General features: G+C 47.1%; 44 protein-coding genes (1 of these 44 only partly in view). 29 read left to right on the plus strand and 15 right to left on the minus strand.

Going from position 1 to position 54,197, the window contains the following annotated elements; genetic code table 11:
- Positions 1-116, minus strand: the beginning of a protein-coding gene (locus H6F93_RS35200; protein ID WP_199313690.1) for a phosphodiester glycosidase family protein. It extends 1,873 nt beyond the left edge of the window; 116 of the gene's 1,989 nt are visible here — the first part of the coding sequence; its start codon is at positions 114-116; its stop codon lies off the left edge, out of view.
- Positions 117-1,390: 1,274 nt separating this feature from the next.
- Between H6F93_RS35200 and H6F93_RS13760 the strand changes: the two genes are divergently transcribed.
- The 17 genes from H6F93_RS13760 to H6F93_RS34060 all read left to right on the plus strand — a co-directional run bounded on the left by H6F93_RS13760 (position 1,391) and on the right by H6F93_RS34060 (position 26,485).
- Positions 1,391-6,058, plus strand: coding sequence for a glutamate synthase-related protein (locus tag H6F93_RS13760; RefSeq protein WP_190681474.1), 4,668 nt, complete (start codon positions 1,391-1,393; stop codon positions 6,056-6,058).
- A gap of 116 nt (positions 6,059-6,174) precedes the next feature.
- Positions 6,175-6,990, plus strand: a complete 816-nt coding sequence (locus H6F93_RS13765; protein WP_190681494.1) for a YwqG family protein — start codon at positions 6,175-6,177, stop codon at positions 6,988-6,990.
- A 41-nt stretch (positions 6,991-7,031) separates the two neighbouring features.
- Entirely contained in the window at positions 7,032-7,934 is a 903-nt protein-coding gene (locus tag H6F93_RS13770) for a heme-dependent oxidative N-demethylase family protein (RefSeq protein WP_190681498.1), read from the plus strand.
- Between the two features lie 240 nt (positions 7,935-8,174).
- Entirely contained in the window at positions 8,175-9,032 is an 858-nt protein-coding gene (locus H6F93_RS13775) for an ABC transporter permease (protein ID WP_277882848.1), read from the plus strand.
- Positions 9,033-9,053: 21 nt separating this feature from the next.
- Entirely contained in the window at positions 9,054-10,349 is a 1,296-nt protein-coding gene (locus H6F93_RS13780) for an ABC transporter ATP-binding protein (RefSeq protein ID WP_199313691.1), read from the plus strand.
- A complete protein-coding gene (locus tag H6F93_RS13785) occupies positions 10,342-12,189 on the plus strand; it encodes a methyltransferase domain-containing protein (RefSeq protein ID WP_190681504.1) in 1,848 nt (615 codons plus the stop codon). Before H6F93_RS13780 ends, H6F93_RS13785 begins: the two co-directional genes overlap by 8 nt.
- 5 nt (positions 12,190-12,194) lie before the next feature.
- Entirely contained in the window at positions 12,195-13,580 is a 1,386-nt protein-coding gene (locus H6F93_RS13790; RefSeq protein ID WP_190681507.1) for a class I SAM-dependent methyltransferase, read from the plus strand.
- Complete coding sequence (locus tag H6F93_RS13795; protein ID WP_190681509.1) at positions 13,577-15,907, plus strand: glycosyltransferase family 4 protein; 2,331 nt, start codon at positions 13,577-13,579, stop codon at positions 15,905-15,907. Before H6F93_RS13790 ends, H6F93_RS13795 begins: the two co-directional genes overlap by 4 nt.
- Positions 15,904-16,857, plus strand: coding sequence for a class I SAM-dependent methyltransferase (locus H6F93_RS13800; RefSeq protein ID WP_190681511.1), 954 nt, complete (start codon positions 15,904-15,906; stop codon positions 16,855-16,857). Before H6F93_RS13795 ends, H6F93_RS13800 begins: the two co-directional genes overlap by 4 nt.
- Entirely contained in the window at positions 16,857-18,077 is a 1,221-nt protein-coding gene (locus H6F93_RS13805) for a glycosyltransferase family 4 protein (RefSeq protein WP_190681513.1), read from the plus strand. Before H6F93_RS13800 ends, H6F93_RS13805 begins: the two co-directional genes overlap by 1 nt.
- Positions 18,078-18,375: 298 nt before the next feature.
- Positions 18,376-19,365: a glycosyltransferase gene (locus tag H6F93_RS13810; protein ID WP_190681517.1), complete on the plus strand. Its 990-nt coding sequence runs from the start codon at positions 18,376-18,378 to the stop codon at positions 19,363-19,365.
- Positions 19,362-20,126 carry a class I SAM-dependent methyltransferase gene (locus H6F93_RS13815; RefSeq protein WP_206755730.1) on the plus strand — a complete coding sequence of 255 codons (765 nt, stop codon included), beginning with the start codon at positions 19,362-19,364 and terminating at the stop codon, positions 20,124-20,126. The genes H6F93_RS13810 and H6F93_RS13815 overlap by 4 nt, the downstream gene beginning before the upstream one ends.
- A 158-nt stretch (positions 20,127-20,284) precedes the next feature.
- On the plus strand, positions 20,285-22,438 hold the full coding sequence (locus tag H6F93_RS13820; RefSeq protein ID WP_190681523.1) for a DUF6311 domain-containing protein: 2,154 nt from the start codon (positions 20,285-20,287) through the stop codon (positions 22,436-22,438).
- Positions 22,439-22,461: 23 nt separating this feature from the next.
- Positions 22,462-23,226: a class I SAM-dependent methyltransferase gene (locus H6F93_RS13825; protein WP_242043453.1), complete on the plus strand. Its 765-nt coding sequence runs from the start codon at positions 22,462-22,464 to the stop codon at positions 23,224-23,226.
- On the plus strand, positions 23,223-24,179 hold the full coding sequence (locus H6F93_RS13830) for a lysylphosphatidylglycerol synthase domain-containing protein (RefSeq protein WP_190681529.1): 957 nt from the start codon (positions 23,223-23,225) through the stop codon (positions 24,177-24,179). Before H6F93_RS13825 ends, H6F93_RS13830 begins: the two co-directional genes overlap by 4 nt.
- 4 nt (positions 24,180-24,183) lie before the next feature.
- Complete coding sequence (locus H6F93_RS13835) at positions 24,184-25,149, plus strand: GDP-mannose 4,6-dehydratase (protein WP_190646203.1); 966 nt, start codon at positions 24,184-24,186, stop codon at positions 25,147-25,149.
- A gap of 637 nt (positions 25,150-25,786) precedes the next feature.
- Entirely contained in the window at positions 25,787-26,485 is a 699-nt protein-coding gene (locus tag H6F93_RS34060; protein WP_242043438.1) for a glycosyltransferase family 4 protein, read from the plus strand.
- Between the two features lie 15 nt (positions 26,486-26,500).
- Here H6F93_RS34060 and queA read toward each other — a convergent pair whose 3' ends face one another.
- On the minus strand, positions 26,501-27,673 hold the full coding sequence (queA, locus tag H6F93_RS13845) for a tRNA preQ1(34) S-adenosylmethionine ribosyltransferase-isomerase QueA (RefSeq protein ID WP_190681535.1): 1,173 nt from the start codon (positions 27,671-27,673) through the stop codon (positions 26,501-26,503).
- Between the two features lie 189 nt (positions 27,674-27,862).
- Here queA and H6F93_RS13850 point away from each other — a divergent pair, with 189 nt between their 5' ends.
- Positions 27,863-28,252, plus strand: a complete 390-nt coding sequence (locus H6F93_RS13850) for a hypothetical protein (protein ID WP_190646200.1) — start codon at positions 27,863-27,865, stop codon at positions 28,250-28,252.
- 116 nt (positions 28,253-28,368) lie between these two features.
- Here the strand turns inward: H6F93_RS13850 and H6F93_RS13855 are convergent, their stop codons facing one another.
- Positions 28,369-29,322: a ribonuclease Z gene (locus H6F93_RS13855; RefSeq protein WP_190681539.1), complete on the minus strand. Its 954-nt coding sequence runs from the start codon at positions 29,320-29,322 to the stop codon at positions 28,369-28,371.
- A 443-nt stretch (positions 29,323-29,765) separates the two neighbouring features.
- Between H6F93_RS13855 and H6F93_RS13860 the strand changes: the two genes are divergently transcribed.
- Complete coding sequence (locus H6F93_RS13860; protein ID WP_190646197.1) at positions 29,766-30,968, plus strand: SpoIID/LytB domain-containing protein; 1,203 nt, start codon at positions 29,766-29,768, stop codon at positions 30,966-30,968.
- Positions 30,969-31,059: 91 nt separating this feature from the next.
- Here H6F93_RS13860 and H6F93_RS13865 read toward each other — a convergent pair whose 3' ends face one another.
- The 3 genes from H6F93_RS13865 to H6F93_RS34665 all read right to left on the minus strand — a co-directional run bounded on the left by H6F93_RS13865 (position 31,060) and on the right by H6F93_RS34665 (position 33,411).
- Positions 31,060-32,391, minus strand: a complete 1,332-nt coding sequence (locus H6F93_RS13865) for a hypothetical protein (RefSeq protein ID WP_190681542.1) — start codon at positions 32,389-32,391, stop codon at positions 31,060-31,062.
- Positions 32,392-32,488: 97 nt separating this feature from the next.
- A complete protein-coding gene (locus H6F93_RS13870; RefSeq protein WP_190681545.1) occupies positions 32,489-32,845 on the minus strand; it encodes a hypothetical protein in 357 nt (118 codons plus the stop codon).
- A 440-nt stretch (positions 32,846-33,285) separates the two neighbouring features.
- Positions 33,286-33,411, minus strand: a complete 126-nt coding sequence (locus tag H6F93_RS34665) for a hypothetical protein (RefSeq protein ID WP_277882849.1) — start codon at positions 33,409-33,411, stop codon at positions 33,286-33,288.
- Positions 33,412-33,456: 45 nt separating this feature from the next.
- Here H6F93_RS34665 and H6F93_RS13875 point away from each other — a divergent pair, with 45 nt between their 5' ends.
- Together H6F93_RS13875 and gatC are read left to right on the plus strand one after the other, a co-directional pair.
- Positions 33,457-33,978 (plus strand): photosystem I assembly protein Ycf3, encoded by a 522-nt coding sequence (locus H6F93_RS13875; RefSeq protein WP_190646194.1) that lies wholly within the window; start codon positions 33,457-33,459, stop codon positions 33,976-33,978.
- A gap of 12 nt (positions 33,979-33,990) precedes the next feature.
- Positions 33,991-34,281: an Asp-tRNA(Asn)/Glu-tRNA(Gln) amidotransferase subunit GatC gene (gene gatC, locus H6F93_RS13880; RefSeq protein ID WP_190646193.1), complete on the plus strand. Its 291-nt coding sequence runs from the start codon at positions 33,991-33,993 to the stop codon at positions 34,279-34,281.
- Between the two features lie 72 nt (positions 34,282-34,353).
- On the opposite strand, the gene H6F93_RS13885 is transcribed toward gatC, so the two are convergent.
- From H6F93_RS13885 to nuoH, 5 genes are all read right to left on the minus strand, one after another.
- Entirely contained in the window at positions 34,354-35,274 is a 921-nt protein-coding gene (locus tag H6F93_RS13885) for an NAD(+) kinase (protein WP_190646192.1), read from the minus strand.
- Positions 35,275-35,295: 21 nt separating this feature from the next.
- Positions 35,296-35,601, minus strand: coding sequence for an NADH-quinone oxidoreductase subunit NuoK (gene nuoK / locus H6F93_RS13890; protein ID WP_190646191.1), 306 nt, complete (start codon positions 35,599-35,601; stop codon positions 35,296-35,298).
- 45 nt (positions 35,602-35,646) lie between these two features.
- On the minus strand, positions 35,647-36,294 hold the full coding sequence (locus tag H6F93_RS13895) for an NADH-quinone oxidoreductase subunit J (protein ID WP_190646190.1): 648 nt from the start codon (positions 36,292-36,294) through the stop codon (positions 35,647-35,649).
- Positions 36,295-36,375: 81 nt separating this feature from the next.
- Positions 36,376-36,969 carry an NAD(P)H-quinone oxidoreductase subunit I gene (ndhI, locus tag H6F93_RS13900; protein ID WP_190646336.1) on the minus strand — a complete coding sequence of 198 codons (594 nt, stop codon included), beginning with the start codon at positions 36,967-36,969 and terminating at the stop codon, positions 36,376-36,378.
- Positions 36,970-37,104: 135 nt separating this feature from the next.
- Positions 37,105-38,223: an NADH-quinone oxidoreductase subunit NuoH gene (gene nuoH, locus H6F93_RS13905; protein WP_190681548.1), complete on the minus strand. Its 1,119-nt coding sequence runs from the start codon at positions 38,221-38,223 to the stop codon at positions 37,105-37,107.
- A gap of 609 nt (positions 38,224-38,832) precedes the next feature.
- Here nuoH and H6F93_RS13910 point away from each other — a divergent pair.
- From H6F93_RS13910 to recQ, 4 genes are all read left to right on the plus strand, one after another.
- Complete coding sequence (locus H6F93_RS13910) at positions 38,833-39,486, plus strand: RNA polymerase sigma factor (protein ID WP_524537947.1); 654 nt, start codon at positions 38,833-38,835, stop codon at positions 39,484-39,486.
- A gap of 355 nt (positions 39,487-39,841) precedes the next feature.
- Positions 39,842-40,072 carry a hypothetical protein gene (locus tag H6F93_RS13915; protein WP_190681551.1) on the plus strand — a complete coding sequence of 77 codons (231 nt, stop codon included), beginning with the start codon at positions 39,842-39,844 and terminating at the stop codon, positions 40,070-40,072.
- Between the two features lie 140 nt (positions 40,073-40,212).
- Complete coding sequence (locus H6F93_RS13920; protein ID WP_199313692.1) at positions 40,213-40,563, plus strand: hypothetical protein; 351 nt, start codon at positions 40,213-40,215, stop codon at positions 40,561-40,563.
- Between the two features lie 71 nt (positions 40,564-40,634).
- Positions 40,635-42,854 carry a DNA helicase RecQ gene (recQ, locus tag H6F93_RS13925; RefSeq protein ID WP_190681554.1) on the plus strand — a complete coding sequence of 740 codons (2,220 nt, stop codon included), beginning with the start codon at positions 40,635-40,637 and terminating at the stop codon, positions 42,852-42,854.
- Here recQ and H6F93_RS13930 read toward each other — a convergent pair whose 3' ends face one another.
- The gene (locus H6F93_RS13930) at positions 42,855-46,790 is read right to left on the minus strand and encodes an ATP-binding protein (protein WP_190681558.1); all 3,936 of its coding nucleotides are present in this window, start codon (positions 46,788-46,790) and stop codon (positions 42,855-42,857) included.
- Between the two features lie 336 nt (positions 46,791-47,126).
- Positions 47,127-48,329 (minus strand): homospermidine biosynthesis protein, encoded by a 1,203-nt coding sequence (locus H6F93_RS13935; protein ID WP_190681563.1) that lies wholly within the window; start codon positions 48,327-48,329, stop codon positions 47,127-47,129.
- A gap of 183 nt (positions 48,330-48,512) precedes the next feature.
- On the opposite strand from H6F93_RS13935, the gene H6F93_RS13940 reads away from it, so the two are divergent.
- From H6F93_RS13940 to H6F93_RS13955, 4 genes are all read left to right on the plus strand, one after another.
- Positions 48,513-48,797 carry a hypothetical protein gene (locus H6F93_RS13940; RefSeq protein ID WP_190681566.1) on the plus strand — a complete coding sequence of 95 codons (285 nt, stop codon included), beginning with the start codon at positions 48,513-48,515 and terminating at the stop codon, positions 48,795-48,797.
- A 368-nt stretch (positions 48,798-49,165) separates the two neighbouring features.
- A complete protein-coding gene (locus H6F93_RS13945) occupies positions 49,166-49,450 on the plus strand; it encodes a hypothetical protein (RefSeq protein ID WP_190681569.1) in 285 nt (94 codons plus the stop codon).
- Positions 49,450-50,154: a cob(I)yrinic acid a,c-diamide adenosyltransferase gene (gene cobO, locus H6F93_RS13950; RefSeq protein WP_190681573.1), complete on the plus strand. Its 705-nt coding sequence runs from the start codon at positions 49,450-49,452 to the stop codon at positions 50,152-50,154. The genes H6F93_RS13945 and cobO overlap by 1 nt, the downstream gene beginning before the upstream one ends.
- A 325-nt stretch (positions 50,155-50,479) precedes the next feature.
- Positions 50,480-50,668, plus strand: coding sequence for a hypothetical protein (locus tag H6F93_RS13955; RefSeq protein ID WP_190798587.1), 189 nt, complete (start codon positions 50,480-50,482; stop codon positions 50,666-50,668).
- Here the strand turns inward: H6F93_RS13955 and H6F93_RS13960 are convergent.
- Positions 50,665-51,210 carry a hypothetical protein gene (locus H6F93_RS13960; RefSeq protein WP_190681579.1) on the minus strand — a complete coding sequence of 182 codons (546 nt, stop codon included), beginning with the start codon at positions 51,208-51,210 and terminating at the stop codon, positions 50,665-50,667. The genes H6F93_RS13955 and H6F93_RS13960 overlap by 4 nt on opposite strands.
- A 364-nt stretch (positions 51,211-51,574) precedes the next feature.
- Positions 51,575-53,731, minus strand: coding sequence for a glycoside hydrolase family 9 protein (locus H6F93_RS13965; RefSeq protein WP_190681583.1), 2,157 nt, complete (start codon positions 53,729-53,731; stop codon positions 51,575-51,577).
- Between the last annotated feature and the right edge of the window lie 466 nt (positions 53,732-54,197).

Raw genomic sequence — 54,197 nt, forward strand, 5'->3', positions numbered from 1 at the left:
TCAGGCGCATGGAAAGTAGCAGCCAGCAGGGGGAAGATCAGCAGGGAAGAAGATTTTTTTGAGAAAGACTGCAGAATTGAGCCTTTGAGGAGGCGTTGCTTGTTAACTTGATTCACGTTGCTCAGTGTGACTTAGCGGGAGCAAGGGGCATTACTCCAATGGATAGTGAGGTTAGCGAACTGCCAGTTGGGTTGCTGGAAACACAGTGTGGTTGAAATGAGGCTGTGAATCGAGCTAACCTTCAATGGGAATTTGCAGCGGTTTGTGCTTCCAGGATCCCCCAGACAACCCCGTCTTGCCGACAGCTGTTCACAATTGTTAAAAGACGCATCCTCTCAAGGGCGGGTTTACTTATACACCAGTTCCAGAGTTGCGCTGATTGCTGCTCTAGTTGCATAAGGAATGGTTAGACAGAGCCTTGCACTGATTCCTGAGACGAAACATTCAGCTCAATATGCGCTTAGCCTGCGCTATGCGACCTCTTCCTGCGAGTTTTTGCAAATTTCTAAAAGGGGGCTAAGAAGAATTTGGATTGTTTGACTTGAACTGTTCATCTAAAAGTTGAGCGTAAAACTGCTCTTTCTAGCCGCGATTTAGAGATACAGCCGCTACTTCTTTCTGCAAAGACAAACATTGCATTTCTCAGAAAATCTGTAACGCAAGATACAAAATTCGTTTTTCGCGATTTTGGTTGTGGAAGCGCGTAGCCTTTGCTCGTTTTCTGCTAACTCTACAGGGGAATCAATGATTGTTGAGATTCCTAAGCCTAGACAAATTTAAGCTTTCGACATTTGCCTTACAAATATAAAAATCAGAATTTTGTAGTAAATGCATCAGTTCGAGAGTTGCAATTCTACTAGCGTCACCTCCTTAGTCATTCAGCAAGGAATAATCACATAGATTTAAAGTTTTAGCTTCATAATAGAAATTAAGACAGCCGATTTTTGATTAGATCATTGTTACAAGTACAATTAGCTTTCTGAGTAGACTTAAAGCTTTGATTGAGACTGAGGGTGAGTTGAGCTTGGAAATTAAGCCGCTGGTGAGCGAAATTTGAGCATCTGCGTCGCTCCAAATACAGCGAGGGTTGCCAAGGCTCGATATCCTCTATAAGATCCATGATCTATTCGGTGCCATCCATGTGGATTTTTTATAGATAGCGACTTTGCAATCCACGCTACGGTACTGAGGGTTTTACCTTAAATGGCATTGCGGCTGCTTGAGCCTTGAAAGTGTCAGAAGCATTGCTTCGGACAACTTTCTCGTCTCCTCAGTTTTTGGCTTTTGCGGGTTGATAAGGGGTTTTCTTTTTAGGGTTGTCATTTAGATATTTGACAGTTTTTGTCATCCAGATGATTTTTCAGCGATTACAAGCGAGACGGGTTGTTCTATGGGTAGCACGAGTGTGAATCGAGACAGACAGACAAATCACGAAGTAGCGGCAGGTTTTCCAGGACAGCGATGGTTGGTTGAGGAAAGGGATGCCTGCGGGGTTGGTTTTATTGCTGACCAGTACGGGCGGGCAAGCCATACTTTGGTTGCCAAAGCGCTGTCTGCTTTGACTTGTTTGGAACACCGAGGAGCTTGTAGCGCCGATCAGGATTCGGGTGATGGTGCCGGAATAATGACGGCTATTCCCTGGGATTTGTTGAGCGATTGGCTCCAGGAAAACAAGATTGGCGCTGTTCCTACTGAGCATCTCGGTGTAGGGATGGTGTTTTTGCCGCAGGCTGAGGCAGCAGCAGCGATCGCCCGTCAACTTGCCGAAAAACTACTACAGGAGTCGGGTTTGCGGATCTTGGGCTGGCGAAAAGTACCTGTACATCCTCAATTACTGGGAATTCAAGCAAGAGAAAACCAGCCTCAGATTGAACAACTTTTGGTGCAATCTAACGAGACGGACGATGTGCTAGAGCGTCAGCTTTATCTGGTGCGCAAGCAGATTGAACAGGCAGTTGCAACGGTAGAACCTGCTAGCTCAGAAGACGCAGCCGGATTGCAAGAGTTCTACATTTGCTCCTTCTCTAACCGAACGATTGTTTATAAGGGCATGGTGCGCTCTGCAGTGCTGGGTGATTTCTACACAGACCTGCAAAATCCGACTTATCAAAGTGCCTTTGCGGTGTATCATCGCCGCTTTAGCACGAATACGATGCCTCGCTGGCCTTTGGCTCAGCCGATGCGGTTGCTTGGTCACAATGGCGAAATCAACACGCTGCTGGGCAACATCAACTGGATGGTGGCGCGGGAAGCGGACCTGGAGCATCCTTACTGGGGCGATCGCCTCGAAGCACTCAAACCAATCGTCAACCCTGAAAACAGCGATTCTGCTAACCTCGACAACGTGATGGAGCTATTGGTGAATTCAGGGCGCAGTCCCCTGGAAGCGCTGATGATCATGGTGCCAGAGGCTTACCTGAACCAGCCAGAATTGGCAAATTATCCCGAAATCACTGATTTCTACGAATACTACAGCGGTATCCAGGAACCCTGGGATGGACCAGCATTGCTGGTATTTAGCGATGGTAAGCGAGTCGGAGCGACGTTAGATCGAAACGGACTACGTCCTGCTCGCTACAGCATTACCCGTGATGGCTTTGTAGTAGTTGCTTCCGAAGCGGGTGTAGTTGACCTACCCGAATCTGAAATTGTGGAGAAGGGGCGACTGGGTCCAGGAGAGGCGATCGCAGTCGATTTTAGAAGCCATGAAATTTTGAAGAACTGGCAGATCAAGCAGCGCGTTGCCAGCAAGCAACCTTATGGTGAGTGGTTGCAGCAGCGCTATGAGTTGGAACCCCAGCCTTTTGCCGAAGCGAGTTCCCTGGAGACTGAGAGCCTGCTACGCCATCAAACTGCCTTTGGCTACACCAGTGAAGATGTAGAAATGATCGTTGAGGCAATGGCTTCTCAGGGTAAGGAACCCACTTTTTGCATGGGCGACGATATTCCCCTTGCCGTGCTGTCAGACAAACCCCGTCTGCTTTACGACTACTTCAAGCAGCGGTTTGCTCAGGTGACAAATCCGCCAATCGACCCGCTGCGGGAAAGCCTGGTGATGTCATTGACATCTCAACTAGGCGAACGAGGCAATTTCCTGGAAGAAAAACCAGAGTATGCACGATTGCTCAAGCTCAAGTCTCCTGTTCTAAACGATGCTGAACTGGAGCAAATCCGGCTGTCTGACTTTGGCACTGCAAATCTATCGACTCTATTTCATATCTCTGCTGGCCCAGAAGGTTTGCAGAGAGCCGTGACAGCATTGTGCCAGCAGGCAACAGCGGCAGTTCGCGCAGGTCAGAAAATTTTGATTTTGAGCGATCGCCTCACTCCATCTGGTGAAACAGGCAGCCTGAATGCTGAGCAAAGCTACATTCCTCCCCTGCTGGCTGTCGGCGCAGTTCATCATCACTTGATCCGACAAGGGCTGCGGATGAAAGCCTCCATCGTCGTGGATACTGCCCAATGTTGGAGTACGCATCATTTTGCCTGTTTGATTGGCTATGGAGCGAGTGCCGTTTGCCCTTATTTGGCTTGGGAAACAGTTCGCCACTGGTGGTCTGACTCTAAAACCCAAAGCTTCATGCAGCGTGGCAAGCTTGAGGCAATTTCCATTACCGCAGCACAAAACAACTACCGTAAAGCGATCGAAGCGGGCTTGCTCAAAATTCTGTCCAAGATGGGAATCTCGCTGCTGTCTAGCTATCAGGCGGCACAGATTTTTGAGGCAATCGGCATTGGATCTGACCTGCTGCATCTTGGCTTCACTGGAACTGCTTCACGCTTGGGTGGATTGAGCGTGGCTGACCTGGCGCAAGAGGTCATTACCTTCCATCAACGCGCATTCCCTGAACTAACGCTGAAGAAACTAGAGAACTTTGGCTTCTTCAACTACAAGCCGGGGGGCGAATATCACATGAATAGCCCCGAAATGGCAAAGGCGCTGCACAAAGCGGTAGGCGCGATGAACTATGACCACTACGAGGTCTACCAGAAATCTCTGGAGCAGCGACCGCTAACCGCATTGCGCGATTTGCTCGACTTTAAGGGCGATCGCCCTGCCATTCCTATGGAGGAAGTGGAATCGGTCGAAACCATTGTTAAGCGCTTTTGCACGGGAGCCATGTCGCTAGGGTCACTCTCACGGGAGGCGCATGAGACTTTGGCGATCGCCATGAACCGCGTCGGCGGCAAGTCCAACTCTGGCGAAGGCGGCGAAGATCCAGTTCGCTTTAAGGTGCTGAACGATGTGGATGAGAACGGACTGTCTCAGCTTCTGCCTCACCTGAAGGGCTTGCGAAACGGCGATACTGCTAGTTCAGCGATCAAGCAAATTGCGTCAGGGCGATTCGGCGTAACACCCGAATATTTGGTCAGCGCCAAACAGCTTGAAATCAAAATTGCTCAGGGCGCTAAGCCCGGTGAAGGCGGACAGCTTCCTGGCAAAAAAGTCAGTCCCTACATTGCTATGCTGCGTCGTTCTAAGCCTGGAGTGCCGCTGATTTCACCGCCTCCCCACCACGACATTTACTCGATTGAAGACTTGGCTCAACTAATCTTTGACCTACACCAGATTAATCCTAAAGCAAAGGTTTCGGTGAAGCTGGTGGCAGAAGTGGGCATTGGCACTGTCGCGGCTGGTGTGGCGAAGGCAAACGCAGACATAATTCAGATTTCCGGTCACGATGGCGGAACGGGTGCCTCGCCGCTTAGCTCAATCAAGCACGCGGGTGTTCCTTGGGAGTTGGGTGTAACCGAAGTGCATCGGGTGCTGATGGAAAATCAGTTGCGCGATCGCGTCCTACTTCGGGCAGACGGCGGCTTCAAGACAGGCTGGGATGTAGTCATGGCAGCCCTAATGGGTGCGGAAGAGTACGGGTTTGGCTCCGTTGCGATGATTGCGGAAGGCTGCATTATGGCGCGAATCTGTCACACCAACAACTGTCCAGTCGGCGTGGCTACCCAGCAAGAGAAACTGCGCCAGCGGTTCACGGGCGTTCCAGAGCACGTGGTGAATTTCTTCTACTTCATCGCTGAGGAAGTGCGATCGCTTCTCGCTCGACTGGGCTACCGTTCGCTCAAAGATGTGATTGGTCGGGCTGACTTGCTAAAAGTGCGAGAAGGCGTAAAAATCACCAAAACTCAAGCACTTAACCTGGACTGCCTGACTCAGTTGCCCGATAGCCGCACCAATCGCACCTGGCTAGAGCATGGGGAAACCCATAGCAACGGAGCCGTTCTAGACGATCAGTTGCTTAGCGATCCGGCGATTCAAGCGGCAATCCAAGATCAGGGCAGCGTTAGCCAGACTATTAATGTGGTCAACACCGATCGCACTGTGGGCGCGAGGTTAGCAGGAGCGATCGCCCAGAAGTATGGCAACACTGGCTTTGAAGGACAAATTACTCTCAACTTCACGGGCAGCGTCGGTCAAAGCTTTGGAGCTTTTAACTTACCGGGAATGACCCTTAATCTTGAAGGCGAAGCTAATGACTACGTCGGCAAAGGAATGCACGGCGGCGAAATCGTCATCAAACCACCTGCTGCTGCGACCTACACGCCCTCTGAAAACGTGATTATCGGTAACACCTGTCTATATGGCGCAACTGGCGGAACGCTGTTTGCGAATGGACAGGCAGGTGAACGTTTTGCTGTGCGGAATTCCAAAGGACAAGCGGTGATTGAAGGAGCCGGAGATCACTGCTGCGAGTACATGACGGGCGGCACAATTGTCGTTTTGGGTCGAGTCGGTCGCAACGTCGGTGCAGGCATGACAGGCGGACTGGCTTATTTCTTAGACGAAGACGGCAGCTTCCCTGAGAAAGTCAATCCTGAAATCGTCAAGCTCCAGCGCGTGCAAACTCCAGCCGGAGAACAGCAGCTTAAGGACTTGATTGCAGCTCATGGCGATCGCACAGGCAGCCAAAAAGCAGCCCACATTCTCAATAACTGGTCTGAGTTTCTGCCCAAATTCTGGCAGGTTGTGCCGCCGTCTGAGGCAGACAGCCCAGAAGCTAGTCAGACCGCTGTTGAGGAGAAGGTACTGAGTCCAGTTCAGTAGTCTCTGATCAACTGCAAGAACGTAGCTATAGAGCGCTATCACGTATTGTGATAGCGCTCTTGATATTTCTGTAGGATTGTTGGTGAATCAGAGCTATTTAGGGAAGTTTAGACGGTATGGACAACTTTATTCCAAAGGCATTGGAATCTAAGCGAGACATTTTTCTTGCAACAAAGATGCCGTTTATACACATCGAGCCATTTGAGACAAACGAATTCCTGTCCCCTTGGACTAGCAAATATTTAGGTACTCCCTACTTACCCAAAGAAGCCCAATATCCATACATGACTGATGGAGAACCATTGGCGTTTTTGGCACAAATTAATTTTTCAGAAGTACCAAAGCTGGAGGGTTATCCAACATCAGGAATTCTTCAATTTTTCATTTCAGATGACGATCTTTATGGTCTTGAATTTACCGATCCTCACGATCCATCCGAGCAGTTTAGATTGCAACAACAGCAAAATAAGTTTCGGGTAGTTTATTATCCAAACGTGATTGAAGATCTGAGCCTTCTCACGGACTCTTTTGACTTTCTACCAGAGTTTGAAGGGCTCCCAGTGTATAAACAGTGTAGATTGGAGTTTTCATTGCGAGAAGAACTAGCTGGAATAAATGATCATAGATTTGCAAAATTATTTGGGAAAAATTTTAATCTCTTAGCTGAAGGTGAGGGACGGGAAAAGATTATAGATTACCAATTTATGTTTTCCTCCGGCAATAAAATAGGCGGTTATGCAGACTTTGCTCAAGAGGATATTCGTTTCTTAGCTCCGCCCGAGGAAAATTGGTTGCTTCTCCTACAAATTAGCGACGCAAAAAATGCTGACATCATGTGGGGAGATGCAGGAGTCGGTAATTTCTTCATTGAGGAAAAAGCTTTAGAAGCTCGTGATTTCTCCAGAGTTTTGTACAACTGGGATTGCGGCTAGTGGGGTAAAGAACAAGTATCAGTTTAAGTTGACCCAGCAGTATGAGTTCCGGAGCGAGCAGTCCACCTTATCTTCCGTTTGCTGATGGGCAGTGGCGTATGGTGCCGGGGTTGAGATCGCTCAACTTACGAACGTGGATTGAGATTGACGAACATTTCGAGCGTGAACTGGCGCTGAAGGAAACGCTGTTGCAACAGCGCTACGCTGAGGTATTTGCTAGCCTGCCAGGGAGTGAACCTGGTCAGCAGGAAGCACTGGATTTACTGGTGACGCATTTGCTAGAACATTTTCCTCAGCGCTATCAGCGAGAGGGCGATCGCCTCCACAACTTAGCAACCGGACAAACCTGGCATCTCTCAGACTTCAAAGCCGCCCCGCTTGATCTTGCTGGGCGGTTGGTTCAGGAAGATTTTTGTCTGATGCACTCTGCCTCTGAAGGTTATGTGCTGTCTGCAGCTTCCGTTTGTTTCCCATCTCGCTGGCTGTTAGCCGAAAAGATAGGGCGATCGATGGAACAAATTCATGCACCCGTACCCAGCTATACAGAGAAGTTGCGATCGCCTGTCAATCGATTCTTTCAGCAGATCAGGAGCGATCGCCCCGTCTGGCGTTTGAACTGGAGCATCGTAGACTCGCCTGACCTATTTCTTTTGCAAAGCCAAGATGCTGCACCTAATTTGAATGCTGCCAATGCAGGAGAAAAGCTCTGGATTCGGGTAGAGCGACAAACCCTACGACGGCTGCCTCAAAGCAGGAATATCCTGTTTACAATCCGCACCTATGTCCATTCCTTAAGAGTGCTTGAGGCTGAGCCGACCGCAGCAAGAGGTTTAGCAGCTGCAATTCAACAGATTTCTCCTGAAATGCAGCAATATAAAACGCTGTTGCCCATTCGAGAAGTGCTGCTAAATTATCTGGCGGATACTATACAGAATCTTGATTAGAAGCATGGGTTACTGATCTTTGAAGTAACAAATTTTTGCTTGCGTTTTGACAAAACGCCATAGAATCTTAAAGAACACTGTTTGTCTAGCAAGTGAGCATTGGACATAGCAGTCTTAGAATAATCCGTAGATGGGTGAGGAGTGAGCGTCATATTCTGGAAGTGTAACGCTCACCAACTGTTCAGGGTGAAAATTGGAACTTTTCCAATTTGCGATGCGTGGTGAGCGGAGGAATGGGCATTGTTGGGATTGATCAAAGGGCTAGTTCACAAAGCCAGCAAGATAAAGCGCTGGTTGCCAATACCTGAGCAGGGGTGGACTCAATTAAGCCTGCTCAAGGCATTGGTACAGCGAGACTTGGAAGCTCGCTATAAGGGGTCGATTCTGGGAAACATTTGGCCGCTGTTAAACCAACTCTCCCAGCTACTCATCTACACTTACGTCTTTTCGATTGTTTTACGGGTCAAGCTGACTCTCAACGGCTTGCCAGAAAATAACCTCACTTTTGGACTGTGGCTGTTTGCCGGACTGCTACCCTGGATTGCTTTTACGAGCGGGTTGATTCCGGCGGCAGGTTCCGTCGTGGCACAGACAAATTTGGTAAAAAAAGTAGTATTCCCGCTGGTTTTGCTGCCTTTAGTTCCAGTTTTTTCAGCATTCATCGAAAGTACATTTGGGTTGATGGCGCTAATTGTGTTTGTAGCAGCAATCACCCAAACGCTACACGCGACCCTGTGGCTGTTGCCGCTAGTCTGGATGCCTCAATTGCTGCTAACCGCAGGGCTAGCCTACCTGACCGCAGGACTCACCGTTTTTCTCCGGGATATTCCTCAGACACTAGGAATTATTCTAAACCTGTGGTTTTACGTTACCCCAATTGTTTACCCCGCAGACATTATTCCTGAACGGTTCAGGAGCTTAGTGTTTTGGCTTAATCCAATGGCAGCGATCGCAGAAACCTACCGAGATCTTGTTCTAGTTGGCAAAGTTGCCCACTGGGGAGAATGGGGGGTCGCTACAGGGGTGTCCTTAATAGCTTTTACTGGTGGTTTGTGGGTTTACGGGCGGCTGCGTCCAGCATTTGCTGATGTCCTTTAAGAATTGCTCAATAGTGGTGTGATGGATGAAATTGCGATTTCGTTAAAGAACATCTCGAAGTGCTTTAAGCGCTACGCCAAACCAGTAGATCGCCTCAAAGAAGTTTTACTGCCGAAAAAAAGTCACGCTCAGATGTTTTGGGCACTGCGTGATATTAACTTGAATGTAGCCAGAGGCGAAGCTCTTGGAATTATTGGTCAAAACGGCTCTGGCAAAAGTACGTTACTTCAAGTCATTGCTAGAACACTAACTCCGACCACAGGAGAAGTATTCGTCAACGGGCGAGTTTCGGCTCTGTTAGAACTTGGCAGCGGTTTTAACCCAGAGTTTACAGGCAGGCAGAATGTATTTTTCAATGGTCAGATTTTAGGACTTAGCCAAGAAGAAATTGCGACTAAGTTTGATGAAATAATCAAGTTTGCCGAGATTGGAGACTTTATCGAACAGCCTGTAAAGACATATTCTAGTGGAATGTTTGTCAGGTTAGCATTTGCCGTTGCAGTCAATGTGAATCCTGACATTTTAATCGTCGATGAGGCATTAGCAGTTGGCGATATTTACTTTCAGCAGAAATGTTTTGAAAGAATCCAAGAACTTAAGCATCAAGGAACAACTCTTCTATTTGTTTCTCACGACTCTACTGCTGTGTATAAACTCTGCAATAGAGCGGTCTTAATGGAATCAGGAAAAGCAGTACTAGATGCAAATCCGAAACAAGTTATTGATTTATATGAGGCAAAACTTCTAAAGAAAAGAGATACGCATTCTGAATCCGTAGAAATCCAGATGTTAGCTAAGCCTAATTCATCTGCTCAAGAAACACTGTCTTCCGATAAGGTTTTAGAAGAAGTTGTTATTCAGTCTTCGGAAGTTGTTGTTAAATTTGTAAAGCTTCTGGGCGAGAATGGTCAAGCTGTTGATTCAGTAATCAGTGAGCAAGATCTTCAATTATCGATTGGGCTATTATTTTCACAAAGTTTTGACGATCCGCATGTTGGCTTCAAGATTCGAGATAGAACTGGTGAAGTCATTTTTGAGACCAATACATTTGCGATGAAAGAAAAGATTGGCAAGGTCTGTAATGGAACGTTTTTAGAAGCAAATTTCAAGTTTCATGTGCCGCTGAGGGAAGGCGAATATACGATCACATTAGGCGTTGCTGACGGCGGATTTGGAGAGTGCCTATTTAAACGATCGCTAGTATATGCTCATAACTCTGCCGCCTTTAATGTCCTGAGAAACGATGAATCTATTCGCTGGTCTGGTATTGTAAATCTCAATCCTTCTATTTCAATTAATAGCTCTGTTTATGTTTGAGTTGATTATTCAAAAAGCGCAACAGTCAGATTATGATTTTAGAAAGACTGCTAATCCATCTGATCCGTTAGCACATCTCTTTGATGAATGGGTCGATTATTATAAGTTGAAATGGGCGATCGCAAATGTACTAGAACCTAGTTCTATCTTGGAAATAGGTGTTCGATTTGGCTATTCAGCGCAAGCATTTTTGCACGGAAACCCCAGTGCTAAATATACTGGCATTGATCTAGATTCAGACTCTTATGGAGGGGTGAGAGGAGCAATTAATTGGGCAAAGGCAGCAACCCAATCCTTTGCTACTGACTTTATTATTGTGGATACACAAACTCTAGAGTATTTCCCTGGTGATATTTACGATCTAATTCATGTTGATGGGCAACAAGATGGAGATGGCTCCTTTCATGACCTAGAACTTGCTCTTAAGCAAGGACGATATATCTTGGTAGATGGATATTTCTGGACAAGACAAAATTACACGGCAATCAGTGATTTTTTATTTCGACACGCTAAATTACTAGATTTCTACGGTGTAATTCCTGGCTATGCAGGAGAATTATTGATCAAAGTTTCTCCTACCTATTTAGAACAGGTTAGCAAAGAGCAAAGCTATAAAACCAATTCTAATTTTGCTATTTGTCAGGCTTATATCGCTGACTATTACGCTAAAGATTATAGTGGATTTGAGACGTATAGAAGAAATAAAGGCAAAAGATTACAAGATCCCAGATTGCAAGCGATCGCAACAATTTCTAGCCTAAAAGCTAAAGGCTCCGCATTAGATATTGGGTGTGGAAGTGGTGAACTGACTTACTATTTTGCTCGGCAAGGGTTTAAGACTACTGCAATCGACAATTCAGCAGACGCAATTCAACTAGCAGTAAAGTGTTTTGATGAAGCTGAGCATTTATTAGCCGACGTTCAATTTCTCTGCGACAATGCTTGCACCGTTCCTTTACAGGTTCAGTACGATTTAGCAGTTGCCTCTGATGTGATTGAACATTTGTCGCCTGATGAAGTAGATACACTTTACCAAAAAGTAGCAAAGCATTTAAAGCCAGACGGTTTATTTGTACTGCACACTTTTCCTAACCTCTGGTACTACAAATATGAATACCCTAGAAGAAGAAAGATAGCTGCTTCTGTGGGAGCTTATCTGCCACCAGAACCCAACACAAGCTATGGGCTTTGGATGCACATTAATGAGCAATCTCCAAGGGTATTGAAGCAGCAATTGTCAAAGCATTTCAAACACGTATTGCTTTGGTTTGGAGATATCAATAACCCTGGTGGAAGCCTGCTTAAGAAGTTTTCTATAAAAGAAATGCGTGCTGCTCATAGTTTGTTTGCGATCGCATCCCATCAACCTATTGATTTAGATCAGCTAAAGTCTCGATTGCAAATGGCTCCCTTGCCAGTTATTCAACCTTATGAAATCAAAATAGCGGTTAAGGATTTTCCTAAAAATGCCTTAGTCAAAAGTGAGTTCATCGCGACTGTAGAAATTACAAACAAGAGTCGTTCTGTTTTAAATAGCTGTGCTCCTAACCCAGTTCACCTCTCCTATCACTGGTTAGACAGTAAAGCGACCAAAAACGTAATCTTTGAAGGCGAGCGAACCAAGCTAATTCCACCTCTAAACAATAAAGAATCTCAGAAAATTTTTGATCTTCTTTCCGCCCCAACAAATAAGCAGGTGTATGACTTGAAAGTTAGCGCACCATCAGAAGCAGGCAACTATGTACTTAGAATTACGTTAGTACAAGAGGGTGTTCGTTGGTTTGACCAGGAACCTATCGGATTGGCAGAAGATATTTCCATCTCAATTCATAACAACTAGTCAGTATGATTGAAGCTAATAATTCTAAAATTGACGTAAATGTTTTAATGCAAAAGGTACAGGAAGAAGTCGCTAAACGCCGTGATTTTAATCCTATAGAGGCAGCAGTTAGCAGCTTGAGCACTATTAACACTGCTAGTATCAGCCACGCAGAGGCTCAATTAAGCGTTGCTGAAACTTTTTCTGAAGTCCCCACAAAGTTTCCAGATAAATTTAATCGTTTTCCATTTACAATCCTCAAACCTCTACAAAAATTTGCTCTTAAGGTTTATGGTTTTCTATTTAAAAAGCAGCGAGTAGTTAATTCCTCTCTAGCGCAAGCTCTCAAAGTTTCTCTTGACCTTAACCAGAGATTAAGCCAACAGGTTGTGACTCTCCAAGCCCAGTTGCACAAGCTAGCAGACCAAGTAGATTCTATAGATAGGCAAACTGCGGATACCAGCATCAGTATGGATGAGCGGTTCTCCACAATAAATAATCATCTTGCAGCTACAGATGAACGCTTCTCTGCTGTGGACGGTCGCTTTTTTACAGTAGATAGTCGTCTCACAGCGATGGATCAAAAGCTTTCTTCCACCAATGAATATTATGTGAGAAATGAAAGCTACATCAAGGACGATTTAACACAACAGAAGCGCCTGATTACTCTGTTTTTAGAAGAGGCAAGAAAACGTTTGCCGGAGCCTTTTGAGCAGGAGCAATTGCAGACTTTTGAGAATGAAGGGAAGCATCTGCTGGATGCATTCTATGTTGCTTTTGAGGATTATTTTCGAGGCAGCTATCAAGACATTTCTGATCGCCTAAAAGTTTATTTGCCGCTTCTAGAACAAGCAAAGTTAGATACAGCAAACTTTCCCATTTTAGACATCGGCTGTGGACGAGGAGAGTGGTTGGAATTGTTGCAGCAATCTGGCTACACGGCAACAGGGCTAGACATTAACAGAGTAATGTTAGATCGATGCCGCTCACGAGGACTAGAGGTAGTTGAAGCAGATGTAATAGCTTACTTAAAGTCTCTGCCTTCACAAAGCTTGTCAGCCATAACAGGTTTCCATATCATTGAACATTTACCAGTCATAGAATTACTCACCTTATTTCAAGAGATATTTAGAGTTTTGAAATCGGGCGGGTTAATTATTATGGAAACTCCCAATCCCCAGAATGTCCTAGTAGGAAGCAACAACTTTTATATGGACCCCACTCATCTCAATCCTTTACCTGGCCCGCTAACTAAATTTATGCTTGAGAATGCTGGATATCAAGCCGTTAAAATTATGAACTTGAATGCTTATGCTGATTCGTTCAAAGTTGGCGGTTCAGAAATTGCAGATCGATTCAATGATTATTTCTATGGTCCTCAAGACTACGCAGTCATTGGTTATAAGCCATGAAGCCTTTGTGCATTGTAACTCCCTGGTTTGGTAAAGACTTAAAAGGAGGAGCTGAGCAGCAAGCCTGGCAGGTAGCAACACGACTGGCAGCACAGGGCCATACGGTCGAAGTGCTAACAACCTGCTGCCGCTCATTCTTAGACAATTGGACATCCAACTACTACAGACCCGGAGTGAGGCAAGAGCAAGGCGTAAAGGTTCGGCATTTTCGAGTCAACCGCCGCAATGAAGAGGCTTTTGCTCGAGTAAACAGCTTAATGTTAAATCTGCCGTCTTCAGCCTTAAAACCCCAAGTTAATCCGGTCAACCCAGAAGATTCACTGATCTTTGCTTCTGAGAATATAAATTCAGCTAAATTACTAAATTTTTTGAAACGGAATAAAGACCAGTACCATGCTTTTCTGTTTCTTCCCTATCTTTATGGACCTGTTTTAAACGGATTGCCCATCGTAGCAGATCGGGCTTTTTTACAGCCTTGTCTCCATGATGAAGTCTATGCATATTTACCTGAAGTTACTAATATCTTTCATCTAGCACGTGGGCTGCTGTTTATTAGCGAAGGAGAAGCTCAGCTAGCCACACAGCTTTATGGTCCAGGCATTATTCACAAAAGTTCTGTTGCAGGTGCAGGAATAGAAGCAGGTTCCAGCTTTGATGAAAGTCTTACCCATGTGGGTGGTTTTTCGGTTAAGCAGGAGCAGTTTGTGCTGTGTCTGGGTCGCCGTGATTCTGGGAAAAATACTGATTTATTAGTTAAAGCTTTTGCACACTTCAAACAAGAGAATCCTGCTTCTGATTTGAAGTTGGTCCTCGCGGGACCAGGCAATCGGTCTTACAGCGGGTTAGCGCCAGATCTAATTGACTTAGGTTTAGTAGAGGAAAAAGAAAAGGAGTTGCTATTAGCAAACTGTCTGGCTTTATTTCAGCCTAGCCAGAATGAAAGCTACTCTCGTGTGATCATGGAGGCTTGGTTTTATAAACGACCCGTAGCAGCTCATAGGAATTGTTTGGCAACGGCGATCGCCGTTGAAAAAGCTCAAGGCGGTTGGCTAGCAGAAACTGAGCTAGAGTGGTCAGAACTATTTGACAAAGTTGATCAGATTGGCGAAGAACAGCTTACGAAATATGGGATCAAGGGACAGGTTTACGCCGAGGAAAATGCAGCTTGGGACAAAATTATTCAGCGTTACGAAATTGCTCTAAATTTGACTGAGCGCGCTGTTACTTCACCCCTTCAACTAAAGCCTAAAAAGCTGAAGGAAATTCATCAGTTACTACCTAATCTTGCCTACGGGGATGCGATTTCAAATCACGCAATCGAGATTCGCAACTATCTCCGTCAGTGCGGATACCGCTCAGAAATTTTTGTTCGCTATCTTGACCAAAAGGTTGCCCATGAAGCAACTGTATTCAGCCCAAGATATCTCGACAATCAAGCGGGGCTAATCTATCACCACTCGATTGGCTCAGAACTGACGGAGTATGCGATCGCCCATTCTGGACCTAAATGTTTGGTTTATCACAACATCACCCCCGCAGAGTTTTTCTTACCCTATCGTCCTGATGTCGCTAAACTCTTGGAGGATGGTAGAACCGAATTGAGGCAACTAGCTCAGCATTTTCCAGTATCAGTTGGAGATTCTACATTTAACGTAGAAGAACTGCTAGAAGTTGGGTTTGCTGAATCAGAAGTTTTACCAATCATTGTCAATCCTAAAAAATGGGATACGCCGCCAGATGCTGCTTTAATGCGACAGCTGCAAGATGGCAAAACCAATTTACTTTTTGTAGGTCGTATTGCCCCTAATAAACGACAAAATGATTTGATTGAAGCGTTTGCCCATTACTTAACGTTTGATCAAGAAGCCCGTTTAATTCTGTTGGGTGGATACGGCTTGACTGACCCATACTATTTTCATCTGATCAATCTAATCGACAAGCTAAATCTAGCAAATCATGTTTTATTGCCAGGGCTAGTTACAGAAGCGCAGCTATTGGCTTATTACCGAACGGCTGACGTGTTTTGGTCGATGAGTGAGCATGAAGGATTTTGTGTGCCACTTGTTGAAGCGATGTGGTTTGATACTCCAATTCTTGCTTACAAAAGTAGTGCCGTTCCTGAAACATTAGGTTCAGCAGGATTAATTTTCAACAGTAAAAATGATTTAGTTCAAGTAGCCGCCTTAGCAAAGCTGCTGGTAAAAGATAAAGAATTAAAGTCTAACGTAATCAAAGCACAGCGCCAACGACGAAATGATTTTCTCACAGAGTTAGGGCACGGTAAGTTAGATAATTTGATTTTGAAGATGGAAAATGTATCTGTATGACTCGCTATAGCAATGCTTTCTCTAAGCTATTCGATAGGTTTAGTAGAAAGGCTCAAAAATCTTTAGATATTAAGCCTCACGAACTTTTTCCACTTAATCCAGAATTGCCTCTGCCAACAGGTATCTCTGAAAGCGAACTATTTGATTTTCTTAAATCTGTTTTAGTTGAGGACGCACCTCCGCAGGAAATGGCAGATTATTGCCAGTATGATTTTCGCAGATTTGTCTATACCTATGGACTAGCAAAAGATTTGACTGGAAAAGGGCTTGAGCTAGGTTCAAATCCTTATTTCACGACAATGCTGCTAAAGGAATTTACGCAAATAGATCTATCTTTAGCTAACTATTTCAACTCTGAATTAGGCAGCACTGTTGAGCAGGGAGTGTCGTATCAAAAACCTGGCTCAAAGGAAAATTTGTCAATCAAACTTAAATCAAGCCAATTCAACGTTGAGGAGGAGGAATTTCCTTTTCAAGGTGAGGAGTTCGACGTAGTTTTTTTCTGTGAAATTATAGAGCACCTACTTATTAACCCGATTGCTGCTCTTAAAGAAATTAAGAGAATTTTGAAGCCAGGCGGAGCATTAATTTTAACCACGCCGAATGTGAGCAGATTAGAAAATGTCGCCAAAATGATTGCCGGAGGAAATATCTATGATCCCTACTCCGGTTATGGACCCTATGGCAGACACAATCGTGAATACAACAAACACGAACTTTATCTTTTGCTAACCTACTTAGGGTTTGACATTGATGCGATGTTTACGGCTGACGTACATTTAAACAACGCTAACGGTTATGCACCGATCGCTGACTTTTCAGCACTGCTTAAAAAGCGAGAACAAGATTTAGGACAGTATATCTTTGTCAGAGCCTTAAATGTTAGAGAGGCAGGTCATAAAAAGCCTGCTTTTCTATATAGAAGTTATCCTGCTGATGAGCTAGAGTAATGCCTAGAGTTGCTTTTGTGGTTCAACGTTGCGGTTTGGAGGTAAATGGTGGCGCAGAAGTCCTTTGCCTCAAAATTGCACAGTATATGTCCAAGCATTGGGATTTGGAGATATTGACAACCTGTGCATTAGATTATGTCACCTGGGAAAATTACTACCCACCAGGAATAGAAGAAGTTTCAGGAGTCAAAATACGTCGCTTTTGGGTAGAAAAACAGCGAGATATTGACGAGTTTAATCATTTATCTAAAAAAATCTACCCTCGCCTTGAGACGGCTTCGATTGAGGAGCAGGAGGACTGGATGCGTTCTCAGGGTCCGTGGGCACCGGATCTGACTGCTTATGTCGAACAACATCAACATGAGTATGACGTGTTCATATTTTTTACTTATCTGTATGCAACAACTTATTTTGTTCTGCCGCTAGTTGCTGAGAAAGCTTACCTTGAACCATTAGCTCATGATGAATGGACGATTTACATGAGTATGTGGAACAGCTTCTTTAACAAGCCGCGTGGTTTTATTTTCAATACGGTGGAGGAACAACGCTTTCTTAAAACTCGTTTTCCAGATGCTGATCTAAAGGGGGCGATCGCCGGAATAGCTGTAGAACCCCCAGAAACTTTTAGCGCAACCCAGTTCAGACAGCAATACAAAATTGATGAACCCTTTCTGCTGTATATGGGTAGGATTGATCCTTCTAAAGGCTGCGAAGAACTGTTTAACTATTTCATCTCGTTACGTAAACAAGAACCTGGGTCAAGAAAACTGGTTCTGTTAGGCAAACCAACCATGCCAATCCCCAAACATCCAGATATTGTAGCGTTTGGTTTCGTAGATGAACAGACAAAATGGGATGCTCTAGCAGCTTGCGACATATTAGTGATGCCTTCACCCTATGAAAGTCTTTCTATCGTGTTACTAGAAGCTTGGGCAGTAGGAAAGCCCGTTTTGGTAAATGGCAAATGTGATGTGTTGCTGGGTCAATGTCAAAGGTCTCAGGGCGGTCTCTGGTACAACAATATCAACGAATTTCAAGTAGCGGTAGAAACGATGAACCATCGAGTTAGAAGACTACTAGGAGCACAGGGGAAATCCTTTGTAGAAGCTAACTATGTTTGGTCTGAGATTCAGAGACTATATCTAAGTCTGTTTTCTGACAATACAAGTACTACCAATCAGCTTTCTACGTCTGAGAATGCAGAAAATCTAACAATTTAAACTTTAGTATGATCTCCATAATTCTCTAATTCAAACTTGAGATTCACCAAGTTGTGCTGTATTGTTGTTTTGTCAATTTTTGTAAGTCTCTGGTTCATCAAGTAGACCATCAAACATAGCTCACATATCAGTTGAAGCCTTGGTAGAAGCAGAGGAATGGCGCGAATAGTAAAACTTTAAGGTAGCATCTTGAGATTAAGCTCAAAGAACATGACACAATCTAAAGTTGAATAAATTCAGCAACCGTCACCAACTCGTTCAGGCTGTTTTATTTTGTAACAAATAGCACGTAAACCCAGTGACTATACTTACGCAAATCCCTGATATTAGCATTGTTGTTCCCGCTTTTAACGAAGAGCAAACATTAGAAGCTTTACTCGATCGCATCGTAAATGTCACAGAGCAAATTCCTGACCAAAAATTTGAAGTGATCTTTATTGATGACGGTAGTACTGATCGTTCGTGGGCTATCCTTCAGAGTCTTGCTGCAAAGGAGTCATGGGTACGCTGCTTTCGACTACGTCGTAACTTTGGTAAAGCTGCTGCCCTATCAATAGGAGCTAGCATGGCAAGGGGTGACATCCTGATCACAATGGATGCAGACTTACAGGATGACCCTAAAGAGATACCGCGATTCTTGGAGAAGCTGAAAGAGGGATATGACCTGGTTTCTGGCTGGAAAAGAAATCGCAAAGACCCTTTATCCAAAACGCTCCCTTCAAAAATTTTCAATACAGCTATTTGTTTAGTTAGCGATGTAAAACTGCAGGATTTTAACTGTGGTTTTAAGGCAGCACGAAAAGAAGTCTACCAAAACATTTCCCTGTACGGCGAACTGCACCGCTACATTCCTTTGCTAGCTCACAACCTAGGTTACAGAGTAGGTGAGATTCCTGTTCTTCATCACCCCCGAGCCGCAGGAAAGTCTAAATACGGTTTAGAAAGGTATGCACGTGGCTTCCTTGACCTGCTAACAGTGCTAACTATTACGCGATACGGTCGTCGCCCAGGACATCTGTTTGGGGGAGTAGGACTAATTAGCGGTATGGCTGGTTTCCTAATCTTAAGCTATCTCACAGGAGTGTGGGTCTTTACCAGTGAGGCGATCGGAGGACGACCACTGCTTCTACTTGGAATTATGTTAGAGATCCTGTCGGCACAATTGCTCTCTCTGGGAATGTTGGCAGAGCTAGTTTTAAACTGTAGTCCATCGCAACCAACGCATCTGCTCATAGCCGATAGCAGTGACATTTCCACTGCTTACAATAAGGAGAAGAGCTATTTATGAAACCGGACGTTTTCAAGCAGTATCAAGCAGAGAGTGAAAATTGGTTAAAGCGTGGTCGTCGCAGCCTGCTCCGCACTTTGCTTGAAGAAGCGGGCAGAACCACTGGAACTACAAAACCCCTCGATATTTTGGAAGTGGGGGCAGGGGTAGGTCAAAACATACCAACCTTACAAGAATTTGGACAGGTAGAGGTCGTTGAGGTTAGTGATATTGGTCTTGCTGCGTTAAAAGACATTCCCAATATCAATCGAATTTATAGCACCCCTATTCCCTTCAACTTAAGCAAAAGCTACGACATCATTTGTGCTTTGGATGTTGTAGAACACATTGAAGATGATAAAACTGCTGTTAAATGGCTCGTCGATCGCCTGAAACCAGGTGGTTACCTGATTACAACAGTACCCGCCTATCAGTGGCTATTTTCAGACCACGATATTGCTCTAGGACATTACAGGCGCTATACACAAAGAACCTTTAATCGCATTCTTCCTGCCGAACTGACTGTTCTTAAAAGCGGTTATTTCAACAGCGTGTTGTTTCTACTTGCTGCAGCAATTCGTCTTGTCAAACGATTGACCAAAAGCATCCTTCCATCTAGAAAAGGATTCACTGAGCTTAAGAAAGAAAGCTCTACTGTTCCAGGTTGGGTTGACTCAGCTTTTGGGAATTTCCTATTGGTTGAAACCAAAATAATAGAGGGAAAGCCGATATTTCCGTTTGGCTTATCAGTATTTTGTTTAGCCCAGAAAGTTAGTAATTAGCAGTTCAAAATACCTTTAATGGTTTAGGCTCTACGGTTATGAGAATAAAGCTTGATAGAGTTAAGATATCTCAGTACTTCTTCAACTCTCGCACCGAGGTGGCAATATATCTAGCCACTTTGGTTTCCTCTTGTGTCTTATTATTCATTTTTCTAGATTTGGGCAATTCAACACTATCAGTCCCATTTAACTATGCTGGTGACGCTCTATATAAAGGCAATGAAGTAAGAACCATGATAGACACGGGATGGCTTTTTCATAATCCATCTCTTGGTGCTCCCTTTAGCTACAACAGGCTCGATTTTCCAAGATTTGATTCTCTCAATTACTTAATCATGAAGGTCTTTTTGATCTTCACCAAAGACTACGCTACAGTTCTCAATTTATATTATTTACTATCATTTATACTCTGCACCTTAAGTGCTTTATTTGTCATGAAGCACTTTAAATTATCTAACTTTATTGCTTTCTACGGCTCAATTCTCTTTGCATTTCTTCCCTACCCCTTTTATCGAGGAATACCACATTTTTCAAATGCAGCCTATTACATGATACCGCTGTCCGTAATGGTTTTGCTTTGGACAGCTTTAGGTTTATTTTTTAAGGATGGCAAGATTTCTAAGAAATATCTTCTAGCTGCATTTCTGATATCATTTCTTACTTCGCTTCAAATGCCATATAACGGCTTCTTTATGGCTGTCCTTACACCCGCTGCTGGTCTGTCTGGATTCTTGAAAACCAAAAATTTCCGGGCAATCCTTATAGCTCTTTTTATTTGGTTTTCGATCGCAAGTGCCTTTACAGTCGAACAAATACCCAGACTTCAATATCAAGCGGTTCATGGCGTTAATGCTAGCGTTGCCAAACGTTCTATTACAGAAGTAGAGCTCTATTCAGTCAGGTTATCTCAACTTCTCTTGCCTCACTTTAAGCACAGGGTTGACGAAATTGCTGATGTAAAAGATAGGTTTGATGATACCTTTTTGCACACTAATGAAAACAAAACCTCATATCTTGGTCTTTGGGGAGCAATGGGATTTTTGTTTCTCCTATTCTTTGTTATTTTCTCTAGAGTAGAGAAACTCGAATCCACGTACTTCCGAAACATCTCTGCCTCATCAATTTTAGCTTCACTGAGTGCGCTCAACATAGTTGCCTTCTCATATGCGACTTTCGCTGGCTTTAGCGCAATTTTTGCCTTTTTTGTAGAGCCTAAAATCCGAGCTACAAATCGAATATCGGTCTACATAGCATTCCTCTCCATATTCGCGCTTTGCATAGTCCTAGATGTTGCTAGACGTAGCTTTAAGCCAAAAAGAAAGTTTTTTATCAATATATTTCTGACCGTTATTTTCTTCATTAGTCTTCTGGATCAGACTTCTCCAAAGTTAATTCCTAAGTACGATGCGATTCAAGAGAATTATGAGCACGACAGACAATACTTTGGCTTGCTAGAAGAGCGGTTGCCTGACAATGCTGCTGTTTATCAGATGCCTTACGCCTTCTACCCAGAACGCGGACCCATTAACAAAATGACGGATTATGAGCACCTAAAAGCGTACTTTCATACGTCTAGTTTGAGATGGAGCTATGGCTCTGCTAGAGGACGGCAAGGATATTACTGGAATATGGATCTGGCAGAGCGTTCTCCGACTGAGCTAGTTCAAAGGCTACAAAATTTTGGTTTTTCAGCAATCTATATTAATAGACTTGGTTTTGAAGATCGTGCAGAAACGGTCATTCAAGATCTATCAAACCTGCTGCAACAAGAACCTTTGATTAGCGAAAATGAGCGATATGCAACTTTCTTCCTACCCGATTCGGATGTTGCCAACCCGCCCTACCTAGCTGAGCCTTACAAACTTGGAGACACAATCAGTTTTTCTGCAAATGCCCATCCTATGGTCTTCTACTCGTTAGGCTGGGCTAAGCCAGAGGACTGGGGAACCTGGACCCTTGGGAAAGATGCCCGGTTGGTTATGCAAGTTGACGGTTCACCAACTTCTAATACGGTAGAGCTTTCAGCTATCGCTCAGGCTTTTGTTAACGAGGAGCATCCCGAGCTTGATGTAGAAGTGATTGTCAATGGAGAGCAGGTTGACCAATGGGAGTTTGTTTATGGGGAGAGTGCAGGTGGTGAGCGAAAAGCTGTTATTCCAGCGGATCTAGTTGCCAAGCAAAATCCCCTAGAGATTGTTTTTAAGATTCCTAATGCCAAATCTCCTGCCGAACTAGATCTTTCTAGTGATGGACGTGTACTTGGTCTTGGAATACATGAGCTGCGCTTGGACAATGTCAGCAGTCCTTTGTAGGAGGTTCAGAGTTAGTGTCAGATATGCCAGCTAATAATCTTGTCTCAGGAATAGCAACAGCAGTTAAGCAAGGCTACGTCCTGCTCCTTAGAGGATTACGTAGCCTTGCTAAAAGCATAGGTTTGTTAGGAGTATTAGAAGCTCGTAAGAACAACCGCACCCTGTTCTGGCTTCGTAGCTTGTTTGCGATTTATGATATGGACGATATGATTCGTCTGGGTGTGCCCTGGTGGACTTTCTCGTCCATTGATTTGGTTGAACGTTTTCTAGCAAATGTGCCGCAAGCACGCGTATTTGAATACGGGGCTGGAGCAAGCACGCTCTGGTTGGCTCAACGTGCTGGTACGGTATATTTTCTTGAGCATGATGCTGTGTACAAAAAGAGCCTTGATCGCTACACTGCTGGACTAGCAAACGCCAAGGGCTTTTTAGAGGTTCCGGTTCCAAATAAATCACCAGAACCTTTCACGTCAAGTCGCTCGGATATGCAGGGTATGAGCTTCAGGAACTATGTTAAACATCTTGACACTGTGGATGGTCTGTTTGACTTAATCATCATTGATGGTCGCTGTCGGGAGCGGTGCCTAGAGCAGGCTTTGCCACGTCTTAAAGAAACTGGGTGTATTGTATTTGACAATAGCGGTAGAAAGCGCTACCGCAGAGTTATTGAACAACTGAATTATCCTATGATCGAAACTCGCGGATTAACGCCCTCTTTACCTTATCCAGGTCAGACTACTTTAATCTTTAAATCGGTGGAAGTACGAAATAAGCTTCAAGCTAAGTGAAAAAAGCTGTTTACCTGGTTGGTTATTTAGTAGTTGGACTATCACTGTTTTTTCTTCTGAGAAACCTGGTAGTTAACTTGAAAGATATTCCTGGCTTTGAATTTACTTACCAAGCCGTTCTAGCGTTAGTTATATCTACGCTTCTTTGTGCTGGTACGGTTGCGATTTTAAGTTTGGCTTGGAGCCTCTTAATTAGAGGAGGTAATGTCTACTTGACGGTTGGACAAGCTTACGTGATTATGGCTCAATCCCAGATTGGCAGATACTTACCTGGAAATATTTGGCACTATGCAGGTCGGGTCGCTTTAGGTCGCCGATATGGAGTTTCTGCTGAAGCGACTCTTCTCAGCACCAGCATGGAAACTGTGATGATCTTTGGGATGGGCCTCATCATATCGGCAGCTGGGTTGCTATTCAGTAAGCAGTTTTTCCCAGATATTAAAATAGACTTTTACACAAGAAATCTTGTTGCACCGATCGCCTTAGTCATTGCTGTATTGGCAGTAATTGGACTGGCAATTACCACTGTATTTGTTATTTCCAAACCTGTTTGGACATCTGTCAAAAATTGGATTAAAAAACGCTTGCCCTACATTCACGTAGGACGTATTGGTGTATCAGGACTTCTCTACATTTCAATATTTCTTATATTTGGAAGTGTTGTTTGGCTTCTATTAAACTTAATTTGGCAAGTAGAAGCTGGAATATCATGGTATCAATTTGTTTGGAGTTTTTCGATAGCCTGGGTAGCTGGCTTTGTGACTCCGGGTGCCCCAGGAGGTATAGGTGTTAGAGAAGCGATCCTGGTTACGTTGTATTCTCCAGTATTGGGAGAAGGATTAGCGTTAGGTTTATCGCTCATGCTAAGGGTGCTAACGAGTTTAGGAGACCTGGTTGCATTTGGTCTAGCCTACTATCTCAGTCAAACTCAAAATTTGAAATCTCTAAGATAACCCCATGACAAAGAAAGCCTTAATCACCGGATTAACTGGACAAGACGGTTCTTATCTCGCTGAACTTCTGTTAGAGAAAGGCTATGAGGTGTACGGGTTGGTGCGTCGATCCAGTTCTGGTAATGTTGGGCGGATTGGTCATCTTTCTGATCGAATTCAAATTGTTTCGGGTGACCTTCTAGATCAGTTTTCTTTGATGGATGCGATCGCCAGCGCCCAACCGGATGAGATTTATAATCTTGCTTCCCAGAGCTATGTCCCAATTTCTTGGACACAGCCCGCCCTCACAGCTGAGTATACGGCGATCGGGGTTTCTCGACTTTTAGAAGCGATTCGTCGCGGTAAACCTGATGCCAGACTTTACCAAGCCTCTAGTAGTGAAGTCTTTGGACAACCTGACGAGTCTCCTCAGAATGAGCGTACTGCCTTTCGTCCTCGCAACCCTTACGGTGTTGCCAAAGCCTATGCGCACTGGATGACGATCAACTACCGTCAGCAGTACAACCTCTACGCCTGCTGCGGGATCACTTATACCCATGATTCCCCCCGACGGGGAACAGAATTTGTGTTTCGCAAGATTACTAATGGAGCTGCCAGGATTAAACTGGGCTTGGACAACGAGTTGAAATTAGGAAATCTAGATGCCCGTCGAGATTGGTGTTATGCCAAAGACGCGGTATATGCAATGTGGTTGATGCTGCAACAAGAGCAACCCGACGATTACATTATCGCTAGCGGCGAAGCTCGTTCTGTCAAAGAGCTAGTTGAATGTGCGTTTAATTGTGTCGGCTTGAACTGGCAGGATTATGTCTCTGTTGATCCTGCTTTTTATCGCCCTGATGAAGCAGTGCAGTTAGTCGGTTCTACTGATAAGATTCAGAAAAGTTTGGGTTGGAAGCCTGGTCACTCTTTTGAGCAATTAGTCGAATTGATGGTTGATTACGACCTCAAGCAATTGAGTGACGGCTAACTGTGAAATAGAAAGAGATTTGCTCAGAAATGAAACTCAGAAATAGGGTCTTCGGGTTTCATTTCTAAGCAGAAATTAGACTAGAAGTGCGCGGAAATAAGCGAGATAGCACTTAAATCATTGTCTATGCCTGTACTAGTAGCAAGGCGATCGGTGTACTCAAAGTATATATTTGATGTTAAAAGTTGTAGTTGATGCGACTCCGCTGCTTCCAAAACCTAGTGGTGTTGGCTTTTATGTCGCCAATCTGATTCAGGCACTTCATGCATTACAGGACCAAGAAAACTTTCAGTTAGGAATTGCTTACCAGCCAAGTCTCAAGAATTGGCTTCGCGGAAATCTTAAATTCCCTGATTCAATTCAGCAATATTCTAATCTTCATTTGCTACCGTTGCCTGTTAGAGTTCTTAATCTATTAGCAACCGTTCCAAATCCACTTTTGTCTTATTTTGAGCAATCTTTTGAGCTACCGGATATTGTTCATGGCACTAATTACGCTGTATATCCGTGTCAAAAGAGTTTGAGGGTAATGAGCATTTATGATCTGACATTTATCAAGTACCCAAACTATGTCGACGCAATTGTCAGAAGCTATGCCTCACGTATTCAGCAATGTCTTAGATGGACTGATCTAGTTTTGACAATTTCGGAAAGTTCTAAGCAGGACATTGTTGAGCATTTGAATATTAGCCCTAGCCGGGTTCAAGTTACACCCCTAGCGAGCCGCTATCACACAAATTATCTATCAGAAGAAATGGTTGAGAAGCTTAGCCATTCTATCAACTATGACTTTTCAAAACCCTATATTCTTTTTGTTAGCACGATTGAACCTAGAAAGAATATCAATGTTTTAATCGGGGCATTCAATCTACTTAAGCAGAAACACAAAATCGAGCACCACTTAATTTTAATTGGGCAAAAAGGTTGGCACTATAAACCAATTTTTGCAGAGATTGAGCGATCGCCCTGGAACCACTGCATCCATCATCTCAACTATTTGTCTGATGAGTTGGTTGCCTTGTTTTATTCAAAAGCAGATGTTTTTGTATATCCATCCCACTACGAGGGATTTGGTCTACCAGTATTAGAAGCTATGACGTTAGAAGCTCCCGTTATAACTTCTAATACGTCGTCGCTACCCGAAGTTGCAGGAGATGCGGCGCTTTTAGTTGATCCAAACGATGTTGCAGACATAGCTAATGCCATCTTGCGCGTCGTGGGCGATCGCACCCTACGTCAAGAACTGATTCGAAAAGGCAAAGAGCAAGCAAAGCTATATTCCTGGGAGAGAACTGCTCATGAAACCCTCAGAGCTTATCGTTCGCTTCTAGTATAAATCCCTGGTGTTGCCTTAGATCGAGGCTTCAGGCAGAATCAGCATTGCATCTCCGAATGAGTAGAAGCGGTAATTTTGGGCGATCGCCTCCTCATACAGCGCTAGCAGTCGCTTTCGCCCAATCAAAGCGCTGACCAGCATCAGTAAGCTGGACTTAGGCAAATGGAAGTTTGTGATTAGCCCTTGCACCACTCGCCACTGGTAGCCAGGGTAAATAAAGAGGTCAACCTTGCCACGATAGGGCTGAAGCGTTCCTGCCTGAGCTGCACCTTCTAGAGCACGGGTAACGGTGGTGCCGACTGCAAAGATACGTCCCCCTTGAGCTTGGGTTTGGCGAATTTTTTCCACCGTTTCGGGGGGAACTTCTACCCACTCTCCGTGCATTTGATGGGTGGTGATGTTATCTGTTTCCACCGGGCGGAAGGTTCCTACCCCAACGTGCAGGGTGATAAATGCCTGGTCAGTTCCTTTTGCTTTGAGTTGAGCGAGCAATTCTGGCGTGAAGTGTAGCCCTGCGGTAGGGGCAGCAACGGCACCGGGGCGATCGCCATACACCGTCTGGTATTGCTCTGGATCAGCTTCAGATCCAGTAATGTAGGGCGGCAAAGGCACTTGGCCCAGCTGCTCTAGCACTTCGTAAAGAGACTGTCCTTCCGGTAGGTTAAATTGAATAATCCGTCCACCAGTTGGCTCATCAGTTGACAGGATCTCGGCAGCTAATGGTAGACCGGACTGGACTGATAGATCGGGCTGAACTGGTAGATCGGGTTGAACGATGCTTTCCTCCAATCCTCCAAACAGAATTTGTGCCCCTGGTTTGAGTCGTCTGCCAGGTTTGACGAGGGCTAACCAACGATTGGGCTGCTGTTCCTCTAACAGTAAAACCTCGACCTCAGCGCCTCCTGGCTTACGCCCGTAGAGACGAGCGGGAATTACGCGGGTGTTGTTGAGTACCAAGAGGTCGCCGGGTTGGAGCAAATTCGGCAAATCTCGAAAGATACTGTGCTGGTGCGTGACAGTTGACGAAACGACAAGCAATCGGGCACTGTCTCTGGGAACGACAGGGTTTTGAGCAATTTGCTGCTCGGGTAACTGGTAATCATATGCAGCCAACAGCCAATCTGGTTGGTCGGGAGGGATGGAGGGCGATCGCTTCCAGTTTTGTTCGTCCGTTATCTTGCTCATCATTCTGCTTGAAATTCTGCTTGAAATTTAGTATCTACGGTAAAGCCTGCCCTGTTTTCAGTTTGCTTTTAGTCTTCCGCTTCGTCAGATTGGGTGAACCTCCCTACTCCAGGTCGGGGATTATTCCCCTATTGGTTATCCGTGATTCCATTCAGAATATAGATGTAGCATTTGCCCGGACATCCAAACCTTATGGAATATCTCTATTACCTTGCAAATGCCAGCCTGACGTTGAGAGTTGTCGAACACCTCCACACTTCACCCTGGCTCCCAGTCCGTTTCATGACTGTGATCCACCAGATTGACGGCTGGGTAGTTAAGGTAAAACTCACTCACAACCTGGATGCACAGCAGCACGGAGATTTCCGCGCTTTCCTAAACGAACTGGGTATTCCCTATGAGCCTGAAATTCGCGTGAAAATGGCTCTTTGGGGACTAGAAACAGGACAGTCTCCAATTGACGTGATGCATCGCTACCAGGTCGCTGTTGTCTCTCATGGCAATCCTGATCGCGACGAAATTGAGGAATTTCGCAAGCAATTCGTTCACGGACTCGGCTACTGTCCAGAAACTTTGGCTTAAGCTGGCAACCACTTATAGCCTAATCTGAATTACCAGGAGCGCAGCAATGCTGCGCTCCTTTTTTAGGTTATTTCTGTTCTAGGTTATTTTAAAGTTGATTAAATCAGGTGCAATAACTAAACCGCTGCCAATGTTTCGGCTTGGCGACGAGGAATGTCATAAGTGAAAAAGTCATGAGCCATGGTCGTATGGGGAAAGATTGTCTGAGCTTCAGACAGCAGATCAGTGAGGGCGATCGCATTTCCCGGTGCATAGCGCGGGCTAAAGTGAGTCATAATCAGCTTCTTGGCTCCCGCTGCAAGAGCTACCTGAGCCGCCATCGTAGAAGTAGAATGAAGCCGCTGGTAAGCTAATTCAGCATCCTGATGGGCAAACGTCGCTTCATGCACTAGCACATCTGCATCTTGCGCTAGCTCTACCGAATTTTCACAGAAAATCGTATCGGTGCAATAGACAAACTTACGTCCAATCTGGGTTTCGCCACATAGATCAGCCCCATTAATTTTGCGCCCATCTGCTAAGGTAATCACCTCCCCTCGCTTGAGCTTGCCATACAGTGGACCTGAAGGAATGCCTAACGCAGCAGCTTGCTCTACATCAAATCGTCCTGCTTTATCTTTTTCCGAAACGCGATACCCAAAAGCAGGTACCCGATGCGTCAAAGGGCTACAGCTTACGGTAAATTCCTCATCCTCAAATACAACTCCGGGCTGTACGGTGTGGACTTTTACCGGATAGGAAAAATGGGTCTGAGAATAGCGCCCACAGGCTCGCAAATACTCATTCAGGTGAGGTGGTCCGTAAACATCAATCCGGGTTGGATTACCCGCCAACCCACAGCTTGCCAGCAGCCCCATCAAGCCGTAGATGTGGTCCCCGTGCATGTGAGTGACAAAAATGCGCGTGATTTGGCTAATCTTGACATCACTACGGAGAATTTGGTGTTGAGTGCCTTCGCCACAGTCAAATAGCCAGGTTTCTGCTCGTTGCGGCAGTCGCAGAGCAATGCTGGAAACGTTGCGCGATCGCGTCGGCACACCCGAACTAGTTCCAAGAAAAGTTATCTGCAAGATGGGTCAACCTGATTTTTGGCACAAATGCTTTGCACGAATCTTCTGCACAAATCTATAGTGACATAGGATGCAAATTCATCGCTGTGAACTTCCTAGATTCAAAAATACCGAAACATTCGGCCGCAGTTAGAGCCTCAAATTCAAGAATTCAAGGGGATTCCGGTTAGTTGTAACTGAGTGATGAATGATGCAAACAGTTATAGCCCATGCCGGACAAAGACTACAGACAAACGCTCGCACTACAGGTGTTTCGACGATTCATTGAGTTGGTATGAGTTCTAAAAGTGACTAGAATTTGATCTGAATTACGGTCTAAATTCGGTTCAAATTGGTCTATATTGGGCAGGGTTATTGCTTCATGCCAATCTTCCCCTGTCATTTGTGAATCCCTGAGTCCACTGCAAACTTATCTTTATCTCAGTGTTAGGAGTCCGCAAGTTATGACATCTGGATGCTATGCCAAATCTCGCTGGTTTCGGCTTCAGCAATTCACTCGTTTTACTAAACACTCCTGGTGGTTTTCGCTGCTGCTGTGGTTGGTGGCGATCGCTCCCGCCTATGCCCAGCGCTTAGAAATGCGCGTTGCTGTTGAGCAAGGGGTGTCTCAGGTGCAAGTCGGCAGCTCAACAGATGCTGTCGTACGTGACGGCTCAGGTCAAGTCTTAGCAAACATTCCAGCGATGAATGCGAAGGTAGCTGAGTCCGAGGCAGGGAGAGTGGCGATCGACGATTGGCAGTCAAGCCAAATCTGGATCGAACCCAGTGAAGGCGGAGCCGTCTGGATTGGCGACAAATGGTATCGCGGACGCACCCTAGTTGTCCCTACAGGAAATGGGCTGACAGCCGTCAATTACGTCGATTTAGAACATTACCTTTACAGCGTCGTTGGCGCTGAAATGCCCACTAGTTGGCCCATTGAGTCGCTCAAGGCACAGGCGGTTGCTGCCAGATCCTATGCGCTTTTCCAGCGTCAGACGGGTGCCAACGAGGTGTTTGATGTCGGTGACACTCAAGCTTGGCAGGTCTATGGCGGCTTAGGCGAAGAAACAGCTAGCACCCAAACTGCTGTAGACCAAACTCAGGGTCAGGTGCTGACCTACAACGGGCAAATCATCAATGCCGTTTTTCACTCTTCATCAGGTGGACACACTGAAGATGTGGAGCAGGTTTGGGTCAGTCCACTGGCTTATCTGCGCGGCGTTCCTGACTTTGATCAATATTCTCCTGACAGACAATGGGTTGAAAACTTCTCCGCGTCCGACTTACAGCAACGGATTTCCGGCGTAGGCAATATCGTTTCCTTTACTCCAGAGGAATATACTCGTCCTGGTGGTCGCGTCAGAAGAATGCGAGTTGTTGGGGAGTCAGGAAGCCGCATTATGACAGGCGATGAAATTCGCCGCGCTTTAGGACTGAAAAGTACTTTATTCGCAATTACACCGCAGTTTGAGCCGGTCGCCAGCGCGGGCGAAACTGTGCCTTCTCGTCCAGTTAGCTTCCAGGTCGTCGGCGGTGGCTTTGGTCATGGAGTCGGCATGAGCCAGTGGGGAGCTTACGGTATGGCGATGCAGGGACAAAACTATCAGCAAATTGTTCGCCATTACTACACGGGCGCAATTTTGTCTCAGATCGAGGTTCGCTAACTGGTTATTCAGTTAAGAGAAAGCAGTGAGGACAGGGCTTAAGCCCTGTCCTCACTGCTTTCTTTTGATCTGTACGATGGCTCTGGGACTCTTAAAAGCCTTGCTCTAACCTGCGCCGCCACTCGGCGTCAACTTTGTCAGGGTTAGAGGCTTCCTGCTCAAGTAGGTCTTGCTCAGTGGTGTATGCCAGGTTATCAGCACTGATCACGGTTTCAGCAGCAAACTGTTTGGCATAAGCGATTTTGCTTTGGAGTTCAGGGGTTGCCTGACTTAGCAGCATGGCGTGCTCTTGGCGCTGGCGGTTGCGAGCTTCAACTTTTTGGTTTCGCCATTTAACCCAAAAGTAGCGGATTAGCGGGATTCCGATAAAGGCGATGCCATAGGCTAGCAGTAGCGGGTAAATGACATCAACAAAGGCAATCAGTCCGCCAATCTCGGCTATGAGCGCCGGATCGGTAAGCAGGGTTCCCAAAAATATCGCTCCAGCCAGGTTGGCAACACCCAAACCGATGGCGATCGCCACCTGCCCTGAACTGGCATGACTAAATTTCCACAGAGATTCCTTTAGGTAAGCCGCTACCGATTTACTGCGATTTTGTTTTGCAGTCACCTGTAGCTCTGGGAAGTGGTAGACGATTTGTCCATCCGGGCTAACCTCTGGGCGACCGTTGAAGCGGCTCAGCACAGGCAACATGTAATCTTCGTATTCCCGGTTGTAGCCAGTGCCCAGGTCATCCAGGTAAGGCGCAACCTGTTCGGCAGCAACAGCACCGCTATTATTACGAATGACTGTGGCGATCGACTGCCAGCGGCGTTCATCCAGGTCGGCGTTGGGATTGCCATCACCAAACAGGAAGGAGAAGACCGCTTCCAAAAAATTCATCTCATTGTTTGGCTCAATCCCCCGACGAGAAGTGGTCTGACGCTGGCGATAATATGACCGGCGATCGTAATAGTCGGGGTAAAAAATCCAGAATAGGTCAGGTCCAAACCAAAACCGGGGAAGGAAGATGAATCCACCACCGCCGCTATCTCGGCGCTCGTCACCGCCCTCTCTGCTAGCGTTCATCGCAGTGATCAGAACCAAGATCGAGACTGCAATCAAGACCAGCGATGCGATTAGCAGAATGCCAAAGGAAATGCGGATCAGGTAAAACAAAATCTTCCAGATCTTGTTCCACCATTCCTGTAGGCGCAGCCTTAAGTATTTGTTGCGTAAGACCCCTCTGAAGTTACGGGGAAAGAGATAGGCAATTTCTCCTGAGTCTGAGACTTGAAGATGTCCTCCGGCTTCAGATGCTAGCGCCAGCAGATCTTGCTCGGCTAGCTTAATGTCCAAGCCTGACTGAGAAGCTACGTCGCCGGTGGTGACGCGATAATCTAGCTTCTCAATCGCCTGCATGACGATAGGGTTTAGAGCCATGCCAATTTCTCGGTGAAAACTACGGGGTATACCTCCAGTATAGGATTCAGATTTTCCAATCTACCCCGTAGCAGGTTGATTCAATTTAATTCATCGGCTAACGCGGTACTCGTTGAAACGATAGGATTTGCTGTTTGATAATTCGTTTAATCAAGGCAACAGCAGCAGATGGGTGGTAATTGCGGTTTTGAAAATAGCTTTGGTCGGGTCGATGGTTCAAGTAGGGTAACGCTACCTCGCATGATCTGCCATCATTCCCCATTACATCGCTGTCTGGCACCCACATCACCGAGCCGTCTGGAAAAACAGCTACACCGTCTAGAAGTGAGATTGAAGGCTTCTGCGGTTTTAGCTTGGCAGGATTCTCTTTGGCAGAGTTGCTTTTTACAAAGTTATTGTTTAATTCGTTGTTTAAAAAACTGTTTGAAAACTGCTGTTTTGAGTCGGACATCATCACGATTAGCTCCGTAGTTCTACAAAATGGTGAGGGGCAGTTTTACCTGCCTCAATGTGTGACGGAACACCCGTGAAGGTTATTTTTCAGGAACGTCCAACCCATCAACAGCTGACTACTCTCTAGCAGCGCAGCTACTGTACGTCACAGGAACTTTTGATTTCAAACTAATTCGCAGCACCCGCTCAAACTCAACTGCTGCACCCCAGACCTGGATTTTAAGCATCGTCGTTCAGCCCGGCATCAATTTGGAGACGTAGTTTGCTTGACAGAGACTCTATCTCAATGGCTAGAACGTTGTTGGACTTGAGAATAGTATGTGGGACTTGCATGAAACCGTTGGTGATCGTCTTGGGGAAAAGGTGTGACAATTTCTTAGAATTAGAGTGACTCCTATAGAGGGTAGACGTGACCTGGTTAGACAAGTTGAGTGATGACAGTCACGTGATCGCCTCCAACCGTCTAGTAGCACGACGGTCTAGTATTGGAATTTGAGCGGTCAGGCTCAGCATTAAGTTAGTTGGTAAGTGGGCGATCGCCTCATATAAATCAGCTACTCTAAACAATAAATCAGCTACTCTAAGCAGTTAGTTCTCCTATCACAAGCAGCTATGCCCAGATCTCAACGAAACGACAATTTCATTGATAAAAGCTTTACGGTCATGGCAGACCTGATTCTTAAAGTTCTGCCAGCCAGCAAAAGCGCGAAAGAAGCTTTTGCCTATTACCGAGACGGCATGTCCGCCCAAGCAGATGGTGAATATGCCGAAGCACTGGCAAACTACGAAGAAGCATTGGGGCTTGAAGAAGACCCCTACGACCGCAGCTACATTCTCTATAACGTAGGACTGATTCATGCCAGCAACGGCGAGCACGAGCGAGCGCTAGGACACTACAGGGAAGCACTGGAGCTAAACCCCCGAATGCCTCAGGCTCTCAACAACGTTGCGGTAATTTATCACTATCTGGGCGAACGCCAGGAAGAAGCAGGCAACTCTGAAGCGGCCGAAGAATATTATGATCAGGCTGCTGAATATTGGCAGCGCGCCATCCGAATGGCTCCCAACAACTACATCGAAGCTCAAAACTGGCTGAAAACCACTGGGCGGTCAAAAATGGACGTGTATTTTTAGTAAGGATAAAGCATGATTGACCGCGAACAAGTTCAAAAAGTCGCCCACTTAGCCCGACTGAATCTAACTTCTGAAGAGGAAACTCAGTTTACTGGACAGCTCAGCGATATTTTGGAATATTTTGAGCAACTGAGTGAGCTAGATACGAGTGAAGTGGCACCAACCACACGGGCGATCGATATGAGCAATGTCTCTCGCCCTGATCAGCTCCAGCCTTGTGAAGACCGAGAGATTATTCTCGAAAGTGCCCCTGATCGGGATGGTGAGTTCTTCAAAGTGCCGAAAATTGTCAATGCTGAGTAAAACCCAGCTAGTGCAAACCACCTAGCCTATTCATCAGTGAAAGGGGCTTCAGCCCCTTTGTGGCTAGCGGCATTAGTTGCGGTGATTGTTGCTGTAACGTACTAGGGCTCCAGCCCATTGCAGCTTTTCGCGCAGCGTTTGGTAATAGGAATAGTTCTCTCGCAAAACAATGAAGTTGGCAGAGCAATCTGCCATGCGAATATCAACTCGCTGCCCTGGCCAAATTGAAGTTGCCAAAACGCCATCCATCCATAGCTTCGTCGTCAGCTCTCGGTCTGCCAAAGGCCAGATACTGACGACTGAGCGAGGAGGCAGCACAATTGGGCGACTGGAAAGACTCAGAGGGCAGATAGGAGTAACGGCGATCGCCTCCATACCAGGATGCAAAATCGGCCCATTTGCAGCAACGGTATAGCAGGTTGAGCCAGTAGGAGTTGCCACGATCAGTCCATCCCCCTGGTACTGGTCAACGACTTCTCCGTCGATTTCCATTTCCAGGATGGAGGTAATCATGCGATCGGCGGAACCAGGTTTAACGCACATCTCGTTCAGAGCGTAGTAGCGATCGCTCATTGGCTCCTGATTTTCACGCCCGCCTTCAAAGGTGCAGGCTTGCAGCATCATTCGTCGCTGCACTGCAAACCGATCTTCTAGCAGCCGATCCCAAAGCTGGTCAGAGTCTTTCAGGTGATCTGAAGACTCGGTTAAAAAGCCTAAATGTCCGCCAATATTGATGGCGAGAATTGGAATGCCTTCGGGCGCGAGGTGTCTGGCGGCTGCCAGAGTCGTTCCATCCCCACCAAACACCAGACCCAGATCTATCTTCTGCTGTACCGATGCCAGAAAAACCGGATAGGGGTTGTCCTTGGCACCGCTTGGGCCGACCAGGACGCGACACTTCCGGTTTTCCAACTGCTCAGCACACTGCTCTGCCCGGCGTTGGCTGAAGGAGTCTCCTGCTTTGTAGGCAATAATGACCTGATTTAGCTCCAAACCTTCACCACACTAGAAGCACTACCACTTGAGCAAATTAAACTGCTCCATATCTACCGTATCGCGGTTGCGATAGATCGAAAGCACGATCGCCAAACCGACAGCCGCCTCAGCAGCGGCGATCGTAATCACAAATACCGTGAACACCTGTCCCTTGATTCCGCTGGGGTCGAGGTAGTTAGAAAACGCCATTAAGTTGATATTAACGGCATTTAGCAGTAGCTCAATTGACATCAGCACCCGAATCGCATTGCGGCTTGTCACCAAACCATAGATTCCGATACAAAACAGGGCAGCTGCCAGGAGAAGAAAGTATTGAAGTTCCATAGAGTTTTGTCAATTTCAAATTTGCAGCAATTTCCAGGGAGCTACCTAAACATTGCGTTGTGTTGGAGAAGTTCCAAGGGTTCTGTCGGGGCTACCGGGTGCCGCTGAAGCCAGTTCACGAGGACGTTCGGGCAATGTCAACACAGGTTGTTGAGTCTCCTCTCGCTCAAGCGCATCGGGCAGAAACTCACGTCGTGCTAGAACGATCGCCCCAATCAGCGCCATCAGCAGCAACACCGAGGCTAACTCAAACGGCAGCAAAAAGTCGCTAAAGAAATGCATACCAATCACAACAGTAGAGGTATCTCCTGCCACCGGAGCCGTAGAAATTGCCCAGGGAGTTGCTAGCACCATCGTTCCTAGTAGGGCAAACAAACCCAGGCAAACGGCTGCTGTTGTAATTTTGCCAACCCAGGCATTCCGCAGCGGCACAAAATTCTGACGCTTGTTAACCAGCATGATTCCAAACAGAATCAGTACGTTAACGGCTCCAACATAGATAAGTACCTGAGCCGCAGCAACAAAGCCCGCATTCAGCAGAATGTAAAGCCCAGCAATGCTAATAAACACGCCGCCCAGCAGGAACGCCGAGTAAACGATATTTTCTAACAGCACCACACCCAGTGCTGCACCCAGCATCATCAGCGCCAGCACGCCAAATGAAACAATTTGAACTCCATCCGCTAAGTTCACGTTCGCTAATCTCCATCAAGTTTTTACCACCAGTGGATCAGGCAGAAAAAGCTGAGATCTGCCTACTCCAACCTCCGAGCCTTACTTTGCGCCATTTTCTTCGGCTTCTTCCAAAATTTCTTCTGGTAGCTTACCAGCCCGACGGGAACCAGCAGGTAGCCCATGAGGGTAAAGCACGCCTTTGGGCAAGTACGCTAACTCGCGCATAGGTTGCACCATCGGGTCTTGCGTAACTTTGTAAGGGAGACGGCCCAACGCCACATTATCAAAGTTTAGTTCGTGGCGATCGTAGGTACACAGATCATATTCCTCAGTCATGGAGAGGCAGTTGGTCGGGCAGTATTCGACGCAGTTACCGCAGAAAATGCAAACGCCAAAGTCAATGCTGTAGTGGTTTAGCTTTTTCTTCTTGGTTTCTTTGTTAAATTCCCAATCCACCACAGGGAGGTTAATCGGGCACACCCGAACGCAGACCTCACAGGCAATGCACTTGTCAAACTCAAAGTGAATCCGACCACGGAACCGCTCTGAGGGAATCAGCTTCTCGTAGGGATATTGAACAGTAATCGGGCGACGCTGCATGTGGTCAAAGGTGACAGACAGCCCTTGTCCGATATATCGGGCAGCTTGGACTGCCTCTTTGGTATAGTCAGTAACTTGCTTAAGGAACTTCAACATAGTGTCACCTAACAAGGATCAGGAATGAGGGTTGAAAAGGGAGGATGAGGGGTGGGAACTTTTTGCGGATGAAGAGATTGCTACAAGTGCATTCATTCTTGATTCTCATCCTTGATTCTCATCTTCCAAAAGTCACCCGCCGAAGGCAAAGGGGAAGGTGAGCTTGAGAGCGGCGGTGAGCAGAAGATTTACTAGGGAAACAGGCAATAGGAATTTCCAACCCAGGTCTAGCAGTTGGTCAATGCGAACGCGGGGAAGCGTCCAGCGCAGCAAGATTGCCAGGAAAACAAGCAGATAGGCTTTGAGCAGAGTCATGATGATGCCCAGCGACCCGGTAAGTACCTGGAGCCAAGGGGTAGACTCACTTATGCTTAACCAACTTGCTAAGGATTCGATAGGAATGATGAAATTCCAACCGCCCAGATAGAGAACGGAGACAAATAGAGACGAAAGCACCAAGTTGACGTAGGAGCCAAGGTAGAACAAGCCAAATTTGATGCCCGCGTACTCAGTTTGGTAGCCTGCGACCAATTCTTCTTCTGCCTCGGGGAGGTCAAAGGGGAGACGTTCGCACTCTGCAAGGGCCGCAATCCAAAAAATCAAGAAGCCAATAGGTTGTCGCCAAACGTTCCAGCCAAGGATTCCATAACCAGACTGCTGCTGAACGATGTCGATGGTGCTGAGGGAGTTTGACATCATGACGATCGCCACCACCGACAGCGCCAGCGGAATCTCGTAGCTAATCGATTGTGCAGCAGCTCGCAGCCCACCTAACAGAGAATACTTGTTGTTTGAAGCGTAGCCAGCCATTAGCAAACCGATGGGTGCAATGCTGGAGAGCGAAATCCAGAGAAAAACACCAATACCCAAATCGGTAATCAACAGATTTTGTCCGAAGGGCACGATCAGGAATGACAGGAATACGGGAATGACGACGATCGCTGGTCCGAGCGTAAACAGCAAAGAATCAGCTTTGGCAGGAATAATGTCTTCCTTGACTAGCAGTTTCAGACCGTCGGCGATCGGAATGAGCATCCCCAGGGGACCAGCGAATTCAGGACCAATTCGCTGTTGGGCTGCGGCTGAAATTTTTCGCTCTAACCAAGTTGTGACCAACACCCCTAGAGTCGCGCCAACGAGTACTAACAGCATGGGGAGGGGCAACCAGGCGACCCTAGCTACCTCAGCAGGCAGCCCCAGATCAACGAGGAGCTGAATAAAACTTCCTTGTAAATCAATTCCTGAGTTCATGTTTCCTATTACGGGCAACGATTAGGACAACTTATCTAGCCGTCAAATTACCTTAATTCACTGAACCATTAAGCCAATTCAGCTGCTAGATCAACCGTCAGACTACCGCACAACGTAGTACAACGTCCGTCAGCTTGCAGGCTAAAAAGCCTCGTTAAATTTGTGAAGATTCTTCACGCACTCTATTGCATAGTATATCGCTGCCCGGTTTGCAGAACGGGGCGTATAGCATTCAAATCTGGGGTAAATCATGAGAAGTTCTACTGAACTGGATAAATTGTGCTTAAGTCAGTTCAGAATTTCTTGAAAGCCTCGACTGCTTACTATTTGAACCATAGAGGCTGGGCTATAGCAGCTCTGTCAGGGTAAATAATATAGCGACCGGAGTTATCCGAATGCCGGACCCACATGGTTTGATTCACCTCAAGAACAATTTTGAAAAAATGCCTCAGTTGGGCGTAACAGTTGGGTATAGTGGGAGCTATTCCTGGGAACGCGCTTACCAACCGATAGATTTTCAAATGTTATTCTTTACCAGGTGTATTTTTAGCCCTCTGTAAATCATTAGCCGTGCTAGTTCCAAATTTTCCTGAATGTAGTCACCCTCTCGTGAAATCGCTGTTTCACTACAGCGACCAGGAATTGCTGACGCTGTTTCAACGGCATCCTGATGCAGGGCAGTATTTTACAGCGATCTTTTGCCGATATAGTCCGATTGTGTACACGCTAATTCGACATTCGGCGCGATCGCCCGTTCAGGCAGACTATCTGTTCGCGATTACCTGGAAGCACATCTATCACGAGTTGGGTGGATTGGATCTGCACGCCGCTGCCGCTCCGAGTGCAGCATCCCGATCAGGGCTGTCTTTGCAGAGTTGGCTGATTAATGTAACCGCTGTCTGTATTAATGGAGCTGATTTGCCAGCGGTTGAGTCAATTCACTATTCTCTCAAAGCCGCTTCACCACCGCTGTGGTGCTACATCGAGCAAGCGCTGGATCAGCTTCCGCCTGTCCAACGGTTGATGATTGTAATGGCGCAAACCTTTCACTGGAGCGAAACCCGAATTGCAGCCTACTTGCAGGCAGAAGGCGAGGCAATTTCGGCGGCTGAGGTCAAGACACAGCTTCAAGATGGCTATCAAAAGCTAGAGGCTACCCTACCCGCTGATATCCGCGCTATTTATTTAGAAGGCAAAGGGCTGGCTCAGCCACAGGCAAAACCAGATACTGACCCTGTGCCAATGGAATCAGGGCTGGAATAAGGTTGCTGCAATTAGAGATGTTTAAAACGAAAAGGCACCCACTTCGCGAGGTGTCTTTTCATTTGTGACCCCAATTTATGTAAGAAGCGATCGCTTCTCTGCGAAACCGGCGATCGCTTCATCGTGTCGTGGTCAAGATTCGAGTGAATCCAAAGAACTCAGGGGCAACTCCGTTTAGCTACAGTGTTTAGCTACAGTGCTGACGAAGATTCAGCCAAATGTGGCTTCAATTCCCTAAACGATGCTTCTATAACGGTTTTCAAAACGACCTCAGCAATTCAGACCTGCTATCAAGTACGAAGTAACCAACAACGACAGCACTGGCTATGGATTGCTGTGGGACGGGGAAGGGGTCATGTATGCAGTCTTTTCCTCCACTGGAACACAGGGCAAATCCACTCAGGACTTTCGCCGCTTTGCCACTCGCCTCGTCATTACGGCAGATGCCTGGTTTTCTCCTCGTCATGCCAATGCATTGCCCATGACCTGTAGCGGTTCGTCGCCCTTTAGCTATCAGCTCAGATTCACTCCCAACTTACAGCCGTCGATGTTCTTAATGCTGCTTCAGCCAAGCTATTTTGGGTAGTCTTGAGAAAACTTGAGTAATCTTTGGAGAAGTCCATTCGGAAGGCATAATTCCAAACAACACTCCCAGAAACTTTACGGGTAGTGATGTTAATGTCATGAATTTTGGCAGAGCGGTCCAAGGCTGCATTCTCAGAAATCATGGCAAATAGAGGCTACCGACTCGTGAAATACTTTTTTCTCTCAGACGGTTGGACAGTTGGACGGGTATGGGAAATGGGTGCGCTGTGGAATGAGGTCGCCTGGCGACGCAAACCCGACATCCGCCGGATGAATCTGTGTATTGCTGAAAAGGGCGAGAAGCTGTGGCTCTACCGGGTTGAAGATGAAGTGATAATGGTAGAAGTCAAACCCGAAGCAGAATTTAATACTGAGTCTGCTAGTGCGATCGGTCAGGTGGTGCTGAAGCGATTGATCAGTGCTGATCAGGCGATCGAATTACTCTGTGCAGCAGAAGCCTTTTTTGAGCCTGCGTCCTTCGAAGGAGTATAGCCCAGTTATCTGAACCCTTATTCCTGAGAGTTTTAAGGCAACATGGAAAAGTGGATGCAGTACTTAATTCGATGACCCCGAATTTAACTCCGATCGCTTCTCAGTTTAGTTCACTAGAGCAGGCGCTCAAGCACTTTTTTGGCTATGATCGCTTCCGACTAGGGCAACAGCAAATCATTGAGGCGGCACTACAAGATCAAGATTTGCTAGTGATCATGCCCACCGGAGGCGGCAAATCTCTGTGTTTCCAACTTCCGGCACTGCTCAAACCAGGGCTGACGGTCGTGGTTTCGCCGCTGATTGCGCTAATGCAAGATCAGGTCGAGGCACTGCAAGATAACGGCATTGGAGCAACCTTCCTGAATAGCAGCGTAGGTTTAACGGAGGTGCGTCAGCGCGAGGCAGACATTCTGAATGGGCGGATTAAGCTACTCTATGTGGCTCCAGAGCGTTTGTTGGGAGAACGTTTTTTATCGCTGCTTGACCAGATCCAGGCAACAGTCGGGATTGCGGCATTTGCAATCGACGAAGCGCACTGCGTTTCAGAGTGGGGTCATGACTTTCGCCCAGAATATCGGCAGCTTCGCAGTTTGCGCGATCGCTACCCAGATGTGCCCGTGCTGGCACTGACGGCAACAGCAACAGAACGGGTGCGGCAAGATATTGTGCGGCAGTTGGAGTTGCGATCGCCTAACATCCACATCGCTAGTTTCAACCGTCAAAACCTTTACTACGAAGTTCGTCCAAAGCAAAGACATGCCTACGGAGAACTGCTGGAACAGGTGCGACAAACTTCCGGCTCTGGAATTATTTACTGCCTCAGTCGGCGCAAGGTAGATGAACTCACCTATCGACTTCAGCGTGATGGCGTTGAAGCGCTGCCTTATCACGCCGGACTCGGCGATAAGGAGCGATCGCAAAATCAGACCCGCTTCATTCGGGATGACGTGCGCGTCATGGTTGCAACGATCGCCTTCGGCATGGGAATCAACAAGCCAGACGTGCGGTTTGTGGTTCACTATGACTTGCCCCGCAACCTGGAAGGCTATTATCAGGAGTCGGGACGCGCCGGACGAGATGGCGAAGCGGCACAATGCACCCTCTACTTCAGCTATGGCGACATTAAAACGGTTGACTTTCTGATTGAACAGAAGTCTGACCCTGATGAGCAGCAAATTGCCCGCCAGCAGTTGCGCCAGGTGATCGACTATGCGGAGGGAACAGATTGCCGCCGCCGGATTCAACTGGCTTACTTTGGCGAGAGCTTTATTGGCAACTGCGGCAACTGTGACAATTGTTTGCATCCCCGTCCGACGGAAGATTGGACCGTTGAGGCGCAAAAGTTTTTGTCCTGCGTAGCTCGCTGTCGAGAGAGCTTTGGGATGAAGTACATCATCGACGTACTGCGCGGGTCCAAAGACAAGCGAATTCTGAAGAACGGACACGACAAGCTTTCGACTTACGGCATTGGGCGCGATCGCAGTGCCGATGCCTGGAAAGTGTTGGGGCGATCGCTCCTGCATCAAGGCTTACTGGAGGAAAGCTCTGATGGCTACTCAGTCTTAAAGCTGAATGCCGCCAGTTGGGACGTGATGCGGAGCCAACGCACGGTCGAGATTGTGTTGCCGCCACGTCTAGAAAGCCAGGCTGAGGAATCTCAACCCAGAGCAGATTCAGAAATGCTGTTTGAGCGGCTGCGAGTGTTGCGCAAGGCGATCGCCGATGAGCAATCTGTGCCGCCCTACGTCGTCTTTGCTGACTCCAGCTTGCGGCTAATGTCCCAGAAACAGCCCCAAACTCTAAAAGAATTCGCCAAAATTTCAGGTGTGGGTAGCCACAAGCGCGATCGCTACGGCGCTCGATTTACTGCTGAAATTCGGGCTTTTTGTGAGGAGCAGGGAATTCCCACTCGCTCAGAAGACGATAATTTCGGTTCAGAACAGACCGAACCCACTCCCTCTCCCTCACCCGAGGGAATGCTGTCCACCACTCACCTGCACACGCTAGATTTGCACCAGCAGGGCCTGTCTCCAGCCGAAATTGCCGAACAGCGCAACTTTCGCCTCAGTACGATCATTGACCACCTGGGAGTGCTGATGGAAGCCGGACAACGGGTCGATTTAGATTCGCTCGTTCCACCAGAGCGGCAGGCAACGATTGAGCAGGCGATCGCCATTACCGGCGCAGATTCCCTACGGATGATTCGGGATCACTTAGGAGAAACCTACAGCTACCCTGAAATTCGCCTGGTCAGAGCAGCCTGGAAGCGATCGCATTCCGATGACGAATGATTAGACGCTATTCGCCCTTCCAGTCAGGTTGGCAATCACTGCCATAAATTCTGCTGCATCAATCGGTTTGGGAATGTGAATTTGGAAGCCTGCTAACAAAAGCTGGGTGCGATCTTCTGGTCCAGCACAGGCGGTTAGTGCAACTGCGGGCAAAATCAGATTGCGATCGCGGGCGATCGCCCGAACTTGTCGAATCAAAGCATATCCATCTTCTTCTGGCATGTGGATATCGCTGACCAATAAATCGGGGGGTTGGGCGATCGCTCCCGTTAGAAAATCAACCGCCATTCGAGTAGATTCCAGAGCAATCACCGTTGCACCACACTGTTCTAAAAGCGTCTTGAGAAAGTCGCGGGTATCTGCCTCATCATCCACAACCAAAATACGTAATCCGGCTAGCTGGTCTGGCTGGTGACTTGTTTTTTGTCCCAAAACGGTTGGTGAGGTGAGTTCCGCTGCTTCTGCAGCTTCGGGTGGGGCAACCAGCGGCAGGGTAACGGTAAAGGTTGCACCCTGTCCCTCTCCCTCGCTCTCTGCCAACACTGTGCCACCGTGCAACTCTACCAGGTGCCGCACGATCGCCAACCCTAACCCCAACCCACCGTGAGAGCGAGTGATGGAGCTGTCTGCCTGCCGAAATCGATCAAACACATGCGGCAAGAATTTTGGGTTAATGCCTCTGCCGGTGTCGCTGACTCGAATGCTAACGGTACGATTGCTCTGCAATAGCTGCACTTCGACCTTGCCATTTTGCGGCGTAAACTTAATGGCATTAGACAGCAAATTCCAGATAACCTGCTGGATTCGTTCTGGGTCGCCAGAAATTGCCTGACTTCTAGGGTCGTAAAATGCCTGTAAGTCAATCATTTTGGCTTCAGCCGCCGGGCGAACTGAGTCTAGCGCTGCTTCAATCAGAGAAATGGGAGTGACGGATCGAATGTTAAGTCGCACCTTACCGCGAATGATCCGCGAAACATCTAAGATATCTCCAACTAGTTGAGTTTGCGATCGCGCGTTTCGCTCAATCGTTTCGAGTGCCCGGTTAACCGTATCTGGGTCAAACTGGCGAGTACGTAACAGTTGTGCCCACCCCAAAATGGCGTTGAGCGGCGTTCGCAGTTCGTGAGAGAGCGTTGCCAAAAACTCATCCTTCATCCGGTTGGCGGCCTCGGCATCGGCACGGGCAACCTGTTCGCGCACCAGCAATTCGTCCTTAGCCCGGTTGGCGGCTTCTAGCTGAGCAGTGCGTTCAACCACCCGCTGTTCCAGTTCAGCATTGAGCGCACGAATTTGAGCTTCAGCCTGTTTACGCTGGGTGATGTCGTGCATCACGACCACGGCTCCCAGCTTTGTCCCCTGGGGGTCAGCGATCGCCTGTCCGCTAGCTAATACCGTTCGGGCACTTCCCTGTTTCGGCACAATCATCATTTCCCGATTGTGGACATGCTCGCCTTGCAGTGCCCGAAACAACGGAATCTGCTCTTTGGTCAAAGGGGTTTGTCCGTCAGGTGAATACAGACTGTAATATTCTGCCCACTGCTCTGGCGCTAGGGCTTGTTCTGGTAGCCCATGAAATTCTCGGGTTGCCCGGTTGAACAAAGTCAACATGCCATCAGAATCGCAAGCGACAATCCCAGCATTCACATTGTCCAGCACGGCTTTGAGAAATTCCTGCTCGCGCACCAGGGCAGCTTTGGCGTTAGAAAGTTCTGCTGTGCGTTGCTCTACTCGTAGCTCTAACTCATTATGAGCCTGCTTTAGAGCGGACTCCGCCCGTTTCCGCTCCGTGATGTCCAGCACAAAGGAAACTCCGCACTGGTTTGATTCTTCTAGAAACGCTCCACCAATTAAAACCGGCACCCGGCTACCGTCTTTGCGAAAATACTCTTTCTCGAAGGGCGCAAACCTACCGGAATGACGCAACTCAGCGACGGTTTTTTGATCCAGATCATAGAACTCGGCCGGTGTCATATTTTTCCAGCTAATTCTGCCTGCCTGCAAATCTTCTTTGGTGTAGCCGACAGTCTGGAGAAAAGTGTGATTGGCTTCGGTGATGTTGCCCTCTAAATCCCAAAACATGATGCCGATCATGTTTGATTCGGCGACTCGTCTAAACCGAGCTTCGCTCTGCCGCAAAGCGATCAGCGCAGCCTGCAATTCTTGCTGACGGCTCGCAACACTTTCTGACAGCGTGAGTGTGTCCTTACTCTGAACGGCAAGCTCATGTTCCAATACATCTCGAAATTGCTTGACAGCGACTTGGTTAGAAACTCTTGCCCGCAGTTCGTCTACTGAAAAGGGCTTCATTAAATAGTCCTGTGCGCCATGTCGCAACAGATCGATTCTCAGATTGTCATCTGCTTTGGCACTCAACAAAATGATTGGCGTGCTGTTTAACTCTGGATAGGTTCGTAGGGTTTGCACCAGTTGATCGCCACTGATTTGAGGCATCATCAGGTCGGTCAAAATCAGGTCGGGCTGAAGGGCGATCGCCTGTTCTAACCCAGCTTGACCATCGGGAGCCGTGGCAATGCGATATTCCTGCTGTAAGGTTTCGCAGATGAACTGGCTCATATCAGGATTGTCTTCTACAACCAACACGAGCGGACGGGCTTCTTCTTCTGGAGAGTGGGTGAATGAGTCAGGAGTCTTATGACCATTGCCAACTTCTAAGGTTGCTAGCGTTTGTCGGACGATCGCCTCGTCTATCTCAACTTGGATAGCATTTGCGGAGTTAGCAGCATTTTCACCATTACTGCCAACATCACTATCCGCTAGCGGCAGGGTAACGATAAAAGAGGCTCCACCTCCTGGCGCATCTTCTACTGCAATTGTGCCTTTGTGTAACTCGACAAACTCCTTGGCGATCGCTAACCCTAACCCCGTTCCGCCGTGCTGATTGGGCTGGCGATCGCCCTGCTGATAGCGCTCAAAAATGATTTGCCGCAGTTCTGGTAACACTCCTGGTCCACTATCTTGGACCGTTACGCTAACCTGTCTGGCAACCTCATCTACCCATGTTTCAGCAAAGCTTCCATGGCTCTGAAGCTGCAAGGTGCAGCGTACCTCGCCCCCCACTGGTACAAACTTAAATGCATTAGCCAGCAAATTTAAGAAAACCCGCTGTAGTTTCTCGGCATCTCCTTGAACCAGCAGCGCAGATGACGTTTCAACAACAAAGTTAACCTGACGTTCTTCTGCCAATGTGCTGAATTGCGAAGCACTCAACCGCAAGAGTTGTGCCAGGTCAAGCTGCACACAGCGTAACTCCATCCGATTTGCTTCCAGCTTTGAGATATCCAACAAATCGTTGACATATTTCAGCAGGGTACGAGCGTTGCGGTTGATGCTCTCCAGGCTGTGGCGAAAGGGTTGAGCTGCTGCTTCCCGCAGCAAACGCTCCGTCGGTCCCAATACCAGCGTCAGCGGCGTTCGCAGTTCATGGCTGACGTTGGTAAAAAACTGGGTTTTAGCCTGATCCATCTGCTTAAGCTGGTCATAGAGCGTGGCTAACTCCTGGTTGGCCATCTCCAGTTGCAGTCTACGCTCTTCCGCTAGTTTTGCACTGCGAACCAACCTTTGAACCTGAGGAACTAAAGGAGGCAGGGCAAGGGCTGTAATCACCGAGGCGATCGCCGTTACCAGCTTCACTCCCCCTGACAACCAGTAAGTGGGGTGCCAGAGCGTCCACACCTCAATAAAATGGGTCGCCCCGCAGGCGGCAATAAACAGCCCAAACGCTAAAAAAATTCCGTGAAAGGGAAGCTGAATTTTACGAACTAGGTGAACCAGCGTTACCGAAATTGCAAAATAGGCGAGCCCAATTGATAGGTCAGAACCCACATGCAGCCCGACCAGTTCTGGCTTCCATAAATAGCAATGTCCGTGTGGAATAAAGCCATTGGAAGCAAACAAACTATTCAAAAATTCAGACATACCGAATCAACCAGGAAGGTTAGAAGTCGCCCGTACTAATACACACTAGGAGGGTTTCTCCCCCGAACCCTATTCCCTTCATTATATTTTCGAGAAACCCTATAAACCTCTTGCTACTGAGGCAACTTGTCATCAGGACTGTAACAATTTATGCCTGAACAAAAAATTTAGCGTAAAGGCAATGCCCTCACGCTAATAAAGTTGTTTGAAAAGTAGCAGACATCTCCGTAGAGGCGTAAATTTGGCAAGTAGACGCTGAAATAAACCGAGAATTTTTGCCCAAAGGCCATGCCCCTACAGGCACTTGATATTAGTTAGACTGCACTACTTGTACTCCTATCGCTGAGACTTGTGAATTGGAGTACCACAAGGGTAGGTGGCAATAGGCTCACGCTTTTCGGAGGTCGGTGTACTTGCAACGGACGACACAAGCTCTCGGTCTGCCTGTTGCGCGGTTATGTAATCTTGCCGCAGTTGCTCCAACAGTTCTTCACGGCGATCGTAGAGCCGCTTCAGCGGACGGGGAGGACACTGGTTGGTCACATAAGCAGTCAGAATCGGCAGTGCGATCGTGCTGTCGGTGTAGCAGACCACTGTGCTGGGTAGCTCATTCGGGTCAATTTTGCCCCAACTTACCGCTTCGGTAGGTGTTGCACCAGAAAGCCCACCCGTATCAGGACGAGCATCGGTAATCTGAATAAAGTAGTCATGACCGCGCTCTTCTAGACCCAACACCTCATGAATTTGGGGCTGAGTTTGCAGCAGGAAGTTTTTGGGGCTACCACCACCAATGATCACCGCAGCGCTCTTGCCCTCTACACCGGGAAGGTCTGAATTGCGAGCACCATAGGCGATCGCCGCTGTCTCATTCACATCGAGCGAGGGGTCAAGCACCAGTTTCGATCCTTCCAATGCCAGTGCAGCCACATTCATCCCAATCGAACTATCTCCAGGTGAAGAGGTGTAAATCGGCACGCCACATTCGTAAGCAGTAGAAAGCAGGCAGGGATGCTGCACGCCGCGTCTTTTCTCAACTTCACTCACGTATTTACCCAAAAGATAATGAAACTCAGCAGTTCCCATACGTTTCTGAAAGGGTTCAGAACGCAACAACTCACGGATGAAGGCATCGGTTTCTAGCAGCACATCATAGTCAAATACGATGTCATAAATTCGAATCCGGCCTTCCTGGCGGAGCTTCACATCATCCACGAAAGGGTTGCTAGCAAACAAGTCTAGCCCCAGACCGTAATGCATATCGTGATACAGATTTGCCCCGGTGCTGACGATGTAATCGATCATGCCGTTGCGAATCAGCGGTGCCAAAACCGATACGCCAAATCCGGCAGGGGTCATCGCGCCTGATAGGGTCAGTCCAACCGTAACGCCCTCACGCATCACTTCACGGCTAAGCAAGTGACAAATTTCTCTCAAACGTGCAGAGTTGTAGGCGGTGAAGTAGCTGTCGATCAAATCGACCACGCTAATTTCTTTGGGCATCGGAGCAGGTGCGATCTTGTGGCTGAGCGATTTAGACATTGGTACACTCCCAATTGTTAAGCATCAAGTGTGAAACGGTGAGGGTGCGCCTTTGGAGGATGAACCGCGTCTCTGTAAACTGCGGACTTGGGTTAAGTCAAAATTCAGCCTGATCTGGCAGGAGTTTAGGGCTTGGACATGTTGCTCACGCCAAGCTAGAAATCTAACCTGCAAGAAGTCTGAATGAGTTTTGATGAGTACACGAATGCGATCGCCCCTACTGATTCAACCCGCAATAGGGCTGAAACTCCGGCAGCAACCATAGCATTCCCAACAATCGCCCTAGCTCAAAGCCTTAGCGACCGCCAAATCAAAGCAGGAACAGACATTTCCTGCCTCAAGCTCAAAACTGAATTAACCCAAATTCTTCAAATCTACAGATATCCTGATCGACCCAGTTTGCGAGTATGCCAGAGACGGCGCTATATCGTCATGGCTTGTGCAGACATTCACTCCGCAAACCTCTAGTTACAGGTCGATCAGCTCATACTGGGCCCCTCACAGCGGTCTGCCCAAGAGAGAGCTGGGTCACATCGCCGTCTCCGCTTTAGTTTCATTTCTAGATACCACAGGGGCATCCACGGATCCCCAGTGAAAGCAAGGAGTTTCAACGCTCTGTGCAACCTTTCTCAATACAAGATAACTCTACTTTAACACTTATAGTCCCTCGCGCTATCCCATCAAAGGGGTACTTGGAAGTACATAAAAGTCTTACCTAGACAAGTTGCTGTAGCATGAATCTAACCAAGCTTTTTTCCCAAGCTTATTTACTATGATCTTTGCTCGGCTCTTGTAAGGTTCAGTCTAGTAAATCCTGATTCAGGAGCTACTCACTTATGCCAGATTACATCTCCTCATCCACACTGAGCTATGTGCCAAGCTCGACTCAAACTCAAGAGTCAACCTGGCAAACCTTTGAAGGCATCTTGCAACGACTTCACCAAGAAGGAATTTATATTGATGCTGAGCAACTCGCAGTTTTTTTCCTCTCTCACGGTTTACCGGTGCATTTGCGCTATGTACCCGATCGCCTAAAGCAAAGGGCGATCGCCATCAACCAAAATTACCAGGGCGACATGGCGCAACTCGTTGACGAAGTAGAATCTCACACACAAGATTGATGGAAACTAACGCTCCCGATCTCGATCAAAGCCTGTCCACAGAAACCGCACCCAACCAGTTATCTGATCAGCCCCCCACAGAACTGACGGCTGAGCAATATCAGCGCAAGATGCAGCGACGCAAACAGGTTCAGGAGCAGCGGTTAGCCGACAAAACAAACCAGAAAGGTCTGGTCATTGTGCATACGGGCAACGGCAAAGGCAAGACAACGGCTGCCCTGGGAATGGTGTTGCGATCGTTAGGACACGGCTATCGAGTGGCGATCGTCCAGTTCATCAAAGGAGCCTGGGAGCCTGCTGAAAAAGCAGTCCTTGCCCCCTGGACAGAGCCAAAAGACGGCAGTTTACCTCAGCTAGAATTTCATGCAATGGGAGAAGGGTTTACCTGGGAAACCCAAGATCGCCAGCGAGATATCGAAAAAGCCCAGGCTGCATGGCAAAAAGCCCTCTCATTCATCCATAACTCAGACTTTAGAACCGTACTGTTAGACGAAGTAAACATTGCTCTCAAGCTAGGCTACTTGCAAGTTGAACAAGTATTGACAGGTTTAGAGCAAAAGCCTGAAAACTCTCATGTGATCCTGACTGGACGAGGCGCACCCCCAGCGTTAATTGAACGGGCTGACCTAGTGACTGAGATGACGCTCATCAAGCATCCCTTCAAAGAGCAAGGCATCAAAGCACAAGCTGGAATTGAGTTCTAGCTCAAGGAGCAGGATTCTTACTCATCATCTGGCTAGGGCTACATATCTTAGTAAAGTTCTCTGCACCTTATAGAACTGAAGTGTAATTCTTATTTGAAGACTCAGTGCTGGTACTGGGCAGTACCAAACAAGAGCGGATAGCCTAGCTTTAACCGAGCTTAAAAACTTTTTGCGAACACCGGGAGACCCAGGGTGTGCAGCCATCTCTGCAGTGCAGAGTAATTTGTGCTGCTTTGAAATCTATCTGCATCATTTCTTTGCACATGAGCAGGGCAAAATCAGTATGTATAGAAAGAGACTCAGCATTCGGACTCGTTCACTTTTTGTGACGACTTCTCTTATCCTGACCCTAGTTTGGCTGCTTGGAGTATTTGCTTCAGCAGTGCTAGCAGCCCAAGAATATGTTCCTCCTGACGTTGGGCTGCCAGACCGTCGAGAATCAGGCGGCGCTCGCTTCTTGATAGAGCGACAACCCGTCGATTTCTTGCAAGGCACTTTAGAAAGCTTCTACTAATCTGGATCTTGAGTATCGCCACGAACAGATTGAATCAACGGTATCGCTTCGGGTAACTGGCTGTAGCCTAGCCAAAGGGTACTACCTCCCAAAATCGTAATTGCCCCAATCAACAAACCAGTCAGCAACTTAACCTGAGAACGAAGCAGCTTGACTTCCTGTCTACGAGTCTCGGCATCTAGCAAAACAGCTTTAACATCTACAACTTCAGCTTCTAGCTTTTTAACGGCATTGGTTGGCGATCGCCGAAATGAAGCCTTTGAATATAGCCATTTCGTGATCAATTCAGGACAGTTTTTCTTAATCCAACGCATTGCAAAGAATCTGAATGCTGGCTTAGACATTGTTGAAATCCGCCTCATCAAGCCATTCAGAGAACGAGAGCGAAATTTCTGGTTGATCAAGTTTGCTGAACCCACGTCATAAAGACAGCTCAGAATTGCCTTAATCGTTACATCCTCTTGTCGAATCAGGTTATCCAACAACAGCAACACATCGCGCATCCGCTCTGCCTGCAAACGCTCTTCTTCTGCAGATGGCATATTCCGTATTGTGTTTTGGCGAGGAGGGCGCATGAGAAAGCTTTAGAGGCAGTAATTCTATTATTGATTAGGCATAAAGAAAGATGAAACCCACTTTCAGACAGAGATAACGATGTAACTAAGCTTACGTCTTCTAGCAAATTGTACTGCTGCAAAATGCAGCCTCTTAATCAGCGTCTTAATCGCAAACGGTGATTGTTAAACTTCTACTTGTGTTGCTAACTCTTACTCACTCCCTAAGCTCACGCTCTGAGAGACTTTGAGGGGTTTGCAAGCTCCTCAAAATATTTTTTGGGGCTTTAGAGTACGCCCTAAGCCCCTTATAAACTCCTTATTGGCTTGACAAGCCGTTTACCCTGCTGGGTTAAATTCCATTGTTCACCTCAATGCCAGGTAGGCTGTTGAGTTGAGCGTCGGTGAGCGGATTGCCGCCAAAGTTGCCATACATCCGAGCTAACACACCTGTAAAGGCAGCATTGTAATCGAGCGCAACTTCGTTAGAAATGTAATCGGTGCGGGCATCGGTGTAAGCATTGTCGTTAGGAGCAGACGGACCACCTACCAGTGCACCATAAAGAATGTTGCGGTTGGCAGTGGGGTCGCTGATGTTGGTTGTGCCAGAGGCTCCACGATGATGAGGATTCTTGGGTGACTTGTCCCCAAACCCAACCATGTAGCTCATTTTGTTGGGGTTAACGCCCAAAATGTAATCAACCTGGTCTTCGGTGAAGTTAGAATAGCGCCCTCCTCCGTTGTTGACCGTATCACTGTAAATTCCTGATAGGAAAGCAGTATTAGCGCTGTAGCGCAGGGAACCCCACTGGTCGAGCCATGCCATGCCACCTTCTGTATGTTTGACGCTGCCGGTTTTGCTGCTCCAGTTGTTGAGCCAGCCCTCTACATCGTTGCGGTATTTAACATTACCTGTTTCCTGAGCCAGCAGAATGGCTGCACCGTGAGATTTGTTGTCCCAGTTGTGGGTCCAGCCTGCATTCACGCCCTGATAGTAGCTTTCAGCTTTGTTGAGGTAGTTTTTGTCGCCTGTAGCTTTGTAAAGCCAGGTTGCGCCCCAAACCAGTTCGTCGTTGTAACCGCTCCAGGAATTGTAGTAATTCGCGGCATCGGGAATGGAGTCGGAATACTTGCCCCGATAGGTGTCTGCGAACTGGAATAGCTGAACAGCGTTTTTAAGCAGGCGATCGGCGTAGGCAGGGTCAGATGAGCGGAAGACGATAGAAGCTGAGGCGAGGGCAGCAGCAGCTTCACCCGCCAGGTCAGAACCGGGATTTTGGCGATCGATTTTATAGGCAGGGCGTTGCATTGTCATGTTTTCAGCAGATCCCCAATAGGCATGATCGAGGTCACCTCGTCCGACTTGCCCCCAAAATGCTTTAGTGCCATTGCTGTCGGTGACGTGTGCTTTGAGGATGTAGTCTGTCCCCCAACGGATAGAATCGAGTGCCTCATCAAGCTGCCCACTTTTTTGGTAAGCCTCGCGGTATTCAATCACACCCCAACTGAGCAGCGTCATTGAACCCGCCATAGGGAAGCCAAATTTGACGTGATCGCCTGCATCATAGTAACCACCCGCGAGATCAACGCCGACATCAGCTCCGTCTTTGAGTCCAGAGTTGCCACGCCATTCAATTCGATTGTCATTAGGAAGCGCACCGGAGCGCTGAGCTTCGTAAAACAGCAGAGATTTTTGCAGTGCTTCTCCGTAATTGGGGGCTCCGGAGGTGGGTGGGGGAAGAGGGGCGGGAGTCGGGGTGGGAGCCGGAGTCGGGGTGGGAACTGTGGATACGTCGTCGTTGAGGAGAGTGGCGATCGCCTGTCCATCTCGAATCGTAGCTTTTGTGGAGCTAGCCAGGTTGAGCTTAAAGGTTTCGTTTGCCTCGACCGTATTGTCGCCCTTGATAGTGACAGCAATCTTTTTGGAAGTTTCACCAGGCGCGAAAGTCAGGGTGCCAGAAGTAGCACCGTAATCAGAACCAGAGCTAGCAGTTCCATTGGCGGTGGAGTAATTGACCGACACAGAACTGGTGCTGGCTTGAGAGAGCTTAACGGTGAATGCGGCGTTGGTGTTGGTATTGAGAGTGCCTTCTTTAATGGAAAAGTCGTCAACCGAGAGCGTAGGTAGGGCGATCGGAGCAGGTGCAGGGGTAGGTGTCGGGGCTGGGATAGGGGTAGGTGTGGGTGTAGGCGTTGACGAACCCAACGATTGCCCATTCAAAATGTAATTACTTGGCTTAATGGTCGTTCCACTTGACTTATTGCCATTAAATCCAAAGGAAATATTTTGACCTGGGGAAATGCTGCCATTCCAGCTAACATTTCGGATCACATACCGATTTCCTGTTTTGCTGACGATTTCAGCATTCCAAATATTGGTAATTTCAAAAGGAGCCTCAAACTCTAGTGTCCATTGTTTCAGAGAACTGGTGCCACCGTTCGTGATGGACATTCCCCCAGTGAAGCCGCTACCCCAGTCATTGTTTACGGAAAAGGCGACAGTATTCATTCGTTGTCAATTTCCTTCTGTGAGTAAACAGCAAAAGCTTGGCTATTTTTTTTGAGCAAAAAAATAGTAGGTACTTCATTTCTGCGAGAGAAAATAGAAGCACCTACTGTGTTAATCGCTTTGTATATCTCGGGACTAAATCTGTTTAAAGATTGTTCCCAGTTGCTTAAAGATTAGTCTTTTAGTTCATCTCAAGCAAGCGTTTTAGGAGTAATAAACAGCTTCCTAAAGAACTGGAATCATCCGATGTAAGCTACTTCATCGAATTTAAGGAACAGCTTTTTTCCTCACTGCCAGTTGTGCACTTATAAACTCCTCCTTTTCGAGCGGACTCTTCTCGATTAGCAGAACAGTAGACCTCCTGCATGAATAGCAAAGGGATGTGACAGTTGAGGATCGCAGCGAAGCGAGATAGTTTCTATCTAGAAGCTATCGTCAGAAGCAGATATGCGATATACAGAATTGG

Origin of the sequence: Leptolyngbya sp. FACHB-671, from assembly GCF_014695745.1 — a bacterium.
Classification (GTDB): domain Bacteria; phylum Cyanobacteriota; class Cyanobacteriia; order Elainellales; family Elainellaceae; genus JAAUTN01.

What these genes read in the sequence shown, in the direction of transcription:
- H6F93_RS13945 (WP_190681569.1), top strand. Translation starts at nt 49,166, where the DNA reads ATGCCAGATTACATCTCCTCATCCACACTGAGCTATGTGCCAAGCTCG.
- H6F93_RS13770 (WP_190681498.1), top strand. Translation starts at nt 7,032, where the DNA reads ATGAGTTCCGGAGCGAGCAGTCCACCTTATCTTCCGTTTGCTGATGGG.
- nuoK (WP_190646191.1), bottom strand. Translation starts at nt 35,601, where the DNA reads ATGGAACTTCAATACTTTCTTCTCCTGGCAGCTGCCCTGTTTTGTATC.
- H6F93_RS13795 (WP_190681509.1), top strand. Translation starts at nt 13,577, where the DNA reads ATGAAGCCTTTGTGCATTGTAACTCCCTGGTTTGGTAAAGACTTAAAA.
- H6F93_RS13960 (WP_190681579.1), bottom strand. Translation starts at nt 51,210, where the DNA reads ATGCCATCTGCAGAAGAAGAGCGTTTGCAGGCAGAGCGGATGCGCGAT.
- H6F93_RS13790 (WP_190681507.1), top strand. Translation starts at nt 12,195, where the DNA reads ATGATTGAAGCTAATAATTCTAAAATTGACGTAAATGTTTTAATGCAA.
- H6F93_RS13765 (WP_190681494.1), top strand. Translation starts at nt 6,175, where the DNA reads ATGGACAACTTTATTCCAAAGGCATTGGAATCTAAGCGAGACATTTTT.
- H6F93_RS13835 (WP_190646203.1), top strand. Translation starts at nt 24,184, where the DNA reads ATGACAAAGAAAGCCTTAATCACCGGATTAACTGGACAAGACGGTTCT.
- H6F93_RS13760 (WP_190681474.1), top strand. Translation starts at nt 1,391, where the DNA reads ATGGGTAGCACGAGTGTGAATCGAGACAGACAGACAAATCACGAAGTA.
- H6F93_RS13920 (WP_199313692.1), top strand. Translation starts at nt 40,213, where the DNA reads ATGGCAAATAGAGGCTACCGACTCGTGAAATACTTTTTTCTCTCAGAC.
- H6F93_RS13915 (WP_190681551.1), top strand. Translation starts at nt 39,842, where the DNA reads ATGTATGCAGTCTTTTCCTCCACTGGAACACAGGGCAAATCCACTCAG.
- nuoH (WP_190681548.1), bottom strand. Translation starts at nt 38,223, where the DNA reads ATGAACTCAGGAATTGATTTACAAGGAAGTTTTATTCAGCTCCTCGTT.
- H6F93_RS13965 (WP_190681583.1), bottom strand. Translation starts at nt 53,731, where the DNA reads ATGAATACTGTCGCCTTTTCCGTAAACAATGACTGGGGTAGCGGCTTC.
- H6F93_RS13940 (WP_190681566.1), top strand. Translation starts at nt 48,513, where the DNA reads ATGAGTTTTGATGAGTACACGAATGCGATCGCCCCTACTGATTCAACC.
- H6F93_RS13930 (WP_190681558.1), bottom strand. Translation starts at nt 46,790, where the DNA reads ATGTCTGAATTTTTGAATAGTTTGTTTGCTTCCAATGGCTTTATTCCA.
- H6F93_RS13785 (WP_190681504.1), top strand. Translation starts at nt 10,342, where the DNA reads ATGTTTGAGTTGATTATTCAAAAAGCGCAACAGTCAGATTATGATTTT.
- H6F93_RS13935 (WP_190681563.1), bottom strand. Translation starts at nt 48,329, where the DNA reads ATGTCTAAATCGCTCAGCCACAAGATCGCACCTGCTCCGATGCCCAAA.
- recQ (WP_190681554.1), top strand. Translation starts at nt 40,635, where the DNA reads ATGACCCCGAATTTAACTCCGATCGCTTCTCAGTTTAGTTCACTAGAG.
- H6F93_RS13805 (WP_190681513.1), top strand. Translation starts at nt 16,857, where the DNA reads ATGCCTAGAGTTGCTTTTGTGGTTCAACGTTGCGGTTTGGAGGTAAAT.
- H6F93_RS13865 (WP_190681542.1), bottom strand. Translation starts at nt 32,391, where the DNA reads ATGGCTCTAAACCCTATCGTCATGCAGGCGATTGAGAAGCTAGATTAT.
- H6F93_RS13800 (WP_190681511.1), top strand. Translation starts at nt 15,904, where the DNA reads ATGACTCGCTATAGCAATGCTTTCTCTAAGCTATTCGATAGGTTTAGT.
- H6F93_RS13780 (WP_199313691.1), top strand. Translation starts at nt 9,054, where the DNA reads ATGGATGAAATTGCGATTTCGTTAAAGAACATCTCGAAGTGCTTTAAG.
- gatC (WP_190646193.1), top strand. Translation starts at nt 33,991, where the DNA reads ATGATTGACCGCGAACAAGTTCAAAAAGTCGCCCACTTAGCCCGACTG.
- H6F93_RS13870 (WP_190681545.1), bottom strand. Translation starts at nt 32,845, where the DNA reads ATGATGTCCGACTCAAAACAGCAGTTTTCAAACAGTTTTTTAAACAAC.
- H6F93_RS13850 (WP_190646200.1), top strand. Translation starts at nt 27,863, where the DNA reads ATGGAATATCTCTATTACCTTGCAAATGCCAGCCTGACGTTGAGAGTT.
- queA (WP_190681535.1), bottom strand. Translation starts at nt 27,673, where the DNA reads ATGATGAGCAAGATAACGGACGAACAAAACTGGAAGCGATCGCCCTCC.
- H6F93_RS13860 (WP_190646197.1), top strand. Translation starts at nt 29,766, where the DNA reads ATGACATCTGGATGCTATGCCAAATCTCGCTGGTTTCGGCTTCAGCAA.
- H6F93_RS13825 (WP_242043453.1), top strand. Translation starts at nt 22,462, where the DNA reads ATGCCAGCTAATAATCTTGTCTCAGGAATAGCAACAGCAGTTAAGCAA.
- H6F93_RS13815 (WP_206755730.1), top strand. Translation starts at nt 19,362, where the DNA reads ATGAAACCGGACGTTTTCAAGCAGTATCAAGCAGAGAGTGAAAATTGG.
- cobO (WP_190681573.1), top strand. Translation starts at nt 49,450, where the DNA reads ATGGAAACTAACGCTCCCGATCTCGATCAAAGCCTGTCCACAGAAACC.
- H6F93_RS13875 (WP_190646194.1), top strand. Translation starts at nt 33,457, where the DNA reads ATGCCCAGATCTCAACGAAACGACAATTTCATTGATAAAAGCTTTACG.